The 56,834-nt window shown below is 41.3% G+C and carries 59 protein-coding genes (1 of these 59 running past the window's edge); 25 read left to right on the plus strand and 34 right to left on the minus strand.

Features of this window, described 5'->3' with window-relative positions:
- The first annotated feature begins 107 nt into the window (after positions 1-107).
- Positions 108-1,439, plus strand: coding sequence for an exodeoxyribonuclease VII large subunit (gene xseA / locus B4F91_RS08250; RefSeq protein WP_286938030.1), 1,332 nt, complete (start codon positions 108-110; stop codon positions 1,437-1,439).
- An 11-nt stretch (positions 1,440-1,450) separates the two neighbouring features.
- Here the strand turns inward: xseA and B4F91_RS08255 are convergent, their stop codons facing one another.
- The 3 genes from B4F91_RS08255 to B4F91_RS08265 form a co-directional block, all read right to left on the minus strand.
- Positions 1,451-2,131, minus strand: a complete 681-nt coding sequence (locus tag B4F91_RS08255) for a hypothetical protein (RefSeq protein WP_029773888.1) — start codon at positions 2,129-2,131, stop codon at positions 1,451-1,453.
- A gap of 42 nt (positions 2,132-2,173) precedes the next feature.
- Positions 2,174-2,992, minus strand: coding sequence for a serine O-acetyltransferase (gene cysE, locus B4F91_RS08260; RefSeq protein ID WP_004586131.1), 819 nt, complete (start codon positions 2,990-2,992; stop codon positions 2,174-2,176).
- Positions 2,993-3,116: 124 nt separating this feature from the next.
- Positions 3,117-4,046, minus strand: a complete 930-nt coding sequence (locus B4F91_RS08265; RefSeq protein ID WP_024033155.1) for a sensor domain-containing diguanylate cyclase — start codon at positions 4,044-4,046, stop codon at positions 3,117-3,119.
- 296 nt (positions 4,047-4,342) lie between these two features.
- Between B4F91_RS08265 and B4F91_RS08270 the strand changes: the two genes are divergently transcribed.
- Both B4F91_RS08270 and B4F91_RS08275 read left to right on the plus strand, forming a co-directional pair.
- The gene (locus tag B4F91_RS08270) at positions 4,343-4,750 is read left to right on the plus strand and encodes a hypothetical protein (RefSeq protein ID WP_024033156.1); all 408 of its coding nucleotides are present in this window, start codon (positions 4,343-4,345) and stop codon (positions 4,748-4,750) included.
- 1 nt (position 4,751) lies between these two features.
- Positions 4,752-5,066, plus strand: a complete 315-nt coding sequence (locus tag B4F91_RS08275) for a helix-turn-helix transcriptional regulator (RefSeq protein ID WP_286938026.1) — start codon at positions 4,752-4,754, stop codon at positions 5,064-5,066.
- Between the two features lie 87 nt (positions 5,067-5,153).
- Here the strand turns inward: B4F91_RS08275 and B4F91_RS08280 are convergent, their stop codons facing one another.
- Positions 5,154-8,033, minus strand: coding sequence for a M16 family metallopeptidase (locus tag B4F91_RS08280; RefSeq protein WP_286938023.1), 2,880 nt, complete (start codon positions 8,031-8,033; stop codon positions 5,154-5,156).
- Positions 8,034-8,292: 259 nt separating this feature from the next.
- Between B4F91_RS08280 and B4F91_RS08285 the strand changes: the two genes are divergently transcribed.
- Positions 8,293-9,249 (plus strand): methylenetetrahydrofolate reductase, encoded by a 957-nt coding sequence (locus B4F91_RS08285; protein ID WP_024033159.1) that lies wholly within the window; start codon positions 8,293-8,295, stop codon positions 9,247-9,249.
- Positions 9,250-9,277: 28 nt separating this feature from the next.
- On the opposite strand, the gene B4F91_RS08290 is transcribed toward B4F91_RS08285, so the two are convergent.
- From B4F91_RS08290 to B4F91_RS08300, 3 genes are all read right to left on the minus strand, one after another.
- The gene (locus B4F91_RS08290) at positions 9,278-10,303 is read right to left on the minus strand and encodes a sensor domain-containing diguanylate cyclase (protein ID WP_096041243.1); all 1,026 of its coding nucleotides are present in this window, start codon (positions 10,301-10,303) and stop codon (positions 9,278-9,280) included.
- A gap of 55 nt (positions 10,304-10,358) precedes the next feature.
- Positions 10,359-11,609: a DEAD/DEAH box helicase gene (locus tag B4F91_RS08295; RefSeq protein ID WP_286938021.1), complete on the minus strand. Its 1,251-nt coding sequence runs from the start codon at positions 11,607-11,609 to the stop codon at positions 10,359-10,361.
- Positions 11,610-11,933: 324 nt separating this feature from the next.
- Complete coding sequence (locus B4F91_RS08300) at positions 11,934-12,635, minus strand: DUF3581 domain-containing protein (protein ID WP_096739166.1); 702 nt, start codon at positions 12,633-12,635, stop codon at positions 11,934-11,936.
- A 167-nt stretch (positions 12,636-12,802) separates the two neighbouring features.
- On the opposite strand from B4F91_RS08300, the gene B4F91_RS08305 reads away from it, so the two are divergent.
- Positions 12,803-13,195: a hypothetical protein gene (locus tag B4F91_RS08305; RefSeq protein WP_248451873.1), complete on the plus strand. Its 393-nt coding sequence runs from the start codon at positions 12,803-12,805 to the stop codon at positions 13,193-13,195.
- A 4-nt stretch (positions 13,196-13,199) separates the two neighbouring features.
- Here the strand turns inward: B4F91_RS08305 and B4F91_RS08310 are convergent, their stop codons facing one another.
- The 5 genes from B4F91_RS08310 to proB form a co-directional block, all read right to left on the minus strand.
- Positions 13,200-13,499 (minus strand): hypothetical protein, encoded by a 300-nt coding sequence (locus tag B4F91_RS08310; RefSeq protein WP_024033163.1) that lies wholly within the window; start codon positions 13,497-13,499, stop codon positions 13,200-13,202.
- 161 nt (positions 13,500-13,660) lie between these two features.
- The gene (gene gltX / locus B4F91_RS08315; RefSeq protein ID WP_248451872.1) at positions 13,661-15,145 is read right to left on the minus strand and encodes a glutamate--tRNA ligase; all 1,485 of its coding nucleotides are present in this window, start codon (positions 15,143-15,145) and stop codon (positions 13,661-13,663) included.
- Between the two features lie 45 nt (positions 15,146-15,190).
- Complete coding sequence (locus B4F91_RS08320) at positions 15,191-15,550, minus strand: glutaredoxin domain-containing protein (RefSeq protein ID WP_004586118.1); 360 nt, start codon at positions 15,548-15,550, stop codon at positions 15,191-15,193.
- A 55-nt stretch (positions 15,551-15,605) separates the two neighbouring features.
- Positions 15,606-16,580, minus strand: a complete 975-nt coding sequence (locus tag B4F91_RS08325) for a GGDEF domain-containing protein (protein WP_024033165.1) — start codon at positions 16,578-16,580, stop codon at positions 15,606-15,608.
- A 349-nt stretch (positions 16,581-16,929) separates the two neighbouring features.
- Positions 16,930-18,033, minus strand: coding sequence for a glutamate 5-kinase (gene proB, locus B4F91_RS08330; protein WP_024033166.1), 1,104 nt, complete (start codon positions 18,031-18,033; stop codon positions 16,930-16,932).
- A gap of 116 nt (positions 18,034-18,149) precedes the next feature.
- Here proB and B4F91_RS08335 point away from each other — a divergent pair, with 116 nt between their 5' ends.
- Positions 18,150-19,115, plus strand: a complete 966-nt coding sequence (locus tag B4F91_RS08335; RefSeq protein WP_286938017.1) for a DMT family transporter — start codon at positions 18,150-18,152, stop codon at positions 19,113-19,115.
- Here the strand turns inward: B4F91_RS08335 and B4F91_RS08340 are convergent.
- From B4F91_RS08340 to pdsO, 3 genes are read right to left on the minus strand one after another with little or no spacing between them, the layout of a single operon-like run.
- Positions 19,004-19,603 (minus strand): class GN sortase, encoded by a 600-nt coding sequence (locus tag B4F91_RS08340; RefSeq protein WP_154945188.1) that lies wholly within the window; start codon positions 19,601-19,603, stop codon positions 19,004-19,006. The genes B4F91_RS08335 and B4F91_RS08340 overlap by 112 nt on opposite strands.
- A complete protein-coding gene (locus B4F91_RS08345; protein WP_286938016.1) occupies positions 19,600-21,582 on the minus strand; it encodes a marine proteobacterial sortase target protein in 1,983 nt (660 codons plus the stop codon). The genes B4F91_RS08340 and B4F91_RS08345 overlap by 4 nt, the downstream gene beginning before the upstream one ends.
- A 46-nt stretch (positions 21,583-21,628) precedes the next feature.
- Complete coding sequence (gene pdsO / locus B4F91_RS08350) at positions 21,629-22,360, minus strand: sortase-associated OmpA-like protein PdsO (protein ID WP_054982759.1); 732 nt, start codon at positions 22,358-22,360, stop codon at positions 21,629-21,631.
- Positions 22,361-22,560: 200 nt separating this feature from the next.
- Here pdsO and pdsR point away from each other — a divergent pair, with 200 nt between their 5' ends.
- From pdsR to B4F91_RS08365, 3 genes are all read left to right on the plus strand, one after another.
- A complete protein-coding gene (pdsR, locus tag B4F91_RS08355; RefSeq protein ID WP_054982760.1) occupies positions 22,561-23,250 on the plus strand; it encodes a proteobacterial dedicated sortase system response regulator in 690 nt (229 codons plus the stop codon).
- On the plus strand, positions 23,250-25,385 hold the full coding sequence (gene pdsS / locus B4F91_RS08360; protein WP_288635554.1) for a proteobacterial dedicated sortase system histidine kinase: 2,136 nt from the start codon (positions 23,250-23,252) through the stop codon (positions 25,383-25,385). Before pdsR ends, pdsS begins: the two co-directional genes overlap by 1 nt.
- 141 nt (positions 25,386-25,526) lie before the next feature.
- Positions 25,527-25,691 (plus strand): hypothetical protein, encoded by a 165-nt coding sequence (locus B4F91_RS08365; protein ID WP_024033174.1) that lies wholly within the window; start codon positions 25,527-25,529, stop codon positions 25,689-25,691.
- Between the two features lie 8 nt (positions 25,692-25,699).
- Here B4F91_RS08365 and B4F91_RS08370 read toward each other — a convergent pair whose 3' ends face one another.
- Positions 25,700-26,950, minus strand: a complete 1,251-nt coding sequence (locus tag B4F91_RS08370; protein WP_286938012.1) for a multifunctional CCA addition/repair protein — start codon at positions 26,948-26,950, stop codon at positions 25,700-25,702.
- Between the two features lie 125 nt (positions 26,951-27,075).
- Between B4F91_RS08370 and B4F91_RS08375 the strand changes: the two genes are divergently transcribed.
- Positions 27,076-27,303 (plus strand): hypothetical protein, encoded by a 228-nt coding sequence (locus B4F91_RS08375; protein ID WP_004586108.1) that lies wholly within the window; start codon positions 27,076-27,078, stop codon positions 27,301-27,303.
- Positions 27,304-27,311: 8 nt separating this feature from the next.
- Here B4F91_RS08375 and B4F91_RS08380 read toward each other — a convergent pair whose 3' ends face one another.
- Genes B4F91_RS08380 through B4F91_RS08395 form a run of 4 tightly spaced genes read right to left on the minus strand, consistent with a single transcriptional unit; the run spans position 27,312 to position 31,162 of the window.
- Positions 27,312-27,812, minus strand: coding sequence for a DUF1543 domain-containing protein (locus B4F91_RS08380; RefSeq protein ID WP_024033177.1), 501 nt, complete (start codon positions 27,810-27,812; stop codon positions 27,312-27,314).
- A gap of 20 nt (positions 27,813-27,832) precedes the next feature.
- Positions 27,833-29,182: a sigma 54-interacting transcriptional regulator gene (locus B4F91_RS08385; protein ID WP_286938008.1), complete on the minus strand. Its 1,350-nt coding sequence runs from the start codon at positions 29,180-29,182 to the stop codon at positions 27,833-27,835.
- Between the two features lie 2 nt (positions 29,183-29,184).
- Positions 29,185-29,706 carry a hypothetical protein gene (locus B4F91_RS08390; RefSeq protein WP_273606043.1) on the minus strand — a complete coding sequence of 174 codons (522 nt, stop codon included), beginning with the start codon at positions 29,704-29,706 and terminating at the stop codon, positions 29,185-29,187.
- Between the two features lies 1 nt (position 29,707).
- A complete protein-coding gene (locus B4F91_RS08395) occupies positions 29,708-31,162 on the minus strand; it encodes a sensor histidine kinase (RefSeq protein ID WP_273606042.1) in 1,455 nt (484 codons plus the stop codon).
- 301 nt (positions 31,163-31,463) lie between these two features.
- Here B4F91_RS08395 and B4F91_RS08400 point away from each other — a divergent pair, with 301 nt between their 5' ends.
- The 6 genes from B4F91_RS08400 to B4F91_RS08425 all read left to right on the plus strand — a co-directional run bounded on the left by B4F91_RS08400 (position 31,464) and on the right by B4F91_RS08425 (position 35,304).
- Positions 31,464-31,697, plus strand: a complete 234-nt coding sequence (locus tag B4F91_RS08400; RefSeq protein ID WP_004586103.1) for a calcium dependent protein — start codon at positions 31,464-31,466, stop codon at positions 31,695-31,697.
- 25 nt (positions 31,698-31,722) lie between these two features.
- Positions 31,723-31,950 (plus strand): hypothetical protein, encoded by a 228-nt coding sequence (locus B4F91_RS08405; protein WP_273606041.1) that lies wholly within the window; start codon positions 31,723-31,725, stop codon positions 31,948-31,950.
- Between the two features lie 288 nt (positions 31,951-32,238).
- Positions 32,239-32,475, plus strand: coding sequence for a calcium dependent protein (locus tag B4F91_RS08410; protein WP_024033183.1), 237 nt, complete (start codon positions 32,239-32,241; stop codon positions 32,473-32,475).
- Between the two features lie 8 nt (positions 32,476-32,483).
- Positions 32,484-32,720: a calcium-binding protein gene (locus tag B4F91_RS08415; protein ID WP_004586100.1), complete on the plus strand. Its 237-nt coding sequence runs from the start codon at positions 32,484-32,486 to the stop codon at positions 32,718-32,720.
- Positions 32,721-32,851: 131 nt separating this feature from the next.
- Entirely contained in the window at positions 32,852-34,507 is a 1,656-nt protein-coding gene (locus B4F91_RS08420) for an amidohydrolase (RefSeq protein ID WP_286938004.1), read from the plus strand.
- Between the two features lie 119 nt (positions 34,508-34,626).
- On the plus strand, positions 34,627-35,304 hold the full coding sequence (locus B4F91_RS08425; protein ID WP_004586098.1) for a FlgO family outer membrane protein: 678 nt from the start codon (positions 34,627-34,629) through the stop codon (positions 35,302-35,304).
- Positions 35,305-35,354: 50 nt separating this feature from the next.
- Here the strand turns inward: B4F91_RS08425 and B4F91_RS08430 are convergent, their stop codons facing one another.
- Positions 35,355-35,585 (minus strand): YgjV family protein, encoded by a 231-nt coding sequence (locus B4F91_RS08430; protein WP_004586097.1) that lies wholly within the window; start codon positions 35,583-35,585, stop codon positions 35,355-35,357.
- A gap of 486 nt (positions 35,586-36,071) precedes the next feature.
- Here B4F91_RS08430 and B4F91_RS08435 point away from each other — a divergent pair, with 486 nt between their 5' ends.
- Positions 36,072-36,728, plus strand: a complete 657-nt coding sequence (locus B4F91_RS08435) for a Crp/Fnr family transcriptional regulator (RefSeq protein WP_004586096.1) — start codon at positions 36,072-36,074, stop codon at positions 36,726-36,728.
- Positions 36,729-36,872: 144 nt separating this feature from the next.
- Here the strand turns inward: B4F91_RS08435 and B4F91_RS08440 are convergent, their stop codons facing one another.
- Together B4F91_RS08440 and pepB are read right to left on the minus strand one after the other, a co-directional pair.
- Positions 36,873-37,439: a phosphoribosyltransferase gene (locus B4F91_RS08440; RefSeq protein ID WP_004586095.1), complete on the minus strand. Its 567-nt coding sequence runs from the start codon at positions 37,437-37,439 to the stop codon at positions 36,873-36,875.
- 182 nt (positions 37,440-37,621) lie between these two features.
- Complete coding sequence (pepB, locus tag B4F91_RS08445) at positions 37,622-38,917, minus strand: aminopeptidase PepB (protein ID WP_054982768.1); 1,296 nt, start codon at positions 38,915-38,917, stop codon at positions 37,622-37,624.
- Between the two features lie 120 nt (positions 38,918-39,037).
- Here pepB and sfsA point away from each other — a divergent pair, with 120 nt between their 5' ends.
- From sfsA to B4F91_RS08485, 8 genes are all read left to right on the plus strand, one after another.
- A complete protein-coding gene (gene sfsA / locus B4F91_RS08450) occupies positions 39,038-39,754 on the plus strand; it encodes a DNA/RNA nuclease SfsA (RefSeq protein ID WP_096739155.1) in 717 nt (238 codons plus the stop codon).
- Positions 39,755-39,980: 226 nt separating this feature from the next.
- Positions 39,981-40,424 (plus strand): RNA polymerase-binding protein DksA, encoded by a 444-nt coding sequence (gene dksA, locus B4F91_RS08455; RefSeq protein ID WP_004586092.1) that lies wholly within the window; start codon positions 39,981-39,983, stop codon positions 40,422-40,424.
- A 16-nt stretch (positions 40,425-40,440) separates the two neighbouring features.
- A complete protein-coding gene (gluQRS, locus tag B4F91_RS08460) occupies positions 40,441-41,385 on the plus strand; it encodes a tRNA glutamyl-Q(34) synthetase GluQRS (protein WP_024033189.1) in 945 nt (314 codons plus the stop codon).
- A 234-nt stretch (positions 41,386-41,619) separates the two neighbouring features.
- Positions 41,620-42,951 (plus strand): polynucleotide adenylyltransferase PcnB, encoded by a 1,332-nt coding sequence (gene pcnB / locus B4F91_RS08465; protein ID WP_286937768.1) that lies wholly within the window; start codon positions 41,620-41,622, stop codon positions 42,949-42,951.
- Between the two features lie 4 nt (positions 42,952-42,955).
- A complete protein-coding gene (folK, locus tag B4F91_RS08470; RefSeq protein ID WP_029773910.1) occupies positions 42,956-43,441 on the plus strand; it encodes a 2-amino-4-hydroxy-6-hydroxymethyldihydropteridine diphosphokinase in 486 nt (161 codons plus the stop codon).
- 30 nt (positions 43,442-43,471) lie between these two features.
- Positions 43,472-44,266: a 3-methyl-2-oxobutanoate hydroxymethyltransferase gene (gene panB, locus B4F91_RS08475; protein WP_024033191.1), complete on the plus strand. Its 795-nt coding sequence runs from the start codon at positions 43,472-43,474 to the stop codon at positions 44,264-44,266.
- Positions 44,266-45,114: a pantoate--beta-alanine ligase gene (gene panC / locus B4F91_RS08480; RefSeq protein ID WP_273608402.1), complete on the plus strand. Its 849-nt coding sequence runs from the start codon at positions 44,266-44,268 to the stop codon at positions 45,112-45,114. The genes panB and panC overlap by 1 nt, the downstream gene beginning before the upstream one ends.
- A 30-nt stretch (positions 45,115-45,144) precedes the next feature.
- Entirely contained in the window at positions 45,145-45,387 is a 243-nt protein-coding gene (locus B4F91_RS08485) for a hypothetical protein (protein WP_055252799.1), read from the plus strand.
- Between the two features lie 92 nt (positions 45,388-45,479).
- Here B4F91_RS08485 and B4F91_RS08490 read toward each other — a convergent pair whose 3' ends face one another.
- The 11 genes from B4F91_RS08490 to B4F91_RS08540 form a co-directional block, all read right to left on the minus strand.
- A complete protein-coding gene (locus B4F91_RS08490; RefSeq protein WP_004586085.1) occupies positions 45,480-46,445 on the minus strand; it encodes a PstS family phosphate ABC transporter substrate-binding protein in 966 nt (321 codons plus the stop codon).
- Between the two features lie 115 nt (positions 46,446-46,560).
- Positions 46,561-47,868, minus strand: coding sequence for a phosphate regulon sensor histidine kinase PhoR (phoR, locus tag B4F91_RS08495; RefSeq protein WP_004586084.1), 1,308 nt, complete (start codon positions 47,866-47,868; stop codon positions 46,561-46,563).
- Positions 47,869-47,926: 58 nt separating this feature from the next.
- Positions 47,927-48,616, minus strand: a complete 690-nt coding sequence (gene phoB, locus B4F91_RS08500; RefSeq protein WP_004586083.1) for a phosphate regulon transcriptional regulator PhoB — start codon at positions 48,614-48,616, stop codon at positions 47,927-47,929.
- A gap of 634 nt (positions 48,617-49,250) precedes the next feature.
- On the minus strand, positions 49,251-50,315 hold the full coding sequence (gene fba / locus B4F91_RS08505; RefSeq protein WP_004586082.1) for a class II fructose-bisphosphate aldolase: 1,065 nt from the start codon (positions 50,313-50,315) through the stop codon (positions 49,251-49,253).
- Positions 50,316-50,518: 203 nt separating this feature from the next.
- Positions 50,519-51,694 carry a phosphoglycerate kinase gene (locus B4F91_RS08510; protein ID WP_004586081.1) on the minus strand — a complete coding sequence of 392 codons (1,176 nt, stop codon included), beginning with the start codon at positions 51,692-51,694 and terminating at the stop codon, positions 50,519-50,521.
- A 63-nt stretch (positions 51,695-51,757) separates the two neighbouring features.
- A complete protein-coding gene (epd, locus tag B4F91_RS08515) occupies positions 51,758-52,768 on the minus strand; it encodes an erythrose-4-phosphate dehydrogenase (RefSeq protein ID WP_024033193.1) in 1,011 nt (336 codons plus the stop codon).
- Between the two features lie 178 nt (positions 52,769-52,946).
- The gene (locus B4F91_RS08520) at positions 52,947-53,609 is read right to left on the minus strand and encodes a peroxiredoxin-like family protein (protein ID WP_264390037.1); all 663 of its coding nucleotides are present in this window, start codon (positions 53,607-53,609) and stop codon (positions 52,947-52,949) included.
- 79 nt (positions 53,610-53,688) lie between these two features.
- A complete protein-coding gene (locus tag B4F91_RS08525) occupies positions 53,689-54,417 on the minus strand; it encodes an SIMPL domain-containing protein (RefSeq protein ID WP_286938670.1) in 729 nt (242 codons plus the stop codon).
- A gap of 82 nt (positions 54,418-54,499) precedes the next feature.
- Positions 54,500-55,192: a hypothetical protein gene (locus tag B4F91_RS08530; RefSeq protein WP_286938671.1), complete on the minus strand. Its 693-nt coding sequence runs from the start codon at positions 55,190-55,192 to the stop codon at positions 54,500-54,502.
- Between the two features lie 58 nt (positions 55,193-55,250).
- On the minus strand, positions 55,251-55,874 hold the full coding sequence (locus B4F91_RS08535; protein ID WP_286938672.1) for a 3'-5' exonuclease: 624 nt from the start codon (positions 55,872-55,874) through the stop codon (positions 55,251-55,253).
- Between the two features lie 15 nt (positions 55,875-55,889).
- A protein-coding gene (locus B4F91_RS08540; protein ID WP_286938673.1) for a DUF294 nucleotidyltransferase-like domain-containing protein crosses the window boundary here: on the minus strand, positions 55,890-56,834 show its 3' portion. It continues 894 nt past the right edge of the window; only the last 945 of its 1,839 coding nucleotides appear in the window; the start codon falls outside the window, past its right edge — the gene reads right to left on this strand; its stop codon occupies positions 55,890-55,892.

The following is a 56,834-nucleotide window of genomic DNA, read 5'->3' on the forward strand; positions in this document are numbered from 1 at the left end:
GCGGCCAAATTTTAACAGCGTTGTGGGCATTCGTAAATAATATTTCGCAAATATTTATGATAAACTTGCCTTATAACTTGCCTCATAATAGTTTTAGGTTGTTTTTTATGTTTTCGAAGCCTTCGCAAACGGTTTACACCGTATCGCGCCTTAACAGAGAGATTCGTACAGTTCTTGAGCAGGGCTTTGCATCGCTAATTTTAACAGGCGAAATTTCTAACTTTATTACCCCTGCTTCTGGGCACTGGTACTTTTCGTTAAAAGATGAAAAAGCACAAATTAAAGCGGCTATGTGGCGCGGCAATAACCGCTCTCAAAGTTACCGCCCTGAAAACGGCGCACAAGTAACAGTAAGAGCCCGTGTTTCACTTTACGAACCACGCGGTGATTATCAGCTTATTGTTGAGCATATGGAACCTGCCGGTGAAGGCCAGCTTAAACAAGAGTTTGATGCATTAAAAATGCGCCTAGCCGCTGAGGGCTTGTTTAGTTCGGCCTATAAAAAACCACTGCCGCAAAATATAAACCGTGTAGGTGTAATAACCTCAGCAACGGGCGCTGCTATAAAAGATATATTAACCGTACTTAAACGCCGCGCACCGCAATTAGAAGTCATTATTTACCCAGCCATGGTGCAAGGCAAAGAAGCCCATGTGCACTTAATTAACCAAATACAGTTAGCCAATGCACGCAATGAGGTCGACGTACTTATTGTAGGGCGAGGCGGTGGCTCGTTAGAAGATTTATGGTGCTTTAACCATGAGCAGCTTGCGCGTGCTATTTATCAAAGTGAATTACCCACAGTCAGTGCGGTAGGCCACGAAATAGACACAACCATCAGTGACTACGTAGCCGATGTACGCGCAGCAACGCCTTCAGCAGCTGCTGAGCTTGTCAGCCCTAACACGCAAGAGCTACATAGTAAGGTTATTGAGCTCATTAACCGGTTAAATAATGCCTTTAAACACGATATGGCCGATAAGCGCGCACTAGCAACACAGTTACAGCATCGGCTTAACTTGTGTCATCCGCGCAATCAACTTAATCAAAAAGCGCAGCGATTAGATGAGCTAACTATTGCCTTACAACAGGGCATGCGCAATCGCCTTTACCAACAAGAGCGCACGCTTAATAATTTAACCCCGCGTTTAATGCGTCAATCGCCTGATAAAAAGTTATCGCAGGCCAGCCATCAGCTTATGCAGATACAAACTCGGCTTGAGCAAGCAATGCAGCACAAGTTGCAACACGCGCAAAATAGTTTAGCGCTGCAAGCCAGTAGGCTCGACTCGGTAAGTCCACTTAATGTTTTAGCGCGCGGTTACAGCATAACCAAAACCCAACAAGGCAAAGTGGTTAAATCGGTAGATCACATTAAAACGGGTGACGTGCTAATTACAGAGCTGGCCGATGGCGCTATAAAATCAACGGTGTTGTAAAGCTCTTTCAGTTAAAGCTCTGTGGCCATTAGTAAGGTTAGCTCGGTGTCGCTTGACGTTGAGGTTGTTCTTTTAAATTGCAACCAAAACTCTTGCTTCATTAACTTATCGTTTAGCTCTCGCCATTGGGTATGATCAAACGAGTCGTTATCAGTAGGTGCAGCAAGTTCAAATTTACATACGGTGGTTTTACACGCTGCACTAACAATCTCTGGGATAGAGCTTAGATCAGAGGTAAGTAAAAAATCTTGTAAAGCTATTTCTGTTTGATAAGCCCACTCTTCATTACGTATTTGCTCATCAAATTGCGCTTGCAAAACGGCTTGTGCATCAGAGGGGTCACGCAGCTGCTGCGCCGCGTTTTTCATCAAGGCTTTTTGTGCTGCTAATTGCTGTTTAAGCTGCGATACTTGCTCTTCTAAAGGAAGCTCATCTAGCGGTTGTGGTTCTGGTGTAGGGGGATTATCTTTTTGCTCTATACGAGCGCTTTGTTCAGGGGCAGCGGGTACAACACGCTTTGCTGTTGCTTCACTGCTTTTAACTGGCTGAACAAAAGGTGCCTGCTGCTTTGTATCAGCATGTTGTAACTTTGCGGGGTTTGCGTCACTTGAAGATAAATTAAAGTAGCTCCACGTTAAACCTACACCCGCAATAAATCCTATCCCTAGTGTTAAAAAGCTATTTTTGTTCATTTTAATTCCTTTTAAAATTATTTTTATTTATACAAGCTGCTATTACAGCATGGCGCTGGTGTGTGATTCGTTTTCAGGCTCTGGTGTGGTTAAAAAGTTTTGGTTCATACTTTGCGCCGGACACGGACAATCCGGCCTGCCAATAATTTTAGCTGGTACGCCTACAGCGGTGGTATGTGGCGGTACCGCAGTTAAAACAACTGAACCTGCGCCAATACGTGCGCCCTCGCCTACTTCAATATTACCCAGCACTTTAGCGCCTGCACCAATAAGCACACCGGCTCTAATTTTAGGATGACGGTCGCCCTGCTCGTTACCCGTACCACCAAGCGTGACCGATTGCAGTATTGATACGTTATCTTCAATTACCGCCGTTTCACCAATAACAATACCGGTGGCGTGGTCAAACATTATCCCTTTACCAACCTGACACGCAGGGTGAATATCAACCCCAAACACTTCTGAGGTTCGGCTTTGAATAAAACGAGCAAGCTCTTTACGGTTTTGCTGCCACAAGCAGTTAGCTAAACGATGCGCTTGAATAGCATGAAACCCTTTTAAGTTTAAAATAACCGTAAGGTAGGTTTCGGCTGCCGGGTCTCTGTCTTTAACGGCTTTAATATCTTCGGCCACATAGGTAAGCATACGGTCGCACTTTACAAACGCTTGGTCAAACAACTCACGTATTGTAAAAGCCGATACAACAGCATCTGCCAACTTATTAGCAACAATAAAGCTTAACGCCGAACCTAAACACTCATGATTTAAAATGCATGAATACACATGACTTGCTAAAAGTGGTTCGCGAGTTACAACTTCATTCGCTTCACTACGAAGCTGTTGCCAAATTTCATGACGCATAATACTACACTGCCTTAAATTGATATAAAAAGAGCCTTTTCCTAAGTTTAACGGATTTAAAGCCTAAGGTGTTAACGCCTTAGTTATTTGTTCTGGTTATTAGGTATAACTAAGAGTAAAAAAATTATATGAGTGCTAAATCACTCACACACAAAGCATCTTTTCCTTTATCCTTTGCTTTATAAAGTAAATCGTCTGCTTCTTTGATTAAATACGCACAGGTAAAGTCACTACTGGGTGTAATAGTAGTGAGGCCTACACTCACTGTAAGGGTTCTGCTTGGTAATGAATGTTTATTTTCAATGTTTAACTGTTTTAATTTTTCTAAAATATCGTTCAATACTAACAAGGCCTGATCTGAGTTCGTATTTCCATACACTAAAACAAATTCTTCACCACCAAAACGGGCACATAAATCACCTGGGCGTTTAGTAAATTCATTAAGTACTTTTGCCACCCTTTTTAAGCATGTATCGCCTTGTTGGTGGCCGTAAGTATCATTGAGTAATTTAAAATCATCTATATCAATAATAGCCAACGAAAGCGGCATACCTAAACGCTGACAACGATTCCATTCTTGCTCTAAAAAGGTATCAAAAAAGCCTCGGTTAGCAATATCAGTTAAGCCATCAATAGCGGCAAGTTTTTGTACTTGTTCTTCAGCCAGTTTACGCTCGGTAATATTTTGATGACTAATAGCGTAATACGCTTTATCTGTATGGCTAAACGACACTACTCGCATCATAAACCAACGTTTCTCATCTTCACTATGGCATGGATATTCTAAATAGAAGTCGTCATTAGCCCCCGAAATAACTGATTTAATGCCGTTAAATGCCTTTAAACCAAAGCTATCTCCTTTTTGCGCAGCTTTTTCACACTCTGCTAAGTAATTTTGCTGCTCCCACATATCACAGCAGGCACAGTCGTTTTGCTCACCAAAGTTTTGCCAGCTTCGGTTTATATAAACTATGTCGCCGTTAGAATTAATAACCACTACTTGGTCGGGCGTGGTATCTAGTACCAACTTAAAAAACGCTTTATCGTCAATCACGAGCTTTCCATTTTAGCTTTGTTGTTAATTAGTATAATCAATAACAATTTTTTAACACAATATTGTTACTTTACTTCACGCTAGTTGCATAATTTATTAATGTGAAGTAATACTCCGTATGACAGCTAAGTAGTCTATAAAAAATATAAAAATTTTACTTTTACATTAAAAATCAGATACTAAAGCAGCATGACAGGGTTACTGTCATATGCCAAACTAGCTACTGGCATACTACTGACGGCGTAAAAAATAAAAACAAACGCTAAATTAGCATCATCAACTCAACAAGGATAACGATGATGAAAAACGATATATTGAATACAAAAAAGCTTGGTTATAAATTTTACTTTCAAGATGGCGACAATCAAATAGCCTGTTTTGGAAGCTACTTTACGGGTAAAGAAGAAGTCTTTGTAAACGATGACCTATTCAGTAAAAAACGAACTATCTACTGTGCAAGCACGCACTCTTTTGCTTTTGAGGGCTCACAGTACCAAGTAAAATTTGACATGCTTAATATACTTACGGGGCGTCTGGAGTGCACTCTTTATAAAAATAGCAGTGTGATAGCCAAACAAGTTCAAAGTAGTCTTTCAGACGATCCTAAAAAGGCAGCATTTTTTCTTGCTGGCTGTACATTAGGTGGGGCGGTGTTTGGCTATACAACGGCAACAATTGTTGAACTATTTGTAGGGAAGCTTTAACGTGCAATTAAATCCTACAACAGTTAAATCGCTTAGAAGTAAGTTAGATTGGACGCAGCAACAGCTCGCAGATGCCTGCGATGTAAGTTTGCGGACCATTCAACGGGTAGAAAAAGAAGGCACCGCTTCTAAAGAAACCACTATGGCGCTTTGCGCGGTACTTGAAGTACGCCAAGGCGAGCTAATTAAACTTGATGAGCCTATAAATAATGACGTTAAAAGTACGCCAACTAAAAGCTTTTTAGCGGGAGTGGTTATTAGCTCCTTAATAAGCTTTGCTCTAGGCGCAGGCTCAGTGCTTTTAGCGACTAACTAATATTACGTTTTAATAGCACTAATTAAATAAAAATGCCCCAGGCTATAAGCACTGGGGCATTTTTTATATGTTAGAAAAAGAGATTAATTACTGAAACACTTTTTCAACAGCCATTACTTCAATGTTGTTAGCTGGAATAGCTAATTTATAATCGGCAATGACTTTATCCTCAGCAACAAGCGCTGCTGGTTTTTCTGTGTTGTAAACCATTGGCGATGTTTGCTCTGACACTAAACGTTTTTTCATGTCTTCGCCGTCACCCGTAATAAACACGTACTGTACGTTATCTGTTTGTAGATTATCTTTAATCACGCGATTAACATCAGCAAGCGTTAGCTTTTCAAGTTTACTTGTCACGTATTTTACAAACGACTCTGTGTTATAAAATTCGCTATCAAGTGCATAACCTAATTGGCGGTTTTGACTTGCGACAAGCTGCGGTACGTAGTTAATTAAAAAGTTACGTGTTGCTTCAAAGTCTTTTTCGGTTAAGCCAGTTTTAATAAGCTTATCCAGCTCAAACAACGCGGTACGTGTTGCAAAGTGTGCATCGTTATTAGAGCGCAGCGGGCGTAACCAAATTTGGAATATTTGCTCAGAGCGTCCTAAGTTTGCATCAGGCTTAGTTTGAAACATGCCACGTGGGAAGTACTCAATGTAGGCGTAATCGCCGTAGTTCATACCACGTGTTTGACGAATTCGCTCATACAGATATGAGTTAGAACTACGGTGCTCACCAAAGTACGAACGCACCAGCCAAAGGGCTGTCCAATCTTCACTACTACGAATAGTATCAATTGGGAAACCAAACGATACCGCAGTAGATTGCGCCGACTTTTCTACAATCGTTGCATGGTGACCTTTAAGCTCTGGCGCATCAGGAATACTTAAACGGCTTTGCTCGCCTTTAGGTAAGGTTGCTAAGTCGCTCATGATTTCTGCTTTAAGCGCTTTTGGCACAGCGCCAATTAAACCCAGTGTTAGTTTAGATTGGGTAAGCTCTGTGTTGTAAAATGCTTTTACATCATCAAGCGTTAATGCTTCTAAATCCGAAATATCCCCGTAATTGTAGCTTTCGTATGGGTGATCTTTGTAAAGTGCGCTGTAAAGCACTTCTTTACCTAGCTCTTCATCGTTAGAGGCTTTTAAGCCCGACTTAATACCGTCGATCATTTCTTTTTTAAGGCGCTTAAAGTCATCATCTCTAAAACCTGGGTTAAGTAATTGATCGCTTACAAGCGCATACCATGTAGCAGCGTTATCTTTATGAATACGCCCTTGGAATGACAGCATTTCTTTATCTATTTGATAACCAAAGCTGCCAGCAAGCGGATAAAGCGCTTTTTGTATGTCTTTGTAACTCGTACTTTGCGAGCCACCTTGAGCAAGCATAGCGGCTGTGAGCGCAGCAACCCCTTTTTTACCTTGCGGGTCTGCAGCAGCCCCTGTATTGAATAGAAAGTTTACATCGATCAGCGGCGAGCTATTCGTTTTATCAAGCACTTTAAATACTGGTGCCTCTGGCGCTTTATCACGCTTAGCTACTAATGCGTTTAAGCTTGTTTCTTGTTCAAACCCTGGCGCTTTATCAAGTGCCGACATAGTTACGGTAGTACGCGCGTCATCTACAAAATACTTATTAGCCACGGCTTTAATATCTTGTGCTGTGATGTTGTCGGCCGATTTATAAAGCTGGTTAATAACCTCTGGGTCGCGCTCAAAATGCATATAACTTGCAAGGGTTGATGCAATCGCTTGCGATGAGTCTAAGCCGTTAATAAAGCTGTATTTAAGGTTAGACTTTAAATCACTTAGTTTTTGCTCATCAACAAGTTCGGTACGTGCTTTTGCGTAAGTGCGGTTAATAGCATCGCGTGCTTTTGCTAAATCATCTTCGTTTTCTACTTTTACAAACACATGCAGTAAGCCAGGATCTTTTGTCTCTGGATTGTAGGTAAACATTTGACTCGCTATTTGTTTATCAACAACTAGCTCTTGGTATAAATCGGAGTTATTAGAAAAATAAAGCTGTGAGATTAAATCAAGTGCGGCTCTGTCCTTTTTAGCAGGCTCCCATGCAGCCCCTTTGTAAGATACAAGCAACCAATGACCAGGCAAACCTTCGTTTTTCTCATGTACATATTTAGGTGCTTGCTGCTTTGGCTCAGCTTTAATATCGGCAACGTAATCGCCTTTTTCCCAACCACCCCAATGCTTTTTAACCATAGCCATTGTGGCTTTAGGGTCAACATCACCCACAATTACAAGCGATACATATTCAGGCTTATAAAACTTATCAAAAAATTCTTTACCGTACGCCATTTGATCTGGCATGGCTTCTATATCTTCAAAAAAGCCCATGGTGGTATGTTTATAAGTGTGCGTATCAAACGCTTCTTCGCGTACTGCGCTCAATAACTTACGAATTGGGCTGGCGTTATTTTTTAAATACTCCCCTTTAACCGTTAGCGCTTCGGTTCTAAATTGCTCTTCGGTGTAGGTTAAGTTTTGAAAAATATCGGCTTCAATTTCAAGTACTTTATCAAGATGCTGCTTTGAAAAGTTTAAATGGTAGTTTGTGTAATCGTTAGTGGTGTAAGCACGGTTATCGACCCCTGCATTTTTAAATATGGCAGTGTATTCCTCTTGCGGAAATTTTTTAGAGCCTTTAAACATCATGTGCTCAAAAAAGTGAGCAAAACCGGTTTTACCTGCTTTTACTTCATTACGTGAGCCAACCGATACCGGAATTTGCAGCGAGACGACATCGGGGTAATCGGTTTTAACAACCATTACACGTAAGCCGTTATCAAGCTCTTCGATTAAGTACTCTTGCGAAAATACACGTTCGTCAGCTTTTGTTGTTTGCTGTTGTTGTGCCGTTTGGGTGTTTTCGCTTTGCTGTGTTGCGCAGCCTGTTAGTGCCAGCGATACCGCTAAGCTTGTTGCTAGTAATTTAAATTTCATTGTTGTCCCTTTTTAAATTGAGCAAATTTGTTATTAGGTTTAATGCTAACTCGCTTAGATTATGCCCCAAAGCCACTAAATATAAGACCCCATCGGCTATTTATAATGTAAACAACTGTGTCAATTCCCTATTTTAAAAACATTTAAGTATGAAAAAAACTCAAGTTGATTGAAAAACTTTCATTAAATAAATCTATCTAGACGTCTAAATGGCTGTTATATTGAATTACATACATTGGACTAAGCTGGAATGAGGATTATGGCTTTATCACTACAAGAAAAAATAGAAGACACCAATCAAGGTGTTTATCTTATTGGTACTACCCCGCCTAAAATTGGTACTGATAAAGCGCAGCTAAAAATCATTGCAGAAAAACTACTTGCTCGCTTACACGAAATTGAATACGACGGCGTGATAATTTACGACATTCAAGATGAAAGTAGCCGTACAGATAAAGCACGCCCATTTCCGTTTAAACAAACTGTAGACCCACGTGAATACAGCCACTTACTACGTAATTTATCTGCTCCAGATGTCATTACTTACAAAAGTGTGGCACAACGTGGTGTAGAGGAGTTTAAAGGCTGGTTGGATGAAACTAAAAACGACTACGATTTAAAAAATGTCGTTTTAGTGGGTAGCCCCTCATCGGTAGGTGATATAAAACTAAGCTTGCCCGATGCCTATAAAACATTGGCAGAGCAAAGTGATGACTTCTTTTTAGGGGGCGTTACCATTGCTGAGCGACATTCAAGTAAGCGAAATGAACACGAGCGCCTTATAGAAAAAACAGCACAAGGTTGTCAGTTTTTTATATCGCAAGCCGTTTACGACGCGCAAGCAACTATAGAGCTAATAACAAGTTACGCGCGTACCTGTAAAGCACAAGGTATTACACCAAAACGGATTATTTTAACGTTTACGCCATGCGGTGGCGATAAAACCTTAGAGTTTATGCAATGGTTGGGGATCTCAGTGCCAGAGGCCACTAAATGGCGCATGCTTGATGCAGACAATACCTTAAGTGAATCTGTACGTATTTGCCGAGAAAATCTCGACCTAATACTCAAAAGTTGTGCGCACCTAGATGTGCCACTGGGCTTAAATATTGAAAGCTTAACAAACCGTAAAGAAGAAATTGACGCATCAATAAACTTATACCGTTTATTAAAAGCCATTATGGAATTAAACCTAGCCGAAAAACAAATCGCTTAAAGCCTAATTACCCCCGTTTATAGCAAGCCTAATGGCTTGCTTTTTTGTTGCTATGTTTAAGTGTATTACTTTTATTATTATGCTTTTTAGCCAATTTGTACGCTTGTTTATTTTTATACATTTGGTGATCGGCCAAATTTAATAACGTATCAAAAGGTTGCTTTTGTTTATTAGTAAAACTTTCGCCTATGCTAAGTGTCAGCGCGCACACGTTGTTTTCTAATAGTGCGTTTTTATACTCAATTTTTATTTTATCAATAATATGGCTAAGCTTACTTCTATCACTAATTTGCATTACTGCTACAAATTCATCGCCGCCTAAACGCCCTACTATATCAGCCTCTCTTAAATGTGTTTTTAAGGTATTTGCTAAGAGGATTAACGCTTGATCGCCTATTTCATGGCCATAAGTGTCGTTTAGTTTTTTAAAGTCGTTTATATCAATAAACAAGCAACACACATCAAAACCTAAACGCAGCGCTAAATTAAGTTTGTGTTGGGCAAGTAAGCTAAGTGCACGGCGATTATAAATATTGGTAAGCGGATCAAGCATGGCTATTTCGCGCATTTGCTCAAAGCTATAAATAAGGGCTAAATCGTCTTCAATTAAATCACGAAGCTGCTCTATTAGCTCAAAATATTCATCGGTATAACTGGTTTTTTTTGAATCTTTTAAACACAAGGTGCCAAATACTTCACCTTCAGGCCAGTGAATTGGCAAGCCAAGGTAGGATTCAACGCCATCTTCAATAACCTCGGGCATGGTATTCCACTGCGTATCGCTGCGGGTATCGCTAACATACAAAGTGTTGTTGTTTTCGGCTACATATTTACAAAATAAGGGAGTTTCGGGAGGGAGTATAGGGTTGGTTTCAAAGTGTGAGCCACCTTCATTAGCTCTAATAACTACACGATAACCTTTACTAGTAGCCTGAACTATATAACCAGAGGGGGCCGAAAAAAGCCCCGTAATAAGATCAATGGTTTTTTGCCATTTATGTAATGATATTTGGCCATCGACACCAGAAAACGCCCATTGATCTGTTTCAAACATAACTATACCTCAGCTATTTAATGGCCTTAGTATAGCCAAATAAATATGTTTAAGGCTACTTTCTGCGGCGTTTACTTGGTGCTCTTTGCCCGGTAATGCGCTTTTTATCGCGATCTTTACGCGCTTTGTTGGTGTTTTTACGGTTATCTTTAGGGGGCTTGTTTAAATCAGGCTCGTAACCTTCTAGCCATTGTGGTGCTAAGCGGGTATCCAGTAGCACTTCAATTTCTTCCAGTAACCACTGCTCGTCAATACTTACCAGCGACATGGCAAGGCCTTGCTCGCCAGCGCGCCCCGTACGGCCAATTCGGTGTACGTAATCTTCTGCTATGTAAGGTAGCTCAAAGTTTATTACGTATTTAAGCGCCGGAATATCTAAACCGCGGGCAGCTACATCGGTGGCAACTAAAACCCGCGTTGTGCCTTCTTTAAAGTTTTGTAATGCACGGTCGCGTGCACCTTGTGATTTATCGCCATGGATAGACTCAGTTTTTAAGCCATCTTTACACATTTCTTTGGCAAGTTTATCGGCCATTTGTTTAGTGCGGGTGAATATAAGCACTTGGCGCCAGTTTTTCATGCCAATCATGTGCGATACAAGCTCACGCTTTCGCTCTTCATCAACTGCGTAAATAACTTGTTCAACCTCTACAGCAGCAGAGTTGCGTTTATCAACTTCAATTAGCTCGGGGTTTTTAAGTAGTTTTTTACTCAGCTCAAACACGCTGTCATCGAATGTGGCTGAGAACAATAAGGTTTGGCGATCGCCTGGAATGTGGCGCAAAATACGTTTTATTTCATCAATAAAGCCCATATCCAGCATACGGTCGGCTTCATCAAATACTAACGAATCAACACTTGAAAGCACCACACTGCCTTTAACAATATGATCAAGTAAACGCCCAGGCGTTGCGACTATCACTTGCGCCGTTTTAAGCGCTTTAATTTGCGGGCCAATACTTGCACCGCCATACGCTAAAGCGCCTTGAATATTTGTGCTTTGGGCGTATTTTTCAAAGCTTGCAAACACTTGCTGAGCAAGCTCACGCGTGGGCGTTAAAATAACCACTCGGGCTATGCCTGGCTCATCTTTTTTTGGTGTATTTAAAAGCTTATGTAGTAGTGGTAATACAAAGGCGGCTGTTTTACCTGTGCCTGTTTGCGCGCTGCCCATTACATCGCTGCCCGCTAATATGTGCGGAATAGTTTTAACCTGAATTGCGGTAGGCGTGGTGTAATTATTTTGCTCAATTGCGGTTAGTAATAACGAATCGAGTTTAAGAGATGAGAACGATGTGGCAGACATAGGCTTAGCTTTAAAATAACAAAGAGCGCTATTGTACGCATATTACGGTACTGCGTAAATTAACCAGCTCAGAAAAGTATTCAGCCTAGCTGCATTCGCTAACCAATAAAAAAGGCGCTAAATAACAATGTATTTAGCGCCCTTTTTATACCAATCCGCTTAATTAAGTGGTCTATTTTGAGGACAGAAAAACGTGTTGATAGCTAGGCAAAAAATTCGCTATTTAGTTGTTCTAAATGAGAATTTTTTAATGCAGATAGCAACACTTTTAGCCCCTAAAAATGATTAAGTATTATTGCGAATTGGTATTATAATTTAATGACGTTAAACCGGTTTTAAGGTGGCTTTGCGCTCATTATAAAATGCGATTAAGTCATCGACCGTTGCTTGGCAGTATTCACGAATACCCGACACCACCATGTGCTTTTCACCAAAACCCACTTTTTCGCCGTTTTCTAGTAAATTAAAGCGCAAGGTAATTTTGCCGCGCTTACCCGTGTACTCAAAACTTGGCTCAGCAAACTCAAGCGTTGGCGTTTGAATATTAATGTTATCAAGGTTAATGATCATCGACTCGTAAATAACCATAGGGCGCGCTGGGTTAATCATTACATTTTGCTTACCCATTAGCGGAATAATTACGTGCGGAAATGCAGCACCAGAAAACTCAACATAATTTTTTATTAAGCTATTAGTAAGTGTTGGGCATTTGCTGGTTTTACCTTCGCGTTTTACCTTTAAAATTACTTTGTCGCCGTTGGTTACATCAAACTCATCATCCCCTTCTGGGAAGTTAAGTTTGGTGTTTTCGTCAACCATACCGGCAAAGGTAAATTCCATTCGCTCACTTATACCGTAGCGGTCTAACACTAAAGAAAAAAGTAAGTCTCCTGGCGCGCAAAACTTTTTGGCATCTTTGTCATGAAGTGGGTTGTAATCATCGGCAACGCACTTTGCGAAACGACACCCTTGCTCACGAGAGATAGAAACATAATCAGCATGCTGCTGAAAGTAAGGACTTAACATAGATTGTTCACTGCTTAAACTGCTTATAACCTGCCCATACTACCAGAAAAAATTTAAAGAGAGGTCGAATCACTTACAAATTCATACAATTAACTTAAGAGTAAATGTTGCACACACCTGTTTTAGTTAGTAATTTAGGTACCAAACTAAATAAGGGACTAATTATTATGTTACGTGTTTTTGCAGTAATAAGCGTACTCACTACTTTGGCTGGATGTTCTAGCGTGACTTTTCATACCGATATAGATAACGATGTTTTATCTGAGGAAATTAGTACGTACGTTAAAAAACGAGATTTACAACAGTTTTATAGCGATCAAGAAGCACACGAAAGTGGCGCCACACTTTTAGGCCGAATTGAAGGCGAAAGCTGCAATGGCGACGGTAGAGGCGACAATAATATAAGCTACAATCGCTTAAAATCAAATGCTATAGATTTACTTAAAGCAGATGCAATGCGCAGAGGCGGTAACGCCTTTACTATAAATTCTTGTAGCGAAATCTCTGTATCGTATTGTGACCTGTCTGTTTTATGCAGCGGACAGGCCTACGACTATTAATAAATTATATATTAAGCGCAAAGCTAAGTAGTACGCGCTTTCCCGACTCAATTTTAGAAACGCTATGCTCGTATTTGTCGGGTCTAAATAAATACACCCGGTTAAACCAATTAATAATGCATTTTGAGCATTTAAAAACCCCACCAGCTTTAGGTTTTACTAGTACAAAATTAAGTTTGTAGTAGCGCCCTTGCTGTACTGGATCTATATGGTTCATCACACTGTGATGTGTAGGGTAAGTAACTAGGTTTATTGAAAAGGCATTACTGCTAAATAAAGCTTTGTTTTTTACAGGTGCAATCATGCTGCCTCCTTTTAATTTACATGCAGCATTGTAGCACTTGCTAAAGCGCCACTGCTTGCGCTAAACAATATCAAAACGCGATGACATATAGCCAAACGGCCTGAAACAAAAAAGCCGAGCTTAATTAATAAGCTCGGCTTTTTATAAAGTACGACTAAAGATTATGCACTTGGGTATGTGCGGTACGCACGCTCAATATTTTTAGCCTGCTTTTTAGAAATGCCTAAATGAGCAAGCGCTACACGTAAACGCGCACGTGATAAGTCTGAGCCTAAAATTTCCATTGCATCAAGTACTGACGTTGAAGACGTTTTACCCGTGATTGCTACAAATATTGGCTCTAAAAAGTCTTTAATTTTAAGCTCGTGGAATGTAGCAACTTCTTTTGCAATGGCAAAAATAGCTGGCTTATCAAAACTACGCAAACCTTCAAGCTGCCATACAAAAAACTGTAGCGCTTGGCGTATTACGTTTTCGTCAGCTTTGCCCGCCGTTAACAGTGCTGGGTCGTAAGTTGGAATGCCGCCTACAAAATGCCCTGCTAAATCAACCATGTCCGAAAGCGTATTAATGCGCGTTTTAGCTTCTGGTAATACTTTAGCTAGCATTTCGCCATTAAACTTCCAATCAACAAAGCGCTGTACAAGCTCTTCGTCTGTTAGGTTTTCGCGGATCCACATGCCGTTTAACCAGCTTAGCTTATCAACATCAAATACTGGGCCACCAAGTGATACACGCTTCATATCGAAGTGTTCAATCATCTCGTTAAGAGTGAATTTTTCACGCTCATCTGGCATTGACCAACCCATACGGCCTAAGTAGTTAAGCACGGCCTCTGGTAGGTAACCCATTTCTTTATAGTAATTAATAGAAGTTGGGTTTTTACGCTTAGAAAGCTTTGATTTATCAGGATTACGCAGTAGTGGTAAATGCCCTAGTACGGGTGCTTCCCAACCTAAATCTTCGTAAAGTTTTAATAGTTTAGGTGCTGAGTTAATCCACTCTTCGCCACGGAAAATATGGCTTATTTGCATGTGGTGGTCATCCACTACGTTTGCTAAAAAGTACGTAGGGAATCCATCGGCTTTTAATAGCACTTGCATGTCTACGTTTTCCCACGGGATCTCAATTTCGTCGCGTAGGTAGTCGTTAAATTTAAAAGTGCCTTCGCTTGGTATTTTCATACGTATAACGTAAGGCTTGCCTGCGGCTAGGTTTGCTTTAATTTCATCTTCGGGGAGGTTTAAGCCACGGCCGTCGTATTTAGGGCGCAGACCTTCTGCCATTTGCTCTTCACGCATTTGGTCAAGCTCTTCGCTGGTTGCAAAACAGTAAAATGCTTTACCTTGCTCAACTAATTGGTGTGCGTATTTTTTGTATAAATCGCTGCGCTCTGATTGACGGTAAGGGCCAAATTCACCACCTACGTCAGGGCCATGATCCCACTCAAGACCTAACCAACGTAAGCTATCCATAATCGCTTGTTCTGACTCTGGCGTGCTACGAACTTGGTCTGTATCTTCAATACGAAGCACAAACTCGCCGCCTTGTTGTTTAGCAAAACAGTAGTTAAATAAAGCAATATAAGCGGTGCCAAGATGCGGGTCACCTGTTGGAGATGGGGCAACACGAGTACGGATTGTCATGATAATGTCTCTTTTAATAAGTGAGATAAAAATTAAGGGGGTCGTTTAAGCCGCTACTTTGTTTAAGTAAGCAATAATATCGTTAGATTCGTATAGCCACTCTACTTGGCCATTTTTTTCTATACGAAGGCATGGCACTTTAATTTTGCCGCCTTGCTCTAACAGCTCTTGACGAAATTGTTGATTATTTTTTGCATCACGCGTTTCTATTTTTAAGCCTTCGCGCTTAATTGCACGGCGTACTTTTACGCAAAACGGGCATGCTTTAAATTGATAAAGTTTAAATTGTGAGGTTTGCTGATCAAGCTGCGCTTGCACATCGCTTGCACGCTTTTTACTGCGAGGAGTAAATACAAAATTAAAGAATAAAATTATACAACCTAAAAACCAACGAACGAATTTCATGTTTTGTGCCTGCCTACAACAATTTAAGGAGCCAGATTTTAGCACAAATTTACAATCAAAAAAGCTCAATACTATTATCGGTGGTCACTTCTTCATTTACCTCAAGCTCGCTATAAGCAGTCACTTTATTACGGCCGCTATTTTTAGAATGATACAGCGCCATATCGGCTTGGTTTACGATACTAGATACAGTATCAATACTTGCCAGCTCTAAAAAGCCAATACTTATTGTAAGCTGCCCAACTTGCGGAAAAGGATACTCAGCAATATTTGAGCGTAAACGGTTAAGTGCTATATGTGCTTGTGCCTCGGTTTTGGTTTGAAATAACACCGCAAACTCTTCGCCACCATACCTAAATACGTAGTCTTCTAGCCTAAAGTTATTTTTTAACAGCCGCGCCACAAGTAAAATAACTTCATCGCCTATTACATGGCCGTAGCTGTCGTTTACACGTTTAAAGTGATCGATATCTGCAATGGCTAAATACCATCGTCGCTTTTCGTTGGTATCATCACGGGGCAATAAAAAGCCTTTGCCTGAGACAATTTCGATCACTTTTTTATCAAAGGTTTGTCTATTTAAAAGCTCGGTTAAAGGGTCTAACCGCGATTTATGTAATAGCCCTAGTTGGTTGGCATAAATATTTAAAATATGCACGGCAAGCATTGTGGTGGTTTGCGCTAACTCTTTTGTGGTTTCTATTAGTAATATGCCAATTACTTTACCAAAGTAATACACCGGCACATACGTAGTTACTACACCTAAGGCACGGCTTACTCTTATTTTGTTTTGGGTTACTTTATTAAGCAGCGCTAAGGCTTCGTTAGACTCTAATACTTCAAGGCGGGTGTGGGTGTTTATAAGCGTAGGCGGTAATTGCGCACTAAAGTGCTTATTAATATAAATAGCAAAATTTTCAACTTCGAGTAGGTCGCCAATAATCTGCACTAATGATGCATCTAAATCACTTTCTTCTTCTTGCTGAGTTAGACTGATTATCCATTCGTGCCCGCAATTGTTTGCCTTCATTAGTTTGCCTAAACTGTTTTAACTTCAATCAGTTTAGACAAAATCATCAACTTTGCTAATTAATTAACCAATACTTTTGAATTAGGTCGCATTGAGCTATGTGGATTAAAGTTTGTTTTAGCTAAGCGTTATTAAATCATAGCGCGAGCTTAGTAACTTAGTGAGCTCAATAACTACTGCGGTATTATTTAATAACTTACATACAGCAGAGCCTAAAACAGCCTATGCTTTGCATTTATGTTTTTGTACAACCAGTTATTCTAAACACAACATAGGCCCTGCCTTGCTTAAATACCTAAATCCAGCCGCTATACTAATAACTAATACGCAACACGCGCTATTTAAAAAACTAAAGCAAAACTAAGTCGTCTCTGTGTAGCACCACAGCGCCACTATCAAAGTCGAGTAGTTCGCCTATTTGCTCTGAGTGAGCACCTTTAATTTTATTTACTTCAACTTGATTAAAACGTGTTAACCCTCGTGCAATAACTTGGTTGTTGGCGTCTATTAAATCTATTAAGTCGCCACGCTCAAAACGGCCAAACGCATTGGTTATGCCTTTTGCCAGCAGGCTTGCCCCTTTGTTTTGTAGCGCCGAAATAGCCCCTTTATCAATCATAATTTGGCCGGTACTTTTAGGCCCTGCCATTAGCCATTTTTTACGGCCATCTTTTGGCGCAGTGAGTTTTAAAAACCGCGTGCCGGGTAATTGCTCACTCATGCATTTTAAAATAACGTTGTTGCCAGCGCCTTTTGCAATAATAACCTCTACCCCTGCGCGCCTTGCTACGTCGGCGGCTTGTAGTTTTGTAGCCATACCGCCGGTGCCTAAACTTGTACCGCTACCACCAGCCAGTTGGCGTAACTCATCGTTTATATGAGTGACTTCGTCAATCAGTTTTGCGTCGGTATTTGTGCGCGGATCGCTGGTAAATAAACCTTCTTGATCGGTAAGCAGTAATAGCTTGTTGGCATTAGCCAAAATAGCCACCAGCGCTGATAAATTATCGTTATCGCCTACTTTTATTTCGGCGGTTGCTACTGCGTCATTTTCATTAATAATAGGCACCACATCGTGGCTTAATAACGCATTTAAGGTGTCGCGCGCATTTAAATAGCGTTCGCGGTCATCTACGTCTGCACGGGTAAGCAGCATTTGCCCTACGTTTATGCCATACAAGGCAAATAAGCTTTGCCAAATATGTATAAGTTGACCTTGCCCAACGGCTGCCAACATTTGTTTATCTATTAGGCCGCGGCCACAGGGTTTAATAAGTTGTTCGCGACCCGCAGCAACCGCGCCACTTGATACTAATATAACTTGGTGGCCTTGCTTTTTAAGTTCGCTACATTGGCGAACCAGCTCAACCATATGGGCTTTATCTAACTTATCGGTGCCGCCGGTTAGTACACTTGTACCAAGCTTAACAACAATTACCTGTTCCCTACGCATTATTATTTACTATTAAAATGAAAGATAAATAAACTTATACCAGCTCGGTATTTTTGAACAAGTTAAAATTATTCATGCTAGGATCGGCGTTAATTTAATTTGATAAAATTTCATTTATGCCAGCCAGTTTATGCCTAATTATTGCCACCTTTTTATGGGGTAGCTCCTTTATTGCACTTAAGTATGCTATTGCCGTTTACGACCCTGCATTAGTTATATTTTTACGCATGCTAACCACCTTAGTTTTATCGCTGTGTTTATGGCGTTATGTAATTAGGTTTGAGTATTTAAAAGGCGATTGGAAGTACTTATTAGGTATGTCGCTCGCAGAGCCATGCTTGTACTTTTTATTTGAAGGCCACGCAATGGAATACACCTCGGCCTCTCAGGCGGGAGTTATTGTTTCGTGTTTGCCTATTATTGTGGCATTGATGGCGTTTTTTATGCTTAAAGAGTATATAAGTAAAGCCATTGTGATTGGGTTTACCCTGTGTATTGGCGGCAGTATTTTACTTACTTTGCTTTCACCAAATACCGATCAGGCCCCTAATCCATTATTGGGTAACTTTTTAGAGCTTATGGCCATGATATGCGCGGCGTTTTACACCATTAGCATTAAGCACTTAGCCAATCGCTACTCGCCGTTAACGCTAATTGCTTTACAAGGCATAAGCGGCAGTGTGTTTTTTGCACCGTTTTTATTTTTTATCGACTTACCAAGCGAAAACCAGCATGACCTAACCGCCCTTATGAGCATTTTGTATTTAGGCTCGTTTGTCACCTTAGGTGGCTATGGTATGTATAACTATGCAATTGGCAAAGTGTCGGTATTAACGGCTGCAGCTTATTCAAATTTAATTCCTATTTTTACGCTTATTTTATCGGCCATTATTTTGGGTGAGGTACTCGATTTTTGGCAATGGGTGAGTATATTTGTTGTTTTTGCAGGGGTGATGATAAGCCAACGACATCAAGAGCTGGTGGTAGATATACCGCTTAATGAAGCTGGCGATGACCCTATCAACTCGGCCGATACAAGCCATCTTAAATCAGTACCCGATGCCAGCGAGTCAAAAGGGTAGCAGGTTAATAAATAAAGGCCTGGGGTTTGTAAAAACGCCTGCTGGGATTGATGAATAACCTCAATCCCCTTCACTTTATAATGCTGTATTACGCCGCTTTGCAGCTGCAGCGTAAACGTTTCACCCACTTTGGTGTGTTTTAAAAATGCAAAGTGGGTATCGTTGTGACCCGCTATTAACGCACCGCCATGTTTATCTCCAAGCTTTGCCCCTGGTAAAAAGTGGCTTGGTGCAAATGCTAAATTACGACCACTTGCCCCAGCTAAAACGCTAAGCACTTTATTATACTTAGGCCAGTTAAGCTGCGCGGTTACAAAGCTGTCGGCGTAAAACCACGGTTTAACACGAGCGTGTGGCGTAATAAGCGCCTCTTGCCAGGCCTGCTCTATTAATACTTGGGCAAGCCATGCCTTGGCTTGCATATAAGCACCATGAGAAAACAGCCCCAGCCCGGCGATTAATAAGCCCGCACTTAGCCACTTTTTCATTTAAGCCCTCGGTTTATTTTAAACGCGCCATAGCCAAGTAATAAAATACAGCCCAGCAATATGTACAGTCGGCTTTGCCCATCGGTTTGTGGTAAACGCATAGCCAGTCCTTGTGGCGCTGCGTTCTTAGCCAGTGCAGTTTGCTTTGCAGGCTCGTTAATTTGAGTGTGCTCAATAGCTATAAAAGCAGTAAACGGGCTCAGTAGTTGATGTGTGAGTGCAAGCCCCTGCACCTCATTTTTAACTGACTGTCGGTCATTATACAAAAGCAACGATTTAATTTTTTGGCGCGCCCACAGCTTATCAATCCCTTTTGCGTTGGCGCTATTTTGTGCGCTTAGTTTTATATTTAAAGGGCCTTGAGCGGTTTGCCCACTAAGCGTAATTTGATTCGTATCATTTAGTTTTATAGCCACCATTATTGGCTCGCCAAAATATAAATCGGGCAAAGGAGATGGCCAAAAATCTAAACTATGAGTGCTTTCATCGCGAAGTGCTAAATTAGTGATAGCGGGATGAGCAAGCTTATCAAATAACTGCTGCATTTTAGGCTGCACCTCATTTGTGCTGCCAATAAACGTAAATGACCCTTTACCTATATCAGCTGCGCGGCGCATAAAAAAGCTATTGGGTGCACTGCCAATGCCTACAGTAAATAATCGGCTATCACCCAGTTTACGCTGAATATTTTTAAATAAGGCATCTTCGTTACTTACACTGCCATCCGTTAAAAACACCACTTGGCGTACAAAGCCTTCAAAGCTGTTGCCATCAAGTACCGCATCAAGCGCACCTTGTATTTCGGTACCACCGTCGGCCTCTAGGCTATATATAAAGCGCTCAGCGCGGCGTAAGTTAAAGTCACTAGCAATAAGGGGTTTATCGCTCATGGGGGTAACCACGTTATCAAAGCCAATAATGTTAAAGCTGTCGTCGCTATCAAGCAAAGACAGCGCATAAAACAGGGCCTTTTTAGCTTGCTCCATAGATTGCCCGTGCATAGAGCCTGAGGTATCTACAACAAACACCATTTCGCGAGGTAGGCGCTGCGTTTGTGTAAAGTGATCTGCTGGCGGCATTAGCATAGCAAGCCCGTACCGGTCGCCGTTTTCAAACTGCTGGGTAAAAAATGCTGCTTGTGCGCTTTCTTTTTGCAGCGGTTTAAACTCAAGTACAAAGTCGCGATTAGCCCCCGTTTGCTCATTTAAAGCAACCGTATATTGCCCAAAGGCCAGGTTTTGTACTTCAACATGATGAAATTTAGACGTTATATCTACAAGCTCTAAGCCTACATCTATATCAATATTTAAACTAAATTGGCTGCTTGGCGCTTCGCTGTGCTGCGTTTTGCTATACACAGGGCTTAACCACCCCTGAGGAGCATGGGTTAGGCTAGTTTGCTCAGCTTCAATATTTGCGCTTATTGTGTGATAGCGCGGCGTAATGGTACTTGGGAAGCGAATAGCAAATGTGCCATTGCTGTAATCAATGATCTCTTGGTATTCAAGCTCTATCACAATTTGCTCGCCAGGGCCTATATTTGCCACGTTAGTAATAAACATATTAGCGCGCTGCTGGCGTACAAGTGCGGCTTGCTTGCCAGCATTTTTAGCTGCCTGATACTTTTTTTCGGCCTCTACTTTTTTATCTATTTGGCCTTTTATGACTCGCTCACCTATGCGCATCGTCATCGCATGCACGGCGCTTTCATCAGGTAGCGGAAACACATAACGCGCATTTACCGCAAACGGATTTTCGTTTTGATAAGTTTGCTTAACAACCACGTGATTTATCAGCCCGGTTAGGGTCATGTTAGCATCGCTTTTTAATATAATTGCCGGCGCGACAGATGCGCCGCTGCTGTCAAAAAGTTCAAGCTTGGGCGATTGTGCACGGCTATTAAAACTAACCATAAGCACAGCCACTAAGAAAATAAAAATGCTTACTTTAGTAAGCATTTTGGTTGGGTTACTCAACATAAAATCACTCCATCGAACGCTTAACTTTACTCAAATAAAAGTGGCTTTAGTTACTTGCCGTTTGGCCATTTACTGGGTTTATTGAGCGGGTAGTAAGTGTTACGCGTCGATCAAAAAAGTTATCTTCTACGGTATTGCTGCGCGCTAATGTTTGTTGCTCGCCAAATGCCTGCGCACTTAAACGTGTATGGCTAATGCCGTGCTTTATAAGGTAACTTTGCACTGCGTTTACACGTTTTTTAGACAATAAAAGATTCGCTTGCTCATCACCGCGCTGATCGGCAAAGCCACTTAAATCTAATGCTAGTTGCGGCTGATTTTTTAACAGCACCACAAGCTGGTCTAACTGCGTAGCAAAGTGCGGGGCAATAGCACTTGAGCCTGTTTTAAATTGTACTGTCATGGCAAGTAAGTTATTTATTTGTGATTGTGTTAACTGCTCATTTTGATTAGTCAGTACATCTAACTGCTGCTCTAGCCTATTGTTTTGATTAAGTACCTGTTGGTAGTCACTGGTTTTTTGCTGCATCACTGTTATTGCTCTCTGCTGCTGGGCAATTTTGTCATCAGCTACTTTTGAATCACCAATTAAGCCCCCGGCAAATGCGCCAATAAAAGCACCAATTGGCCCACCAACGACACCACCAATAATGGCGCCAGTACCTAAGCCGATGGCGGTTTCTTTATGTGCTTCTTTAGAAGGGGTGTTAGCGGCTGCTGCAAATGCAGGTGTACACACTGTGGCTACTAGCGTTAATGCGATTAATGTCTTCTTCATAATGTAATCCTTAAACTTGTTTTAATTTGTGATGTTTTGTTTTGATGGTTGTATTAAAACAGCTGCAAGTGGCAACAAAGGGGAGCAAAAGTGGCAAACCGCTGAGCAATTGTGGCAAAAAAATGGCAATTGCCTTTTTAAGCGTACATAACTGAAAAACTTCGATATAGTGCGTTTTAAAATAAATAAGGGTGAGTAGAATGAAAAAAATAGCCATCATTGAAGATGAAACCGCCATCCGCGAAAACTATATTGAAATGCTTAGCGCCCAAGGTTACCAGGTAAGTGGTTTTGCTGATCGCGTCAGCGCAGAGATTGCATTTAAAGATGCCCTACCCGATTTAGCCATTGTTGATATTGGTTTAGGCCACGAAATAGACGGCGGTTTTTTGCTTTGCCAAACCTTGCGTACGCTTTCTAAAACACTGCCTATTATTTTTTTAACCGCCCGCGATAGTGAAATAGATACTGTGTGTGGCCTGCGTATGGGCGCCGATGACTACCTAACAAAAGATATTAGCTTAGCCCACTTGGCTGCCAGAATAGGCGCGCTATTTAGACGCATGGAAGCGCTTGAGCAACCCGCCGATGCCAATGCATTAATTACACGCGGCCAGTTAACGCTCGACACCCAGCGCATGCAAGTATTTTGGCAGCAGCAATTGGTTGATTTAACCGTGACCGAATTTTGGATGTTGCACTCACTTGCGCAGCGCCCAGGCCATGTAAAAAGCCGTAACGATTTAATGAGCGATGCAAAAATTTACGTAGACGACAGCACTATCACCTCGCATGTAAAACGCATTCGTAAAAAGTTTATCGCCCTTGATAACAACTTTGACTGCATAGATACGGTGTACGGCATGGGCTACAGGTGGGAACAACGCTAATGTTACGATTTGGCCTGCGCAGTAAATTTATATTACTGTCGTGTTTTTTGTTTTTACTGCCTTGGCTTGGCTACGAGTACGTGTGGGAAATGGAAAAGTTTTTACGCCAAGGCCAAGAAAAAACCCTCGTAGGCACTACACGGGCGCTCGCCACCGCCCTGCATGAGCGCCCAGCCCTTTTTGATGAGCAAACCAACTTTTTAGACCAGGTAGTAAAAGGGCGCGACTTATATGCGTACAATCTTAAAAACGCTATTCAACTCGATGGCAAACTGAGCGACTGGCAAAGCTATCAACCACTCTTTTGGCATTACGATAAACGCTATTTACAAAAAGCAGACAAGGAACATAAAGCTGAGGATTTATCGTTTGATCATATGGTTGGCAAGTTTGATAACTATTTATATGCCGTGTTTAAAGTAACTGACGATCACCTTGTATATCGTGCTAAAAATAGTTTAAGCATTACTAATAACGACCATTTAATAATTGGCCTAAAAAGCCCAGACGGAGATTTTAATACGTACATTATTGCCCCACGCCAAGATGGCTGGGTAAATGCGTTTGATGCTAATACCAAAACTCCGTTTACAAAAATTCAGGGCTATTTTATACGCACTGAATCGGGATATAACGTAGAGTTGCGCTTTCCTATAAATATGCTTGGTAACAAGCTAGGCTTTGCCGTGGTCGATATTGACACAAAAAAAGCGCCGCTCGATTTTAAAACAATGTCGACCTCTAATTTAAATAACCCAAGCGATTTAGGCTCGGTATTGGTGCCCTCACCAGAAATTAACCGAATTTTAAAAGGTATGGGTCACAGTGGTAGCCGTATTTGGGTGGTTGATAATCATCATCGCGTATTAGCGCAGTCGGGCACAATTCAAAATGCCGATGGCGTATGGGCCGACGGCCTTAAAAACCAGCCGCCTAAAAATGCCTGGCAACGCTTTGAGCAAACGTATTTGCACCCGCTTTATTATAAAATTTTAACTCGCCCCGAAAACGAATTTTTAGATACCCTGCACGATGTTGCCTCAATGCAGGGCACGCATTTAGCTAAGGCACTAAAGGGGCAACCAGCGTCGTCTTGGCGGTTAACCCCCGACAGTAAAGCCGTTATTTTATCGGCGGCATACCCTATTTGGATAGAAGATAAAGTGATTGGCGCAGTAATCGCCGAGGAAACCACTAACGGTGTACGCACCCTGCGTAATAAATCGCTGGAAAAGCTTTTTAACGTTATTTTAGCGGTGATGCTAATTGGCACCGTTACGTTGTTCTTTTTTGCCTCGCGTATTTCGAGCCGCATTAGGCGACTGCGCGACACCGCAGAGCAAGCCATTGATGCCCAAGGGCGCATTACCGGCAGTATTAACTACAGCGACTCAAACGATGAAATTGGCGACCTTTCACGAAGTTTTGCCAATATTGTTGGCCGCTTAGGCGGGTACACGAATTATTTAGAAAATATGTCATCGCGGTTATCTCATGAGCTACGTACACCGGTGGCTGTGGTTCGCTCTTCTTTAGAAAACCTACAAAGCTTGGAGCAAAATGACCTTAGCCAAAAATACCTAGAGCGAGCAAGTGAAGGGGTAGAGCGCTTAGGTAAAATAATAACCACCATGAGCGAAGCCACGCGCCTTGAACAAAGCATTCAAAGCAACGAGAGCGAGCCGTTTGATTTACAAAAAGTAATTAATGGCTGTATGCAAGGCTACCAGCTTACTTACCCAGAGCAGTTATTTGAGCTTGATGTATGCCAAAGCGCTTTACCTATGCAAGGTGCCCCCGAATTTATAGCTCAGCTACTTGATAAGCTTATTAATAATGCGCTGGAATTTAGTGAAGCAAATACGGCTATTAATGTAGGTCTTAAGCAGAGCGAAAATAAAGCAATATTAACAGTGAGTAATACAGGCCCCGCCCTGCCTGAAGGGCTAACTGAGCATATTTTTGATTCTATGGTGTCGGTACGTAGCCAGCAGATGCAGCAACAACCGCACTTAGGTTTAGGGCTTTATATTGTAAGGCTGGTGTGTGACTACCATAAAGGCAGTGTCACTGCGCAAAACAACGAGTGCGGTAATGGCGTGGTGTTTAAAGTAACCCTGCCTTTACAAAGCTAGGCTGTGCATAAAGTGGCGCCCTGCTGAGCCGCCCTTATTTTTTGCACATCGATTACAATTTACTACAACTTAAAATGTAACTATTCACTTTTAATTCAGTCAAACGGCCATACCCTGAACGCTAATTAAGGAGAATAGATCATGAACAACCCACTTGAGCGTGAAGAGATCGAATTTATTTTTGATCTATACAGGCCCCAAGAGCAAGCACCTAGCTTACCTTCAGAGCCTGCCACCTCTACATATAAAAACTTACGACAGCCAGAACAAGTTAAAAACGAAGGCGTGTCAGAATACCTCAGCTAGGGTATTGCCTATTGCGTTGCTTGCTCGTTTTGTAAAAACGCTTTAATGCAGTTTATTTCTGCCAGTTTTACCTCTTCGCTTATTTCTGGGCCTTTTTTGCCATTTTTAAGTGCTGTTTGCACTACCTGCTTTTTATCCATTTTTTGTAGTTCATTAAAAATTGCACGCAGCTTAGCCCCTTGCGGATAGGGCTTATTTACAAGTGTTTCTCCGCGCCCTTGCGCATCACATTGGCATGCTTGGGTAAACGCAATAAATCGCTCTGGGTGCACTAAAGCATTTAAATTAGTAACAATTAATTTATGAATCGTTTGTGGCCTTAATTGCTCAAGCGTATGACATAAGGTGTGATTATCGCTGGTGAGTACGCCAATATCACGAAAACGATTAGGCACTTTTAAACGCTCACAAAACTTTTCTACTACGGCTACCCCTTCGCGTTCATGGCCGCGTAAATTACCGCGTTTTTTAAAGCTCAGTGCCTTACCAAAATCATGAGTGAGTGCCGCAAACCGTGTTTCTAAATTAAAGTTTAAATCGGCAGCGCGCCTAAGTACCAACATAGTATGAACAAACACATCGCCTTCAGGGTGGTGGTTTGCAGGTTGCGGCACCCCTTGCATACTCTCTATCTCAGGGAAAATACCTAAGCCATGTAATGCTTGAAAATACAGTTCAGGGTGTTTTTCACCCAGCGCTTTTTCGGTTTCAAGCCATACACGTTCGGGCACTAAATGATTAAGCTCACCTTTGTTTTTAAGCTCGCGCATTAATGCATAAGTACTTGGGTGAATACGCCATTCGCTTCCGTAGCGTGCTAAAAAACGCGCTATGCGTAATACCCTTACCGGGTCCTCTACAAAGGCTTCTGTGGTGTGGCGCAGTATTTTATTGTGTAAATCGCTTTGGCCATTGAAAGGGTCAATAACGGTACCGTTTTCATCAAGTGCCATTGAGTTTATGGTTAAATCGCGCCGTGCTAAATCTTCTTCAAGGGTGACATTAGGGCTGGCATCTACCACAAAGCCGGTATAGCCTTTACCGCTTTTTCGCTCGGTGCGACCCAAGGCGTATTCTTCTTTTGTTTTTGGGTGTAAATAAACCGGAAAATCACTTCCTATAGGCACAAAACCAAGCGACTCCATAGTTTGGGGTGTTTCGCCTATAACAACATAGTCGTTATCTTTTGATGCTATATTAAGTAGCTGGTCGCGTACCGCGCCACCAACAAGGTAAACTTGCTTAAGGTTGTGTTTCACTGTTTATCCTAATCACACTGGGTGGTTATTTGATGTCGATCATACCATTAAAATAGCCATAGTTTGCCAAGCTTAAATAAGCTCATTACAATAGCGCTTTATTTTAAGCCACAGCCTTATACTCAATGAAAAATCATTCATCAAAAAAAGAACTTATGCTACTGCCTATATTACTTGTGGTTATTGTAATGTGCGTGGCGGGTCACTTTTTACTACAGGCTAACTTTCAAGATAGCAACATGGTTGAATACATGTTGGCAGCGCTACCCTTTGCAATGTTTGGCCTAGTTATTGTGGCATTTAAAATGGCAGCTAAAAGCGAAGCCAATGAGCAAAGCGAGCAAGACTCTTAATTTTACTGTTAAAGAATATAATACCCAAACCAATCTGGTTTTATTGGTTGAGCATGCCCACTTGGCGTAAGCTTAATATTTAATTGGCTGTCGAGCAGGTCTATAGCAAAGCAGTCATCTACATCATGTAAATCATCTTTATGAATATGGCTAAGGCCTGCAAGCAAATCGCTTTTAGCGCGCTGCTTGGCCTCTGCTGCGCTACTGGCAACATACAATGCAAAGTCGTGTTGCTCAGCCATAGAGTCGCTTCTGTAAGCGCCTAAATTAACAAAATACAGCTGCTTATTTTGCTCAACGTAGGTATCAACGACTTCTACTTTATAACCGTCGATATGGTTAATTGCCATGTAGCTGTCCATATGCACATTGTTTTTATCGCCCACCCATTGGCTTTTTAGCTTTGAATAAGTTTGCTCAATGCTTTGCCCTACGACAAAGCGAATATCGTGCATTTCTATGTGGCAGCCTTGAATTCGCCCGCCCAGATACACCATAAATAACTGCATTTAATAACCTTACTCTTAAATTACACTAAATTATCGACATCAATATTGTGTTTTTTTATTAACTTATAAAAATCCGAACGATTACGTTTGGCAAGCTTTGCGCCTTCGGCTACGTTACCGCCGGCCATTTTGAGGGTGTTTATTACATAATCGCGCTCAAACTCTTTTTTGGCATCATTTAGAGAAAGCGGCTCTGCACTGGCCTCGTTTGAGTTAAGTGCGTTTAACACTAAGTGTGCAGAAATTACCTCACTGGCGCTCAATGCGACCACTTGCTCTACAACATTTTGTAGCTGGCGAATATTCCCAGGCCAGTCGTAACGTACTAGTGCATGCATGGCATCGTTTGCAAAGCGCTTTTCTTTTTGGTTCATACGTTTAGCAATACTTGCGCTAAAGTGCTGAGCGAGCAGGCTTATGTCTTCTCGGCGCTCACACAGCGGCGGTAATTTTAAATTAACAACATTTAGGCGGTAGTATAAATCTTCCCTAAATTGTTGATTGCTAATCGCATCGGGTAAATTTTTGTGAGTGGCCGATACAATGCGCACATCAATAGGAATTTCTTCTTGAAAGCCCACCGGGCGAATGGTTTTTTCTTGCAGTACACGCAGTAACTTAACTTGTAAATTAAGCGGCATATCGCCAATTTCATCTAAAAATAAGGTGCCGCCTTGAGCTTGCTGAAATAAACCTTGGTGATCTTTCACCGCCCCTGTAAATGCGCCTTTTTTATGGCCAAATAATTCTGACTCTAAAAGCTCCCCAGGCACTGCGCCACAGTTAATAGCCACAAAAGGCCCTTCACTTACATGGCTGTGTTGATGAATCGCCTGAGCCAGCAGCTCCTTACCTGTGCCGCTGGCGCCAGAAATAAGTACATTTACTTGGGTTGGCCCCAGTAACTTTACTTGCTCAAGGAGGTGCAACATAGCGCCACTGCGCGTTACTATATTGCTTTTTTGGGGCGATTCTTCTTCGTTTACGCCATGTATTTCAATGGCTTTGGCTAAGCTGTCAAACAGCTCGTCTTTATCTACCGGTTTTGTAATAAACGCAAAAATACCTTGTTTTGTCGCCTCCACCGCATCGGGTATAGAGCCATGCGCAGTCATCATTATAACCGGCAGTGCTGGGTAGCGGCTTTGTAATTGGCGATGTAAGGCCATACCGTCCATTTCGTCCATACGCAGGTCTGTTATAACTGCATCAAACACTTGGTTTTTAAGAATTTGTAATGCAAGTATGCCGCTTTCACAGGTTGTTACGTCATACCCTTTAGACTCGATTCTTAGCGCGAGTAATTTAAGTAAACTTGCATCGTCATCAACGAGTAATACTTTTGCACCTTGTGGTGTGTGTGTTGCCATAATTACTGCTCCTTAGTGTCTTCGCGTAGTAATAGCTGCTGCTCTATGGTGGCTAAAGACGATAACGTTTGCTGCATTTTGTCATTTAACGCCTGTTGCTCTTTTAGGGCATTTATTTGCCGAGTAACATGCTGCTTTTGAAGCCATAAATATTGTTTTATTGGCTCAGGCCAAAAGTAGGCTAAATCGAGTTTTTGTAATCGTGTCATTACCTCCTCTGGTGCACGTGAGGTGTTAACACACATGAATTTAAAAAAACGTTTTAGCTCTTTTTCACCTAAATAAGTATGTAGGCTTGGCTTTACTTTAAAACCGCCACATTGATTAGCATGCCATGCAACAACACGTTCTGCACTGGGGTAAACGGGGTCACTTTTAGGGCGCTTTTTAGGATTTGGCATCGTATTTTTTGCAGGCTCAACCTCCTGCGACACTGCTGCTGTTTGTGTGTTATTTGTTTCACACCCAGCTAAAACAACCGTACTACTGAGCACACATAAAATAGCTATTAAACGCGTACGCATGCTATAAAACTCCTTGATTAGTTAAAGGTATTTTTATTGTAAATAAGCAGCCTTGGGGCTGGTTATGCTCAACACTAAGCTGGCCTTGCAGTTGCTCAACCGACTCTTTTACTATGGTTAAACCTAAGCCACTGCCTTGCAGCGTAACATCTTTATTATGCTTGCCTTGGTAAAATGCGCTGAATATCTGAGTTTTTTCTTGCTCTTTAATACCACAGCCTTCGTCGCGCACTTGCATTATTAATAGCTTTTGCTCAACTGCTAAGGTTACATCAACACTTTGCCCTGTATTTGAAAATTTTAATGCATTAGAAATGAGCTGAATGAGGGTCATTTCTATCAGCTCTGCGGGTAATGCAAGTGGCTGTTTTGTTATGCTGTTGTGCCAATTTAAGCGTTGCTGCTTAGCCGTTAAGCGGTGCTCAAAATGGCTGTTTATTTTATTTATTAAATTGCCAAATTCGACTTCGCTAACGCTGTCTTTACTGGTTCTGATAGCGTTATAACTAAGTAGGCTGTCAATCATAGTGCGCAAACGCACCATAGATTGGCTAATAAGCTCAAGCACAGCTTGCTGCTCTTTTGTAATGGGGCCGACTATTTCATCGCTAAGTAAATCGGTGCCCTCGACCATTGAAGCCAACGGCGTTTTAAGCTCGTGGGTTACATGGCGTAAAAAGGTATCTTTTTGTTGCTCAAGCATATGTAGCTGCTCTTGCACCCATTGTAGTTTTTCGCCTAATTCCACCAGCTCACTTGAGCCTTGCACTGCAATTTTTTGCTGCCAGTGGCCTTGTCCTAGTTTATCTATTACCGACGTAAGCCCTTTTAAACGTTTACTTATGCGCCATAAAAAGCCCCCGCCCACTAGTAAAGTAAGCGGAATAAGCGCCACTAACCAGTTGATAAACGAGCTTTGTAAAGTACTTAATTCACTTTGGTTGTTTTGAATTTGTGCTGCATTCGTATCGCGCAACCACACCGTAAGCTCAGCCACTAAATCGCTAATAGGCACAAACAATGCAGCATCTTGTTGGTTGTTTTCAATTAAAGCTTGATGAGTACTACGCAATGTTGTTGCTAAGCGACGCCACTGCATAGTGTATTGCTGTGTGGCACTGGCTTGGCTGAGCGTGTCGATTGTTTGTAAGGAGGATTGCCATTTTTCGTTTATTAACGTGTCGAGCGACTCGCTTTTTAACACCCAGTTTTGTCGCGTTGCCCGCTCTAGGCTATTAAGCTCTTGCTTTAAAAAATTAAACGACTTAGTAACTTGGTAATTATTACTGACAATAAGCTGAGTAACTGCGAGCTGTTTGTTTAACGCATTTAAAAAAACAATAACCACCAAACTAAGCGGCAGTAACGACAGCAGCATACTAATTATAAACTGACCTATTAAGTTAGGCCGCCAATTAAGCATTGCACGATACTTTTTAGCCAACGTTACAGGCATTATCATTTCCTTTTATTATTTTAAGCGCCCTATTTTAGTTACTTACCTTATACTCTCGCTGAATCAACTTCTATATTTAACCCAATATATGCACTTGTTGCTATTTAGCAACACACTAAGCTATTGATAACTATATTAACGACTAATAGTACGTTCCGCCTGTTGCAAAAATAACACACATTTAAGTAAAAAATTCCGACCAGCGCCCCTAAAATAATATAAACCATTGATTTTAAACACTTATTTAAATTGGCACCATTTTTGTAATAGTGTGTGCAACTTTAATCAATAAGGAAATTAAATGAACAACCGCTTTTTAGTAATTTTACCCATGCTGGCTTTTGGGTTTATGGGCACAGATGCAATAGCTATGGACGTTCAAGCTACTTTTAATGAGCTAGATAAAGACAGTAACGGCACACTTAGCGAATCAGAAGCGGGTGAAGATGCCGTACTACACGAAAACTTTTCACAAATAGACACTAACCAAGATGGCCAGTTGTCGCTAAGTGAATTCAAAAAGTTTATTCAGTAAATTCATTTAATTAGGGAACATGATTATGAAACAACTTATCGCAGCATTTGCATTAATGTTTTTAGCCATTAGCGCCACGGCTTTAGCCTCTTCTGTCAACATTCGCTTTGCTCATTTAGACAAAGATATGGATGGATCAGTATCGCTTGCAGAAGCCAAACAAGATAAAGAAGTAATGAGACAATTTGCCGATTTAGACGAAAACCAAGACAAGAAAATTTCTAAAGAAGAGTTTCAAAATTTTAAACCTTAATTGTGATTAAGCGCTTTAATAACAAACTCAATAGTAACGATGTTTAAATCTTTTTCTCTGGCTAGAAATTTTAATCAGTTAGCGCTAAACAGGCTGCTTAAAATAGATTTATTATCCACAGCTGAAGTTAATTAAGTTTTACTTAAGCTTTTACCTAGTAAGGTAGGTTTCAAAAGCATTTGCCATAATCCCTGAGGGAATGTGTAAACGGATTTAATGTTGGGAAGTTAAATTATGGCAAGTGCTTTTTTTATTAATCTACAAACACTGTATGTTGGAAGGAAAACCATGAAGTGTGTTTTTTTTAGTGTTATCGCTATTACCATGATCAGCTTTAATGCTGTTGCGTTAGATGTTAAACAACGTTTTGATCACCTTGATGCCAATAAAAGCGGCTTCTTAACAGAAGACGAATTAGAGCCACAGCCTCAGCTACTCAGCACCTTTACTCGCTGGGATAAAAACCAAGACAAACAAATCTCGCTTCTTGAGTTTAAAGACTATTTAACCAATAACCTTTACTGAGTATAAGTATGAAGACCGTAAGCTATTTAGCGCTTGTTGCGCTGGGCCTTTTTAGCGATGTAAGCCTTGGCCAAAGTACAGAAGTTGCCGATAAATTTGAAAAGTTTGACCGTAACCACGATGGCTTTTTAACCCGTTCAGAAACCGCCATTGACCCCGCCCTTTGGTCGCGTTTTTCAAGTTATGATAAAGATAAAGACGGCAGACTTACCCTTTCGGAATATGGCATATACGCCAGTAAGTAACTCTTTTTTATAAGCGTAAGCGCTAAATTTTTAACAGCCCTTACGCTTTTAAGCTATCTACCTCAACATATTGGTATTCTAAAAGTGAGTTTGCTAGTGTTATTTTACTAACAATAAAAAATAACCAACTTATGCAACTCAAAAAACTATTTAACCCACTACTGCTTGCCGGCTTATTTGTAAGCAGCACTGCGATTGCGCAAACGCAGGTCATTTACAACGCTAATGGTTACACTCCCTTATACCAAGGTGGTATTCAAACGTTTTCTACTTTAGTGATTAAAAACGGTAAAGTTGTTAAAACTGGAGATGATACGCTTAAAAACACTTTTCCTGATGCCACACTTATTGATGCCAAAGGTAATACGTTACTGCCAGGGTTGATTGACGCTCACGGGCATGTAATTGGCCTTGGCGATAACTTATCGCAACTTGATGTACGCGGCGCTAAATCGGTCGCTGAAATAACCACAAAGTTAGAGCAATTTGCGAAAAATAAACAAGGCTGGATATTAGGGCGAGGCTGGAACCAAGAGCTGTGGAGCGACACGCGCTTTCCTACCGCCAAAGACTTAGACAAAGTAGTCAATGACCGTCCAGTGGTACTTTCGCGCGTTGACAGCCATGCAATTTGGGTTAACAGCAAAGCCTTAGAGCTGGCCGGTATTACCGCAGCAACTCAAGCCCCTGACGGCGGCGAAATTATTAAAGATGAATTTGGGAATCCAACTGGTATTTTTGTTGATAAGGCCGAGTCGTTAATTACCCAGCATATGAGCGCCCCTTCAAAACAAGCTATAAGCGACTCGTTAGATGCCGCAGGCGCGCACTTATTAAGCTTAGGCATTACCTCTACTCACGATGCCGGTATCGATAAAACCACCTGGGAAGTTTACAAAGAGCGCAGCGAGCAAGGTAATTTGCCACTAAGAATAGTCGCCATGCTAAGTGCTGCTAGCCCCGATTTAAAGCACATGCTTAAGGCAGGGCGCTATCAAGATGCTGCATCGTTTATGTCTATCCGTAGTGTAAAAGTATATGCCGATGGCGCATTAGGCTCGCGCGGGGCTGCGCTAATTGATGACTACGCAGATAGAAAAAACCACCACGGCCTAATGCTAGAAACCCAAGCCAAGCTTGAGGAATTATTTACTTTAAGCTTCAAAAATGGCTTTAGCGCCAACACCCATGCAATTGGTGATAAGGCAAATAAAGTGGTACTTGATGCGTATCAAAACGTGTTTAAGCAAACGGGCGGTATGTTACTGCGTAACCGTATTGAACACGCGCAAATAGTCACCCCTGATGACATTCCACGTTTCAAAGCTCTTAAAATCATTCCATCTATGCAGCCTGTGCATGCCACCTCAGATATGCATATGGCTCAGCAGCGCTTAACCGATAGCCAATTACAAGGCGCATATGCATGGCAAACATTTTTAAAGCAAGGCTCTGTGATTGCAGCAGGCTCTGACTACCCAGTAGAGCTGGCAAACCCTTTTGATGGCTTGTATTCAGCCATTACCCGTATGGATCATAATATGCTGCCTGAGAACGGCTGGCGCACAAGCGAAGTGCTAAGCCGCGAACAAGCCCTAAGAGCGTTTACCCTCGGCGGCGCGTATGCAGCGCACCAAGAGTTTAAAATAGGCAGCTTAGAAAACGGAAAATGGGCAGACTTTATTTTAATAGACAAAGACTATTTTAAAGCCCCTGTCGATGAGATTTATAAAACACAGGTTTTACAGACTTGGGTAGCTGGAGAATTACGTTTTAAAAAAGAATAGCTTACAAAGTATACAAACTTAAAAATAAACAAAGTAATTATGGATATTTACTAAAGTAATTAAAAAGTGTGTCGATAAGTGAGGGAATTTAAAAATCTCTTATGTTTCAGGAAGAAAACATGTTTTCTAAAAAACTATCTCTTACTTTATCGGCTCTTTTTACTTTATCACTTAGTGCATGCTCTACTCACCCAGTTTATAATGGCCACGCTTCGCATAATAATATTGGCCATCACAATAGCCATAATCGTTACACAGACGTTCATCAGCCACGCGTAAATAACTGGCAGTTCCCAGAAAATAACTACCGCCCTATTAACAGCAGTAAATTATTAAGTAACTATACAGAACAATTAGCAATGAAGCTGATTGAGAATATGAACTACATCAACAGTGGAACGCCTGTTGCAATTACTTCGTTTGTGAATTTAGATGACAATTTACAAACCACAAATATATTTGGTAATCACTTGGCTGAAAGCTTTATTACTGAAATGCAGGAGTTTGGCTTATCGGTAGTTGATTACAAACACACAGGCGCTGTGCATGTAACCCCGTTAGGTGATTTCTCGTTTAGTCGTAATGGTAAAGAAATTAAAGGTTACCCACATATTGAATACACTTTATCAGGCACTCTAACTTACACGAATCGTGGTGTAATAGTTAACGCTCGTATTATTGGGGCAAAGTCTAAAGTAGTGGTCTCATCGGCTAAAGGATTTATCCCAAGCTTTGTTGTTGAGTCACTTTATCCAACTCGTAGAACTGATGGCATTGTTTTAGACGCGGTGCTTTAAAACAAAAAAGGGTTAACTTAAATGTTAACCCTTTTTTTGAATTTTTAGCTTCACGCTTCTTTGACTTTGGGCTGTCGGTAGAGCTTTATAATATGGTACATATTTACCAGCGCTAATAAGCCATTAGTAAACGCAACAGGCACTGCACCAATAGCCACACCGTAAATAGTAAATACAATACAACCAAACATATTATACCAACGCAGTTTTACTACATCGGTCATTGTTAACGATGCAACCAAGAAAGCTGATGCAATATAACCTAAATATTCCCAACTCAATTGTTCTCTCCTACCCTTTAGGTTAGCATTACGCCAATGCTAACGTGTGGCACTTGTCAGTGTTACAACGTTTAATACCAATTCGCAATAATACTCAATCATTTTGTGGGGCTAAACGTGTCGCTACCTGCGTTAAAAAATGCTCATTTACGACTGCATGGATGCAGAAGGTAGAGCAATACAGGAGCAATTGCCGAGAACGACTAAATAGCGATTTTTTGCCTAGCTATCAACACGTTTTCCTAGCCTTAAAATTGTTCACTTAATTAGGCTGATTGGTATAAAATAAAAAAACTAACTTGCTTAAAAAACCTTAAAAAGTATATTGGTTGTAGCCAATAGCTTCCTAAATCATTACACGGGAAATGAAGGTATTACGTACTTAGCAAGGCTAAATACAGTAGCAAGTTAGCGTAAATTCTTAGAGCCTTAATAATATCGTCATTAAGGTGTAATAAATAGGACAATTGTCCGAAGAGCATATTGATGTTTCAATACCATTTTTCTAGTTACCTTGTTGAACAATTACTCACTTTTGCAGGGAGTAGCTATCAACAATCAAAAAAAGAAGTGCTGATCCACCAAGATCAACCACTTAGTAAACTTGTGCTGGTGCGCAGCGGTACTATTTCATTTAGTTATGATGTAGGTAACGGACGCCGCCTATTATTAGGCCAATTAGATTGCAACAACACCCTAATTGGTGAAATAGAAGCACTAAACAATAACCCATGTATTTATACGGTCACCTGTTTTAGCGATGTAACCTATAATTTAATAGAGCTTCGCCACTGGCGAGCATTACTGCTCGAAAAGCCAGAGCTGAGCTTATATACCGCGCAAACCATTGCGGCTAAGTTTCAAGAAAACCAAAAAATTAATTTAGATAAGTTACTGCTGCCTTTAAGCTACAACATAGCTAAAGACTGCTTACTACGCGCCGAGAACAATAACCCAACGCTACTGCGCGCATACCCAACCGTTAACGCCGAAGCAGAGCGCTTTGCAACCACTGAGCGAGCTTATCGTCGCGTAGTTACCGAGCTTGTTGAAAAAGGCTTAGTGCAGCGCAGCTCCCATGGGCTAAAAGCGGTCGATACACAAAGTTTAAGTGACTATGTAGACAGTTTTGCGCAGCTGTAAAAAAATCAGACACAAAAAAAGGCCGTAATGGCCTTTTTTAGTTTTTGTGCTATTTATTAGCACTGCGCTATAGCAATAATTTATTTAAAACGAGTGCACAAACACGCCCCCGCGCAAATAAATTCCTACTTAACGCTTAGGCAATTACTTATCTAATAAAATATCTTGGATATTTACTAAATCAGATTTACCTTCAATTATTTCATCTGGCGTTAAACCCGATAACTCATGCGGGAACACTAACCACTCTTCTGACTCATGAATAAAGTAATCTGGCACCATCTCTACTTTTGAGTTTTTAGGCTTATAGTACGGACATGCCACACGAATATCGCGTGGTAAATTTAAGCGCATAAGCTCAGAAAGCTTTTCTTTTAGTGCAAATATACTGCGGCCAGAATCAAACACATCATCAACAATAAGCAGTGAGTCACCAGCATTAGCGTTTTCTACAATGTAGTGTAGGCCGTGTACTTTTATTTCTTTAGATTGCTTGCCAATACCGTAATAAGACGACGTACGCACCGCAATGTGATCAGTCTCAATGCCTTTGTAATCGTAGTATTCTTGCACAGCAATACCAATAGGTGCACCACCTCGCCAAATACCAATTATAAAGTCTGGACGAAAGCCATCTTTATAAACTTGTGCCGCTACGCGGAATGAATCTTCAAGTAGCTGTTGAGCTGTGATGTAGCACTTATCTGACATAGTTTAGAACCCCAGTGGTGAGTATAACATTTGAGTGTAGGCACTTTAGCCAATAATTAAACACCCAAACAGGTATTGGCGAAGGATTTTACCGTAAATAAAAATAAATTGCTTGCCTGCAAATAGCAAAATAGGCACCAATTGGTGCCTATTTTATGTATTAAACGCTTAGTTACGTACTATTAAGCTTTTTCTAACAATGTACGTGCCACTGTGCGCATACCTTGCGTAGTTGCACCTGCAGCCCATTGGCTAGTGCTACCCATATTAAATGCTGCAGCTAAATCAATGTGTACCCAACCTTTACCATCATTTGGTACAAAGCGAGATAAAAAGCCTGCTGCATTTGATGCGCCGCCGTAACCGCCACCTTTTTGAGCGCGGCTATTTGCCGTATCAGCATATGGAGATGGGCAGTTTTGCTGGTGCCATTTTTCAAGCGGAAGAGGCCATGCAGCTTCCATTTCTTGCGATGCAAAGTCTTCTACTTCGCGTACCAGCTCTTTATCAAGGGCAAATAATGCGTTGTACTCTTGCCCTACAGCAACGAGTGCAGCACCGGTTAGTGTTGCCGCATCGATAATTAGCTCTGCGCCAGTTTCGCCTGCAGCCATTAGACCATCGGCAAGCACTAAACGCCCTTCAGCATCGGTGTTTACAATTTCAACGGTTGTGCCATTTTTGTAGGTTAAAATATCACCTAGTTTGTAAGCGTGGCCCGAAATTAAGTTCTCTGCACAGCATAAAAACAGCTTAATGCGTTTTTCTATACCGCGGTTAATAGCCAGTGCTAAACCCGCTGTTACCGTTGCCGCGCCACCCATGTCGCACTTCATTCCTAGCATACCTTCGCTAGATTTAATTGAGTAACCACCAGAGTCAAACGTTATACCTTTACCTACAAGCGCTGCGCTTACCGGCGCGTTTTCATCGCCTGTAGGGTTGTAATCAAGCTCAAGTAAAACAGGTGGACGCTCAGAGCCACGGCCCACAGCATGAATACCAATCCACTGTTGCTCTAATAACGCATCGCCTTTAATAATTTGGTAGCTTACGTGTTCAGGCGCTAACGATTGAATAAATTCGGCGGCTTTTTCAGCAAGGCTTTCAGGGTAAATGTCATCCGCTGTGCCGTTTACCATTTCTCGTGCCCACGTAGCTGAGGCTTTTAAATGCGCCAGCTCGTTTAGATCTGATTGTGCGTTATCAACAAATTCAACACCATGTAATGATTTAGGTGTTACAAACCCTTGGTAAAAAGCCCATTGGCTTTCTGTGCACCATGTATCGCCCGCAAGCTCAACCTGTTTAACACCTTGGCTTGCAATTGTTCGCGCCGCTTTTTGAACATTTTTTAATGTTTCTTGCTCAGATAAATGAACCGTTGCGCCTTGCTCGTTAAAAGACAACGCCGCGTTTTCGCCCCAATGGCTTGGTGCTGCTTGCTCGCTTAGTTGAACAACAAATTTTTCACTCATGTTAGAATACCCTTACACTTAAATGTGCCACCGAGTTTACTATAGTGAGTACAAGTTCCCAACAGCTTGAGATAAATAACATAAACCAACGCATCTGCAGCGTTTAGCATTGGAATTTAAATGAAATACACCCCAGCTTTACAGCCCGCCACGTTATTAAAACGCTATAAACGCTTTTTAGCCGACCTCCAACTTAACGATGGAACTGAATTTACCGCCCACTGCGCCAACACTGGTAAAATGACAGGTTGCGCAGAGCCTGGCTTTAGCGCTTTTTATTCAACCAGCGATAACAGTAAACGAAAATACCCTCAGTCGTTAGAGCTCACTCAAAACTCCCTCTCGCAGTTAATATGTGTTAATACCGCCGTGGCAAATAAAGTGGTCGAAGAGGCTATCAACAACCAGGTTATTACAGAGCTTAACGGCTATGAGCAGCTTCAAAGTGAAGTAAAATACGGCAGCGAAAACAGCCGTATCGACTTTTTACTCACCAGTGACAATAAACCCGCTTGCTATGTAGAGGTAAAGTCAGTCACCTTGTTAAGCGAAACCGCACCACAAAGTGGGCAAGGCTACTTTCCGGATGCGCAAACCGTGCGTGGGCAAAAACACATTCGCGAATTAATAGAAATGATCGAACAAGGCCACCGCGCAGTATTACTGTTCGCTGTTTTACACCAAGGTATTAATACGGTGAGTGCAGCAAGCCACATAGATAAAAAATACAGCGACTTATTAAACCACGCGATTAAAAAAGGCGTGGAGGTATACGCTTATAAGGCATCTATTTCGCCAAGTGAAGTAACGCTTAGTGAGAAAGTGGCCTTTAAATAAAAAATTTAACTTGCTTTTAAACTTTATGCCCATATAACTAGGCAAGTTTAAATACCGAAATAACGATTAATAAAGCATCAAAATCAAAATATGAGCCTTTTTAGTCAACACACTGGTTGAAGCTAATTCGATTAATTAAAAAATAAATTTGCCTAGGGTATAAGATTCTGCTATTTATACCGCCGGCTAATGCTGAGGCATTAAATTAAGGATTTAGGAGAGAGTTATGCCAGACCAACAAAGACATGGTTTATTGGCTCAAGCCGGTTTAGAACCATACCAAGAAAAGCCGGGCGAAGAGTATATGAATGAAGCACAACGTGCTCATTTTAAAGCGATTTTAGAAGCGTGGCGTAACGACTTACGTAATGAAGTTGACCGCACGAAATCGCATATGCAAGACGAAGCTGCCAACTTTCCTGATCCAGTTGACCGCGCTGCGCAAGAAGAAGAGTTCTCTTTAGAACTTCGTACTCGCGACCGCGAACGTAAACTGATCAAAAAAATTGAAAAAACAATTATCTTAATTAAAGAAGATGATTTTGGCTTTTGTGAGTCATGCGGAATCGAAATTGGTATTCGTCGTTTAGAGGCGCGTCCAACTGCAGATTTATGCGTAGACTGTAAAACCCTTGCAGAAATTAAAGAAAAACAAGCTGGGCGCGGTTAATTAAAATTAGTTAACTATGTCTCCTACAGCCGTTACCACGCCAAAGCGTGACTATCGCGGTCGATTTGCACCGTCTCCTTCTGGGCCACTTCATTTTGGTTCACTTGTGGCGGCTGTGGGCAGCTACCTTGATGCTAAAGTAAATCAGGGTAAATGGTTAGTGCGCATTGAAGATATAGACACCACCCGCGTGGTTAAAAATGCCGACACCCATATTCTAAATACCTTACAAGCCTACGGCCTTTACTGGGACGAATCCGTTGTTTATCAAACTCAGCGCCTACCTCTTTATCAAGAGGTAACAAACAAGCTGATCCACCAACAATGTGTATATGGTTGTCGCTGTTCTCGCAAACAAATAAAAGCCATGGGTGGCATTTACCAAGGTCACTGCAAAACACTTAACTTATCAACAGAGCAAGGCGCACTTCGTCTTAGCCAACAGCACCCAACATGCCATTTTAACGATTTGATTCAAGGCGATATTACTGTAAATAGTGCATTAGCCCATGAAGATTACATAATAAAGCGCAGCGACGGATTATTTGCCTACCAGCTGGTGGTGGTTATTGATGACATTGAGCAAGGTATTAATCGTGTGGTACGTGGCGCCGATTTAATCGAGCCTACAGCACGGCAAATCAGTTTATTTAAACAGCTTAATGCGCCCATTCCCCAATACGCACATTTACCCCTTGCGGTGGCCGAGCCTGGTTTTAAACTCTCTAAACAAAATTATGCGCCCGCTATTAGCACAGACAACCCAAAGCCCGCGCTTATTGATGCGTTTGAATTTTTAAACTTACCTGTGCATAGCCAATTGAATGATTTGTCTGTAGAGCAATTAATGGCGTGGGCTATTAACGAATTTAGCTTAACAGCGGTGCCAAACATACCCGAAATTCAAATTTCGCAAGGGCAACATCCAAACAGCACTAAATTTACGCATTTAAGCAAATAAAAAACTTAAAAACGGCTTAATTTCAGTCCATCAACTTAATTTTTATACCGCGCTGGTATATGATAGCCGCCTAAATAGAGGCTATTTACAATAAATACAAAGCACCGCACTATAATACCTAATTTATGTGCTTTTTGATTGCGATGACCAGCCAATCATCATTTCTGTAGGAGACAGATTATTATTTCCAAGCTTTTTCAATTTTGCAGGCAAATAATCGGCCCAAATGCCGATGTGCAAAGCACTCAAACAAGTGATGAACCGGTTGTTGTAACACGCGGCGAACATGGTATTTCACGTAAACAATTTAGCCCAAATGCAATCAAAGTACTTTACCGTTTAAAAGACGGTGGTTACGACGCTTACCTTGTAGGTGGTTGTATTCGCGATATATTGTTAGGTCAACAACCAAAAGACTTTGACGTTGTTACCAATGCCACCCCAGAGCAAGTTAAAAAACTATTTAGAAATTGCCGCCTAATTGGTCGTCGTTTTCGATTAGCACATATTGTTTTTGGTCGCGAAATTATAGAAGTAGCCACCATGCGCGGGCACCACGAAGCGCAAGAAGACAAAAACCATATTAGCCAATCAAGCGAGCACGGGCAGTTACTGCGCGATAACGTGTTTGGTAGCATTGAAGAAGACGCCGAGCGCCGTGATTTTTCTATCAACGCGCTGTATTACTCTATTAACGATTTTTGTATATACGATTACGCCAATGGCTTAGCGGCTATACAAGCAAAACAAATTGAGTTAATTGGCGACCCAGAAACCCGCTACCGCGAAGACCCTGTACGTATGCTACGTGCGGTACGCTTTGCAACTAAGCTTGATATGAGCATAGCGCCAAAAAGCGAAAAGCCAATTACTGCGCTTGCCAGCCTACTTGATAACATACCGCCAGCGCGTTTATTTGAAGAAGTTCTAAAGCTGTTTTTAAACGGTAAAGCCGAAGCTAACTATTTAATGCTACGCCAATACGGCTTGTTTAAGTCGTTATTTCCGGTGCTTGATAAAATTTTAGATAAAAACCCTGACGGCTTAGAAGCGGCGTTTATTCAGCAAATGTTTCAAAACACCGATAAACGCATTAATGCAGATAAAAAAGTAACGCCTGCGTTTATATTTGCTGCTTTAATGTGGTTTCCGCTGCTTGAGCGCACAAATAAAATTAAACAACAAGAACAGCTGTCTTACTTTGATGCCTTTGCTCAAGCCATGAATAAAGTACTGAGCGAAAATGCCCAGCATATAGCAGTACCTAAACGCTTTACCTTAGGCGCACGCGACATTTGGCATATACAGCAACGCTTAGATAAACGTGCCGGCCAACGCGCTTACAGACTTACCCAGCAGCCACGATTTAAAGCCGCTTATGACTTTTTATTATTACGTGTGGATGCCGGTGAGCATCAACATAGTGAGCTTGCCCAGTGGTGGACACAATACTTGAGCCTAGATATTAATGGCCAAAAAGAAATGGTAAAAAACCTAGGCCACCAAGGTGGACCAAAACCACGTAAACGTCCGCGCCGTCGCACCACTAAAAAGCCAGCTGAGTAATTGCATGCAGTGTGTATATTTGGGTTTAGGTGCCAACCTAAACTCACCCAAAGAGCAGCTTGATAACGCCGTTTGTGCGCTTAAAAAGCTGCCTCATTGTGAATTTATAAGTGTATCGCATTACTATGCAAGCAAACCAATGGGCCCACAAGATCAACCCGACTATGTAAATGCCGTAGCGTGTATTAAAACCGCGCTTGAACCTGAGCAATTACTTGATTTAACTCAAGCCATAGAGCTTGAACATGGACGGGTAAGAAAAGCCGAACGTTGGGGGCCGCGTACGCTCGATATAGATACCTTACTGTTTGGTCAGCAAGTGATTAATACCCAGCGCTTAACTGTGCCACATTATGGCCTGTGCGAACGTGAGTTTGTAGTTTACCCTTTACTTGAGCTTGCCCCAGAACTGATTTTACCAAGCGGCATTGCATTAAAAACCATTGCGCAAGACTTACCGCTCAACGACTTACAACAATTACCTCTGTAATTAACCAAGGCTTATGCCTGCGAGGATATTATGTCTAAAATAACCGTTTCTACTTTAAATAAAATGAAAGCAGAAAATAACAAAATCACCGCATTAACCGCTTACGATGCCAGTTTTGCTAAGTTATTTCATGATAACGGTGTGGACGTTATTTTAGTTGGCGATTCTTTGGGCATGGTGCTGCAAGGTGGCGACGATACCCTAGGCGTAACCAATCAAGATATAGCCTATCATACCCGCTGTGTACGCGGTGGCAGCCGTGAGCTTTTTGTAATAGCCGATATGCCCTTTATGAGCTATTCAAACGTTAGCGACACCTGTAAAAATGCAGCAGAGTTAATGCGTGCAGGCGCTAATATGGTAAAACTTGAAGGCGGTGAATGGCTTTACGACAGCATTAAAAGTTTAACGCAGCAAGGGATTCCTGTTTGCGGCCATTTAGGATTAACGCCGCAATCAGTACACGTATTTGGTGGCTTTAAAATTCAAGGCCGCGAAGACGACAAAGCGCAAAAAATGATTGATGATGCAAAAGCCCTAGAAGCCGCAGGTGCCCAATTATTAGTGCTTGAGTGTATCCCAAGTGTTCTCGCTAAACGCATTACCGATGCCGTCACCATTCCTACCATAGGTATTGGCGCAGGTAATGTAACGGATGGCCAAATACTGGTAATGCACGACTTAGTCGGTATTTCGGCAGGATACATTCCTAAATTTTCTAAAAACTTTTTACTGGAAACTGGCAACATGCCAGATGCAGTTAAAAAATATTGTTCAGACGTTAAAAGTGGCGCATTTCCAAGCGCCGAACATGAGTTTAAATAATGCAGTCAATTACTGAAATTAAATCATTACGTAGTCAAATTAAAGCTTGGCGCCAAGCAGGTTTAAGCGTGGCTTTAGTGCCAACCATGGGCAACTTACACCGCGGCCACTTTTCATTGGTTGAAAAGGCAAAAACAATGGCCGATAAAGTGGTTGTGAGTATTTTTGTCAACCCAATGCAATTTGGTGCCAACGAAGATTTAGATAGCTACCCGCGTACATTAAACGAAGACAAACAAGGCTTAGCCGACTTAAACACCGATATTGTGTTTACCCCAAGCGTAGACACCATTTACCCAAATGGGCTTGGTGAGCAAAGCTTTGTAGATGTACCAGGCGTATCTATGGGGTATTGTGGCGGCACGCGCCCAGGACACTTTAGAGGCGTTGCCACGGTAGTGACTAAGTTATTTAATTTAGTACAACCAGATTATGCATGCTTTGGCGAAAAAGACTTTCAGCAGCTGCAAGTGATTAAAACCATGGTACGCGATTTATCAATTCCTGTTGAAATTGTTGGTGTACCGACCATGCGTGAAGTTTCAGGCCTAGCTATGAGCTCGCGAAATGGCTATTTATCTGCAGAGCAAAAAGCCACGGCTACCGCATTATTTAAAACACTAAACAGCTGCGCTGAGCAGCTCAAAGCAGGCAATACCGATTACAAAGCACTTGAGCGAAGCGCACAGCTTAGTTTAGAGCAAGCCGGCTTAAAGCCTGATTATTTTGAGATAGCTCAACGAGATACACTAAAAGCTGCTACACTTGATGATACACAACTTGTTATTTTAGCTGCCGCCTTTTTAGGCAATGTTAGATTAATCGACAACTTACAAGTTGAGATTTAACAAAAGCGCAGTTCAACGTTAAGGATAAGCATGCAAACATTTATTAAAACGAGTGCCCTCGCCCTTTCATTTTCATTTTCATTGTTAGCAGCTTGCCAAAATCAAGTGAAAAACCCTGAGTTAAACCAATGCGCACAACAAAACTATCAGTGCGAAAATAGTTGCGATCAGCAATCGATTGACAAAGGTTTAAAACAGCAAGTGTGCTCTGCCAAATGTGTAGAGAGCTATAATCAGTGTAAAGCACAAGCGCAAAAGCTGACTGATCTGTAATCGCTTTTTAGTAACTTAGTCTGCTTTACGCTTTAAAATTTTACACACAAAAAAACCGCTCATTGAGCGGTTTTTTATTGGTTGGGTTTAAATTATAAACCTAACTTTTTAAGCTCTGCTTCTACTAACTTAGCAGATAGTGGTACGTAACCATCTTTTTCAACGATTTTTTGACCGTCTTTAGAAAGTACCATTTTTAAGAACTCAGCTTCAATTGGTGAAAGCGGCTTATTAGGGTGCTTGTTCACGTAAACGTATAAGAAACGAGAAAGTGGGTATTTACCTTTAGCAACATTATCAAGCGTTGCATCTACGTAGTTAGTGCCTTTTTTAGATAAAGGAACCGTACGTACACCCGACGTTTTGTAACCAATGCCTGAGTAACCAATCGCGTTTAATGAAGATGAGATTGACTGTACAACAGAGGCTGAACCTGGTTGCTCATTTACGTTGTTACGGAAGTCACCTTTACACAGTGCTTTCTTTTTAAAGTAACCGTAAGTACCTGATACAGAGTTACGTCCGTATAATTGAATGTCTTTTGCAGCCCAGTCGCCCGTTAGGCCAACATCGCTCCAGCGGTTAACTTGCTCAGACGCACCACATTTACGAGTAGATGAAAAAATAGCATCTACTTGGTCAATACGTAAGCCTTCAATTGGGTTATCTTTGTGCACAAATACCGCTAATGCATCAATCGCTACACGCACTTCTGTAGGCTTGTAACCGTAGCGTTTTTCAAACGCTTCGATTTCTTTTGATTTCATTTTACGGCTCATAGGACCCATGTTAGAGGTGCCTTCGGTAAGCGCTGGTGGAGCAGTAGACGAACCTGCCGCTTGAATTTGAATATTTACATTTGGGTAAATACGTTTGTACTCTTCAGCCCAAAAAGTCATCATGTTAGCTAAAGTATCAGAGCCTACAGATGAAAAGTTACCTGAAACGCCGTTAATTTTTTGATATTCAGGAATTGCGTCGTCAAGAGCAACAGCCTGTGCAGATACTAATGTTGTAACAGCCACACCCATTGCGGCAACTAAGTTTTTAAATTTCATGCGGGGTTCTCCGATTTGTTCGTCCCATTTCCTAACTGTCGTCTACTGTAAAGTGAGTAGATGACAGTTACATTACTCTTAAATGACACTTTTATGACTTTGTTTTTTATTGCCTTTAACTTGCTAAGTTAACAAGCTTATCCTTTGAAAAGTCGAAAGAAAAACACGAGCCTTTACCAAGCTCACTGCTTATATTTAATTTACTATCGTGGCGTGTAAGCACATGTTTAGTAATTGCTAAGCCTAAACCTGAGCCACCGGTTGTGCGACTCCTTGCTTTATCTACGCGGTAAAAGCGCTCAGTTAAACGATTTATATGCTCTGGTGCAATACCATCGCCATTATCATTTACGCTAAAGTGCGCAAGCCCCTCTTTACGCTGCCAGGTAACAACAATTTTTCCGCCCGCTTTAGTGTAATGTATAGCGTTAAATACTAAATTAGAAAACGCACTGCGTAGCTCATCTTCAGAGCCTTTAATATCAAGCTCATTATCTATATCAAAAATAAGCTCATGGCCTTTATCTTGGTTTATAGACTGCGCTTCGGTTTTAATGTAGTTGAGCATTTGCGGCACATTTATGGCTTTGTCGTTGTCTTGCCTGCGCGCCCCTTCAATACGCGAAAGAGATAAAAGCTGATTAACTAAGCTGTCCATACGCTTACATTGCTCAAGCATGGTATTTTGCGCTTTATTCCACATTGCAGGCGGTGGCATCATATCGCCATCCATCATCTCAAGGTAGCCAGTAACAACCGTAAGCGGCGTACGCAGCTCATGCGATACATTGGCAACAAAGTCTTTGCGCATTTGCTCTAGCTGCTTTAGGCGTGTTACATCACGTACTACCACCATAAGCTGCGTGTTGGCATACGGCATTACCCTAAATTCAAGCACTTGGTCAACAATATGCCCGTTATCAAGCTCTAATGGCTCTTCAAATTCACCGCGCAGCATGTACTTGGCAAATTTAGGTTCGCGTATTAGGTTATCTAGGCGCTGGCCATGATCGGTCGGCCACTGTAGCCCCAATACTTTAAGTGCAAGTTGGTTACACCAAACAATGCTTAAATCACTTTGCAACACCACTACGGCATCGGGTACGGCTTCAGCTCCATCGCGAAAGCGACGAATTAAATCGGCCAGTTCATTGCGTTTTTTACGATTACGGTGCTGTAAATGATAAATGCCTTCAAATACTTGTTCCCACGCACCCTCGCCCTCTGGTGGGTTAAAGCTACGTTGATTTAAAAGCCAATCGCTTAAGCGATAAAGTTGATGATAATGCCAGACTAAAAGAGAAGAAGTGCCTAAAAATAAAAGCAAAAAAGGTGCACCAATAAGCACACCAACTAATAACAGGGGTAAAAAATAGATAAACAGACGTTTTACTAACGCCTGTTTATTAATAACTCGATACATACACTCACTTTACCTTTGAGTAGTAATTTATGCGTACTCACACCCTAGCTGCGGTACCTTATAATTTACTAGAAAAACGATAACCTGCACCACGTACTGTTTGTACTAAGCGATCATGCCCCAGCGGTGCAATCGCTTTGCGTAAACGACGTATGTGCACATCAACTGTACGGTCTTCTACGTACACATTAGTTCCCCAAACATGGTCAAGCAGTTGCTCACGGCTATAAACACGCTCTGGGTGAGTCATAAAAAAATGTAATAATCTAAATTCGGTTGGGCCCATATCAAGCTCGCTTCCCTCAGAGGTAACGCGGTGCGATATTGGGTCTAAACGCAAGCCATGTACTTCTATGGCTTCTTCTAATGAGGTAGGCGATACACGGCGAATAACCGCTTTAATGCGAGCCATTAACTCTTTAGGAGAAAAAGGTTTAGTGACGTAGTCATCTGCCCCTACTTCTAGGCCGCGTACTTTGTCTTCTTCTTCGCCGCGGGCTGTAAGCATAATAATTGGAATTTGGCGTGTGTATTCACTTTGCTTAAATTGCTTAGCAATTTGAATACCGCTACCGCCTGGTAACATCCAATCGAGTAAAACCATATCTGGGTATGGTTCAACCATAGCTGCAATTGCAGAATCGTAATCTTCTGCTTCAATTGCTTGAAATCCATTTTGCTCTAAAACAAAAACTAACATCTCTCTGATAGGAGCTTCATCATCTACGACTAGTACTTTACGTGACATTCCAAATTATCTCTTACGCTATCGAATTAGTTTTCATTATTATGACTAAGTATGACATTTTTATGAAAGTGTAACGTGTAAATTAAAATCCTGGTAAAAAAAACACAAAATAGTGACAAAAAACCTCATTAACGTCATATTTTTAAAACTATTTTGCAAATTACGGTTAATCAAAACATATTTACAAAAAGATGACAGTTTTATTTCTGAGTAGATATTCATGGCGGGATCATTACTTTACTAACACAGTAAAAAAACCAGGTACGAAACTGAGTTTGCACTGGAAGATGTGATTACGTGGTTAAAAATAGATCTGTTTTTTACTAAGCAGCCTATAAAAAGATCAGATTTTTACTAAGCCGATCGGGTTTGGGATCACGGTTATACTTAGTCAAACAACTAAGCACCTGATCTATTGTACAAATAAAAAACGATCTGATTAATTGAGCGCCTAACGTGGCGTAAATTTATGCGCTAGTTGGTAAATAAATGATCCAAATGCGGGGCGGTTAGTAAATCAGTGATCCCATTTTATTAAGTTGGTACAACAGTGATCCCAGTGCTTTGCGGTATAAAAAAACCAGCTGGATTACGCCAGCTGGTTTTTATAACGTTATTTATTAATCAAAGATCATTATTTAATTTGTGGGTCTAACTCACCACTTAAATATTTAAGGTGCATGTCATCAAGTGAAATTGGCTTAATTTTACCTGCTTGACCAGCCGTACCAAACGCGTTGTAACGCGCAACACAAATCTCTGTCATTGCTTTAGTTGCTTCTGCTAGGTATTTACGCGGATCGAAGTTAGATGGGTTAAGCGCCATATGACGGCGAATAGCACCGGTAGAGGCCAGGCGTAAATCGGTATCAATATTTACTTTACGTACACCGTATTTGATCCCTTCTACAATTTGCTCAACAGGTACGCCATACGTTTCAGGAATTTCGCCACCGTATTGATTTATGATCTCTAACCACTCTTGTGGTACAGACGACGATCCGTGCATTACTAAGTGCGTGTTCGGGATACGTGCGTGAATTTCTTTAATACGATCAATCGCTAAAATGTCATCTGTGGGTGGGCGCGTAAATTTGTACGCACCGTGCGATGTTCCACAAGCAATTGCCAAGGCATCAACATGGGTTTTATTTACAAAATCAGCGGCTTCTTCTGGGTCGGTAAGCATTTGATCAGTAGTTAGTTTACCTTCTGCGCCTACACCATCTTCTTCGCCCGCTTCACCGGTTTCAAGTGAGCCAAGTACACCTAGCTCGCCCTCTACCGATACGCCACAAGCATGTGCCATAGCCACGGTTTCGCGTGTTACTTCTACATTATATTCGTAGCTTGATGGGGTTTTTCCGTCAGTCATTAATGAGCCATCCATCATAACTGATGAAAAGCCAAGTTGAATTGAGCGTTGGCAAACACCGGGTGAGGTACCGTGATCTTGGTGCATTACTACTGGAATGTGCGGCCATTCTTCAACGGCTGCTAAAATCATGTGGCGGATAAATGGAGCACCAGCATAAGCACGTGCGCCTGCTGATCCTTGAACAATTACTGGGCTGTTTGTTTTATCAGCCGCTTCCATTATTGCGCGCATTTGCTCTTGGTTATTCACGTTAAAGGCTGGAACGCCGTAACCGTGTTCAGCTGCATGATCTAAAAGTTGTCGCATACTGATTAAAGCCATTGGGTATTCTCCAATTTATCGACAGCAGTCTCCTGCCATCTAGTTTGAACGGATATGTTAGTTTGACGCAATCACTGCGCCACAAAATAAAGCAATTTACACTGCTTAGTTTTGTCTTAATTAACTATTAAATAAGGGTGAGAGGTATTTAATAATTAATCGTTGGTGAGGGTTTCCCCTCACCTAATGCGGCTAAAAATTTATTATTTAGCGCGCGACTCTAGCATTTCTACTGCTGGAAGTTTTTTGCCTTCTAAAAACTCTAAGAACGCACCACCACCGGTAGAAATGTAAGATACTTTATCGGCAATGCCGTATTTATCAATTGCCGCTAAAGTGTCACCACCGCCTGCAATCGAAAACGCATTAGAGTTAGCAATTGCCTGAGCAATAGCACGTGTACCATTACCAAACTGATCAAACTCAAATACGCCAACTGGGCCATTCCATACAACAGTACCGGCGTTTGCAATAATTTTTGCAAGCTGGCTGGCTGTATCAGGGCCAATATCAAAAATCATGTCATCGCTTGTTACTTCGCTTACATCTTTAAGCGTAGCGACTGCAGAGTCTGAAAATTCATTACCTACTACAACATCAGTCGGTACCGGAATTTCACCATCGTTTGCTTTAGCTGCTGCACATAAACGATTTGCTTCATCCATTAAATCAGCTTCATAAAGTGATTTACCAACCGGATGACCCGCAGCAGCAATAAAGGTATTAGCAATACCGCCACCTGTTACAAGCTGATCTACAATCGTTGAAAGCGAGTCTAAAACAGTTAATTTAGTTGATACTTTAGAACCACCTACAATGGCCACTAATGGGCGTGCTGGGTTATCTAGTGCTTTACCAAGTGCTTCAAGTTCTGCTGATAATAACGGGCCAGCACAGGCAACATCTGCAAATAAGCCAACGCCATGAGTAGACGCTTGTGCGCGGTGAGCGGTGCCAAATGCATCCATTACATACACATCACACAGTGCAGCAAGTTGTTTTGATAAGGCTTCGTCGTTTTTCTTTTCGCCTTTATTAAATCGTACGTTTTCAAATACAACTACTTCGTTATCGGCAACTTCAACGCCGTTTAAGTAGTCTTTTTCAAGGCGTACATTTTGCTCAAGTGCATCGTTTAGGTAATCGGCTACAGGGGCAAGTGAAAATTCGTCATCGTACTCGCCTTCCGTAGGGCGACCAAGGTGCGACATAACCATTACTTTAGCGCCTTTTTCAAGAGCTAGCTTAATAGTAGGCAGTGCAGCACGAATACGTGCATCTGAGGTCACTTTACCTGCTTTAACTGGTACATTTAAATCTTCACGAATTAATACGCGCTTGCCGTTTAAATCTAAATCTGCCATTTTTATGACCGACATAACATCTCCTTAGTTAACGATACTTGAACCTGAAAAATAAATTTTAAAATTATTATAAAATGCTTACTGAGCCATCATCGCACGTGCTGTATCTAGCATGCGATTGGCAAAACCCCATTCGTTATCACACCAAACAAGTAACTTTATCAGGCGTTTGTGACTAACACGTGTCTGCGTGCCATCAATAATACAAGAATGTGGGTCGTGATTAAAATCAACCGATACCAATGGCTCTTCGGTGTAACTTAAAATACCTTCTAAGCGGTCTTTTGCTTGGGCTTTAAGTGCCGTATTTACCGCCTTTAAATCTACATCGGCATTTACTGTAACACTTAAATCCATTGCCGTTACGTTAATTGTCGGCACGCGAACCGCAATGGCTTCAAAGCGCCCTTCAAATTTGGGTAAAATGCGGTCTATTCCTCGTGCTAATTTTGTATCAACCGGAATAATAGACTGACTCGCAGCGCGGGTACGACGTAAATCATGATGGTACGCATCAATCACTTGTTGATCGTTCATCGACGCGTGAATAGTGGTAATAGCGCCCGATTCAATGCCAAACGCATCATCTAGCACTTTAATAACAGGCACCACACAGTTTGTAGTACATGAGCCGTTAGATACTATAGTGTGCTCGCGTTTGAGCTCATCGTCGTTAATGCCATACACAATGGTGGCATCTACATCGTTATCAGCTGGGTGCGAAAACAACACCTTTTTAGCACCCGCAGTAATGTGTAATTGTGCATGCTCGCGCGAGTGATAAACACCGGTACATTCAAGTACTACATCTACATCAAGGGTTTGCCAAGGTAATTCTACTGGGTTTTCTTCACAAAATAGTGCAATGGTATCGCCTGCAACACTAATGGTGTCTTCACCAAGTTTTACAGGAAAAGAAAAACGACCGTGGGACGTGTCGTATTTTAATAAATGAGCAATAGCTTCAGGGTCAGCAAGTTCGTTAATCGCAACAATTTTTATCTCGTCGCTCAAACCTGACTCGTACAACGCGCGGACAATATTTCGACCAATACGACCAAAACCATTAATTGCAAGTTTGATTGCCATGAAATATAAAATCCACTCTCTTTACGTGCAGACAAAGGCATCGATGCCTTTTAGATGGCTGTATTGTAATCGACCTTGAACATTATTATAAGAGGGAGCGATTAGAAACTTTAAATTAACCCAAAAGTAGCTAATTTACTTGGCTACTTTTAGGCATAAAGCGACCTTGCTTGAGTGCTTACTGTAGTGCTTTTAAAGCATTAATTATATCTTGTGGCTCTGAGCGGGTGCGGTAATCAACATCAACATAGCGCCACGTCACTTTACCTTCGCTATCTAAAACAAACGTGGCAGGGATAGGTAAAATACTGCCGTTGCCGTTATTAAGCGACTCTAAATCAAGGCCGCGGTCTTCGCGCATATGATCTAATAAAAATGCAGGTACTTGCCACGCTACGCCATAGCTTGCTGCTACATCTGCATTTTGGTCACTCAGCACAACAAAATCCATATTACGTATGTCGTTTTCGCTCATTGAGCCATCGGGCGCTTGCGGGCTAATAGCCACCAGCTGTGCGCCTAATGCGTGAATTTCAGCTAGGCGTGACTGCAATGCTTTTAGCTGTAAATTACAATAAGGGCACCAACTACCACGATAAAAAGTTATAACCACAGGCCCTTTTGCAAGTAGCTCATCTAATAAAACTTGCTCACCGTGCTGGTTCGGCAGTTCAAAGCGTGGGGCATTTTGATCTAAATTAAGTGCATTTGCCCCTTCTTGAAACGCTTTTGCCTGAGCAATGGTTTCATCAACGCCTTTCATAAAATCAGGGTTACCTTTTCGCCCTGCTGCTACTTTTGCCTCGGTTTGTGCTTTTAATGTGTTACTTTCATCGCTCATAGTATTGCTACCTTCAAATTAATCAAAAACATAAAGCTAGCTTACAGTACGAACATGTATTTGAAATGAAATTATTAATTTAATCAGTTATATCTAAATCAAACACCACGTTTATGGATGATTTAAAGCTTATTGTTGCCTGTAAATCGTTACTACGTATTTGAGGAAAAGAATTATCATCTTGCTGCGCCCTGTGCATCTTGGTTATGGCTGTACTAAAACCACTGTCATAGTTGTTTTTAGTTGAGCGAATAGTGCGTACTTCACCTACTTTTGCATTGAATGAATCAGCAAGTAAATCCGCTTTTATTTTTGCATCTTCAATTGCTAACTGTGTGGCTTGCGCTTGTAATTGCTCAAATTTTGAAGATAAAAACGCAATATTTTGAATAGCATTTACTTCTTGGTTCAATAAAAAATCGGTTAAATCGCTCACACGCTCAATACTGTTTAGCGTTACTTCAAACGTTCTTATCGCTGCGTATTCGCTAAGTGCCTGATGCCCTGTTTCAATATAATCCATTCCTGTTTTTTCAATTTTAACGTTTGAGGCAACTACGTCATCGGCGCTTATTTCAAATTGATTGAGCCCATCTATTAATAACTTCACTTTATTCTCAAGCGCGTTATTGGCGGCTTTCGGCTCCTTTTTAACACTATTCACCTTAAATAGTATTTTAGCCATGTCAGGCTCAACTAATACCTCAGCAGTGCCTTGCACTGAGATATGACGATTGGCAGGTAAGCTCGAATTAGCACAAGCGATCACAGGGAATAAGGTTAGAAGAATAGTGGTAATGAGTTTCATAATTTGTCCTGAATAAGTGCCATGCTTGGTTATGCGTCCATACTAATAAATAGCAGCCAATCGTGTTTCAGCGAATGTTTAATTACTGTGTGCTTGATGCAGCTTTTGACTTTGGCTTAATCGTTTTTCCTTGGTGTAGATTAGGTATCAAAGCTGAAATATTTTCTTGTGAAATAATAAGTAACTCATCTTGTTTATTATCATAAACAAATAAATTCCGCATTGTTGAGGCTACTATTTGAACATTTTGAAGTTGAGTTACTTTACTCTGAGCAATTGGATAATTTAATGACAAGTGATAATTCATTGTTCTTTCATTTATTATATCTTTACTGTGTGAATGCGCCAACATAGTAGGGTATGTAGATATTATAAGTGCTAAAAATAACATTAATGAGTAACTAGGTTTTAATAAATAGAACGGGTAACCAAAGCCATAATAAAGTTTTTTTAACACGGTTGTTTTACTAGGATCTGGCATGTGTCCTGAGCGCCAATTTAAATAAATAGCTGTTAAAACGATGATCGTAGTATAAAGAGTAATAAGTAAAAAATTTGAAATCAGTGCCAGTAAAAAGTCACTTATTTCAATGAAATTGAATATATCAACCGAGAAGTTATTAAGTAAAACGTAAAGATACACAACGCCTGATAAACTACCCAGTAAGTAAAGAATAGTAAGAAACACACCAAAATTATTGTGAATGTACTTTTTAACTGCTTTAAGGTCATTGTTTAACTGGTTGTAATACTTACTGGCGGCTTCAATTACCATAATAAATCCTTTTAAAATTCTTATCTTAACAAAATAATTAGTAAATGCTGTAGCTTTGTTAAATTATTGACCTCAACTGCAACTCCTTCCCACGGTTTATTTGGTAGCACTGGGCTAGTAATAATTCGGCGGTGGCCTGTGCGTCTGTAAGTGCGTTATGGCAATGATAGCTTGGTAACTCATAACGTTTGCGACACGCACTTAGGGTTAAATCATCTTGTTTTATTTCTGCACCTTGGCAAATAAGGCGCTTTTTTTCTATGTGGAGGGTGTCGAGTATTAGCTTTGGTTGCGCACTTATATTAGCGTTTTTAAGGGCTGCTTTTAAAAACCCCCAATCCAGTATGGCGTTATGAAAAACCAAAATATGGTCACTAAAATCACGGCTTAGCTGCGTTAATATAGTGTGCAGGCTTTGTCCTTTAGCCACTGTGTCGTCAATAATGCCGTGAAAAACAGGGCTTTGCTCTAGGCTTTTTACATCCTTGTTTATTAAATGCTGCGACTCGCTCATTTTTATACATTGGTTGTCTATTTTAACCCAAGCCACCGATACAATTTCATGCTGGTTTACATCAAGCCCAGTAAGCTCTAAATCAATCACTAAATAGCGTTGCGTTAACGCATTTTGACTTAATAAATTACGCCTTTTTATATACTTACTGAGCCATTTTTTTACCACAGCGCTTACCTCTTGTTACAAACTGCCACGGGCAAATTTAAACGCCGCGGCTTGCTGCGCTTGTTTTACTAAATAAAAAGCCTCTTTAAGCTGATGGCGCTCTAATGAACTTAATTTATCGGGGTTTATGCAGTTACTTGGCAAACCTTCTTCGTTTATTTGCGTACTAAAACGCAACTGAGTTAAAAATCGCCAGCAATCTTTTAAATTATAAATATCGTGTTTATTTAGCAGTGAATGCTTAAGTAAAGCATCTAAACGCTCTTGGGTATTGGCGCGTTTTATGCCTGCTTTTAACGCATATAAACGCACTATGTCGTTAATGATCACCACACCACGTTTTTTTAAATCAATGTATTTATGGTTGTTATCATTTTTTTGCGTTTTAAGTTTATTAAACAAGCCAATAGGCACTGAGCTGGCTCTTATATCGGTTGCCATAGCAGCATAAAATAACTCATCGCGCGATATTCTGTTTAACTGCTCGCAAAAGCCGCTGTATAGGGCATTGGAGCCTTCTATAAAGCGCAAATCAAAAAATATTTTACAGTTAAGCATGGCGCTTGGGGTTGGGCTTTTTATCCATTTAAAAAAGCGCTCGCACCAACTACTCACACTCATTCTGCACTCATCGCTGCTGGCCATAATATTCCCCGGGCAACGCCTAATGCCGCATTCTACTAACTGCTCACATACAAACTCCCCCATGTGTTTAAAGTAAGCTTGGTGTTGCTCACTTAAATCATCTGGGAGTAATAAGCCATTGTCTTGATCTGAATGTAGTGTTTGCTCTTCGCGTGCTTGCGAGCCAAAACATATGAAGCAAAAGCTGGTGGGGGCTGCGCCATTTTCTTCTTGAAATAAATGAATAAGGCGCGAGGTGAGTGCATCGGTTAAGCCGCTGAGTAGTTTACCAATTAGCGATATGTCTTCTATGTTGTACGAAAAACTACGCAGTAA

Origin of the sequence: Pseudoalteromonas sp. UBA6610 (assembly GCF_002433295.1) — a bacterium.
Lineage (GTDB): Bacteria > Pseudomonadota > Gammaproteobacteria > Enterobacterales > Alteromonadaceae > Pseudoalteromonas > Pseudoalteromonas atlantica.

Excerpts from the sequence above, each read along its gene's own strand:
- xseA (WP_286938030.1), top strand. The coding sequence starts at position 108 with ATGTTTTCGAAGCCTTCGCAAACGGTTTACACCGTATCGCGCCTTAAC.
- B4F91_RS08255 (WP_029773888.1), bottom strand. The coding sequence starts at position 2,131 with ATGAACAAAAATAGCTTTTTAACACTAGGGATAGGATTTATTGCGGGT.
- cysE (WP_004586131.1), bottom strand. The coding sequence starts at position 2,992 with ATGCGTCATGAAATTTGGCAACAGCTTCGTAGTGAAGCGAATGAAGTT.
- B4F91_RS08270 (WP_024033156.1), top strand. The coding sequence starts at position 4,343 with ATGATGAAAAACGATATATTGAATACAAAAAAGCTTGGTTATAAATTT.
- B4F91_RS08280 (WP_286938023.1), bottom strand. The coding sequence starts at position 8,033 with ATGAAATTTAAATTACTAGCAACAAGCTTAGCGGTATCGCTGGCACTA.
- B4F91_RS08285 (WP_024033159.1), top strand. The coding sequence starts at position 8,293 with ATGGCTTTATCACTACAAGAAAAAATAGAAGACACCAATCAAGGTGTT.
- B4F91_RS08290 (WP_096041243.1), bottom strand. The coding sequence starts at position 10,303 with ATGTTTGAAACAGATCAATGGGCGTTTTCTGGTGTCGATGGCCAAATA.
- B4F91_RS08295 (WP_286938021.1), bottom strand. The coding sequence starts at position 11,609 with ATGTCTGCCACATCGTTCTCATCTCTTAAACTCGATTCGTTATTACTA.
- B4F91_RS08300 (WP_096739166.1), bottom strand. The coding sequence starts at position 12,635 with ATGTTAAGTCCTTACTTTCAGCAGCATGCTGATTATGTTTCTATCTCT.
- B4F91_RS08305 (WP_248451873.1), top strand. The coding sequence starts at position 12,803 with ATGTTACGTGTTTTTGCAGTAATAAGCGTACTCACTACTTTGGCTGGA.
- B4F91_RS08310 (WP_024033163.1), bottom strand. The coding sequence starts at position 13,499 with ATGATTGCACCTGTAAAAAACAAAGCTTTATTTAGCAGTAATGCCTTT.
- gltX (WP_248451872.1), bottom strand. The coding sequence starts at position 15,145 with ATGACAATCCGTACTCGTGTTGCCCCATCTCCAACAGGTGACCCGCAT.
- B4F91_RS08320 (WP_004586118.1), bottom strand. The coding sequence starts at position 15,550 with ATGAAATTCGTTCGTTGGTTTTTAGGTTGTATAATTTTATTCTTTAAT.
- B4F91_RS08325 (WP_024033165.1), bottom strand. The coding sequence starts at position 16,580 with ATGAAGGCAAACAATTGCGGGCACGAATGGATAATCAGTCTAACTCAG.
- proB (WP_024033166.1), bottom strand. The coding sequence starts at position 18,033 with ATGCGTAGGGAACAGGTAATTGTTGTTAAGCTTGGTACAAGTGTACTA.
- B4F91_RS08335 (WP_286938017.1), top strand. The coding sequence starts at position 18,150 with ATGCCAGCCAGTTTATGCCTAATTATTGCCACCTTTTTATGGGGTAGC.
- B4F91_RS08340 (WP_154945188.1), bottom strand. The coding sequence starts at position 19,603 with ATGAAAAAGTGGCTAAGTGCGGGCTTATTAATCGCCGGGCTGGGGCTG.
- B4F91_RS08345 (WP_286938016.1), bottom strand. The coding sequence starts at position 21,582 with ATGTTGAGTAACCCAACCAAAATGCTTACTAAAGTAAGCATTTTTATT.
- pdsO (WP_054982759.1), bottom strand. The coding sequence starts at position 22,360 with ATGAAGAAGACATTAATCGCATTAACGCTAGTAGCCACAGTGTGTACA.
- pdsR (WP_054982760.1), top strand. The coding sequence starts at position 22,561 with ATGAAAAAAATAGCCATCATTGAAGATGAAACCGCCATCCGCGAAAAC.
- pdsS (WP_288635554.1), top strand. The coding sequence starts at position 23,250 with ATGTTACGATTTGGCCTGCGCAGTAAATTTATATTACTGTCGTGTTTT.
- B4F91_RS08365 (WP_024033174.1), top strand. The coding sequence starts at position 25,527 with ATGAACAACCCACTTGAGCGTGAAGAGATCGAATTTATTTTTGATCTA.
- B4F91_RS08375 (WP_004586108.1), top strand. The coding sequence starts at position 27,076 with ATGAAAAATCATTCATCAAAAAAAGAACTTATGCTACTGCCTATATTA.
- B4F91_RS08380 (WP_024033177.1), bottom strand. The coding sequence starts at position 27,812 with ATGCAGTTATTTATGGTGTATCTGGGCGGGCGAATTCAAGGCTGCCAC.
- B4F91_RS08385 (WP_286938008.1), bottom strand. The coding sequence starts at position 29,182 with ATGGCAACACACACACCACAAGGTGCAAAAGTATTACTCGTTGATGAC.
- B4F91_RS08390 (WP_273606043.1), bottom strand. The coding sequence starts at position 29,706 with ATGCGTACGCGTTTAATAGCTATTTTATGTGTGCTCAGTAGTACGGTT.
- B4F91_RS08395 (WP_273606042.1), bottom strand. The coding sequence starts at position 31,162 with ATGCCTGTAACGTTGGCTAAAAAGTATCGTGCAATGCTTAATTGGCGG.
- B4F91_RS08400 (WP_004586103.1), top strand. The coding sequence starts at position 31,464 with ATGAACAACCGCTTTTTAGTAATTTTACCCATGCTGGCTTTTGGGTTT.
- B4F91_RS08405 (WP_273606041.1), top strand. The coding sequence starts at position 31,723 with ATGAAACAACTTATCGCAGCATTTGCATTAATGTTTTTAGCCATTAGC.
- B4F91_RS08410 (WP_024033183.1), top strand. The coding sequence starts at position 32,239 with ATGAAGTGTGTTTTTTTTAGTGTTATCGCTATTACCATGATCAGCTTT.
- B4F91_RS08415 (WP_004586100.1), top strand. The coding sequence starts at position 32,484 with ATGAAGACCGTAAGCTATTTAGCGCTTGTTGCGCTGGGCCTTTTTAGC.
- B4F91_RS08420 (WP_286938004.1), top strand. The coding sequence starts at position 32,852 with ATGCAACTCAAAAAACTATTTAACCCACTACTGCTTGCCGGCTTATTT.
- B4F91_RS08425 (WP_004586098.1), top strand. The coding sequence starts at position 34,627 with ATGTTTTCTAAAAAACTATCTCTTACTTTATCGGCTCTTTTTACTTTA.
- B4F91_RS08435 (WP_004586096.1), top strand. The coding sequence starts at position 36,072 with ATGTTTCAATACCATTTTTCTAGTTACCTTGTTGAACAATTACTCACT.
- B4F91_RS08440 (WP_004586095.1), bottom strand. The coding sequence starts at position 37,439 with ATGTCAGATAAGTGCTACATCACAGCTCAACAGCTACTTGAAGATTCA.
- pepB (WP_054982768.1), bottom strand. The coding sequence starts at position 38,917 with ATGAGTGAAAAATTTGTTGTTCAACTAAGCGAGCAAGCAGCACCAAGC.
- sfsA (WP_096739155.1), top strand. The coding sequence starts at position 39,038 with ATGAAATACACCCCAGCTTTACAGCCCGCCACGTTATTAAAACGCTAT.
- dksA (WP_004586092.1), top strand. The coding sequence starts at position 39,981 with ATGCCAGACCAACAAAGACATGGTTTATTGGCTCAAGCCGGTTTAGAA.
- gluQRS (WP_024033189.1), top strand. The coding sequence starts at position 40,441 with ATGTCTCCTACAGCCGTTACCACGCCAAAGCGTGACTATCGCGGTCGA.
- folK (WP_029773910.1), top strand. The coding sequence starts at position 42,956 with ATGCAGTGTGTATATTTGGGTTTAGGTGCCAACCTAAACTCACCCAAA.
- panB (WP_024033191.1), top strand. The coding sequence starts at position 43,472 with ATGTCTAAAATAACCGTTTCTACTTTAAATAAAATGAAAGCAGAAAAT.
- panC (WP_273608402.1), top strand. The coding sequence starts at position 44,266 with ATGCAGTCAATTACTGAAATTAAATCATTACGTAGTCAAATTAAAGCT.
- B4F91_RS08485 (WP_055252799.1), top strand. The coding sequence starts at position 45,145 with ATGCAAACATTTATTAAAACGAGTGCCCTCGCCCTTTCATTTTCATTT.
- B4F91_RS08490 (WP_004586085.1), bottom strand. The coding sequence starts at position 46,445 with ATGAAATTTAAAAACTTAGTTGCCGCAATGGGTGTGGCTGTTACAACA.
- phoR (WP_004586084.1), bottom strand. The coding sequence starts at position 47,868 with ATGTATCGAGTTATTAATAAACAGGCGTTAGTAAAACGTCTGTTTATC.
- phoB (WP_004586083.1), bottom strand. The coding sequence starts at position 48,616 with ATGTCACGTAAAGTACTAGTCGTAGATGATGAAGCTCCTATCAGAGAG.
- fba (WP_004586082.1), bottom strand. The coding sequence starts at position 50,315 with ATGGCTTTAATCAGTATGCGACAACTTTTAGATCATGCAGCTGAACAC.
- B4F91_RS08510 (WP_004586081.1), bottom strand. The coding sequence starts at position 51,694 with ATGTCGGTCATAAAAATGGCAGATTTAGATTTAAACGGCAAGCGCGTA.
- epd (WP_024033193.1), bottom strand. The coding sequence starts at position 52,768 with ATGGCAATCAAACTTGCAATTAATGGTTTTGGTCGTATTGGTCGAAAT.
- B4F91_RS08520 (WP_264390037.1), bottom strand. The coding sequence starts at position 53,609 with ATGAGCGATGAAAGTAACACATTAAAAGCACAAACCGAGGCAAAAGTA.
- B4F91_RS08525 (WP_286938670.1), bottom strand. The coding sequence starts at position 54,417 with ATGAAACTCATTACCACTATTCTTCTAACCTTATTCCCTGTGATCGCT.
- B4F91_RS08530 (WP_286938671.1), bottom strand. The coding sequence starts at position 55,192 with ATGGTAATTGAAGCCGCCAGTAAGTATTACAACCAGTTAAACAATGAC.